The 56,657-nt window shown below is 64.2% G+C and carries 57 protein-coding genes (2 of these 57 running past the window's edge); 32 read left to right on the forward strand and 25 right to left on the reverse strand.

Annotated features, from left to right (window positions below):
- On the reverse strand, positions 1 to 188 hold the beginning of the coding sequence (locus IE053_RS06840; RefSeq protein WP_189573731.1) for a threonine ammonia-lyase. It extends 790 nt beyond the left edge of the window; only the first 188 of its 978 coding nucleotides appear in the window; the start codon lies at positions 186 to 188; the stop codon falls past the left edge of the window.
- Positions 189 to 214: 26 nt separating this feature from the next.
- Between IE053_RS06840 and zapE the strand changes: the two genes are divergently transcribed.
- Positions 215 to 1,360, forward strand: a complete 1,146-nt coding sequence (zapE, locus tag IE053_RS06845) for a cell division protein ZapE (RefSeq protein WP_189573734.1) — start codon at positions 215 to 217, stop codon at positions 1,358 to 1,360.
- 347 nt (positions 1,361 to 1,707) lie between these two features.
- Positions 1,708 to 3,204, forward strand: a complete 1,497-nt coding sequence (locus IE053_RS06850) for an alanine/glycine:cation symporter family protein (RefSeq protein ID WP_189573737.1) — start codon at positions 1,708 to 1,710, stop codon at positions 3,202 to 3,204.
- Between the two features lie 24 nt (positions 3,205 to 3,228).
- Here the strand turns inward: IE053_RS06850 and IE053_RS06855 are convergent, their stop codons facing one another.
- The 4 genes from IE053_RS06855 to IE053_RS06870 form a co-directional block, all read right to left on the reverse strand.
- Complete coding sequence (locus IE053_RS06855; protein ID WP_229786089.1) at positions 3,229 to 3,618, reverse strand: DUF4112 domain-containing protein; 390 nt, start codon at positions 3,616 to 3,618, stop codon at positions 3,229 to 3,231.
- A gap of 88 nt (positions 3,619 to 3,706) precedes the next feature.
- On the reverse strand, positions 3,707 to 3,874 hold the full coding sequence (locus tag IE053_RS06860; protein WP_189573740.1) for a YqaE/Pmp3 family membrane protein: 168 nt from the start codon (positions 3,872 to 3,874) through the stop codon (positions 3,707 to 3,709).
- A 116-nt stretch (positions 3,875 to 3,990) separates the two neighbouring features.
- The gene (locus tag IE053_RS06865; protein ID WP_189573743.1) at positions 3,991 to 5,055 is read right to left on the reverse strand and encodes a transporter family protein; all 1,065 of its coding nucleotides are present in this window, start codon (positions 5,053 to 5,055) and stop codon (positions 3,991 to 3,993) included.
- 38 nt (positions 5,056 to 5,093) lie between these two features.
- A complete protein-coding gene (locus IE053_RS06870; RefSeq protein WP_189573747.1) occupies positions 5,094 to 5,444 on the reverse strand; it encodes a DUF2946 family protein in 351 nt (116 codons plus the stop codon).
- 109 nt (positions 5,445 to 5,553) lie between these two features.
- Between IE053_RS06870 and mdh the strand changes: the two genes are divergently transcribed.
- Together mdh and IE053_RS06880 are read left to right on the forward strand one after the other, a co-directional pair.
- Positions 5,554 to 6,516, forward strand: coding sequence for a malate dehydrogenase (gene mdh / locus IE053_RS06875; protein ID WP_189573750.1), 963 nt, complete (start codon positions 5,554 to 5,556; stop codon positions 6,514 to 6,516).
- Positions 6,516 to 7,055, forward strand: a complete 540-nt coding sequence (locus tag IE053_RS06880) for a GNAT family N-acetyltransferase (RefSeq protein WP_189573753.1) — start codon at positions 6,516 to 6,518, stop codon at positions 7,053 to 7,055. Before mdh ends, IE053_RS06880 begins: the two co-directional genes overlap by 1 nt.
- On the opposite strand, the gene IE053_RS06885 is transcribed toward IE053_RS06880, so the two are convergent.
- Positions 7,052 to 7,849, reverse strand: a complete 798-nt coding sequence (locus IE053_RS06885; protein WP_229786090.1) for an alpha/beta fold hydrolase — start codon at positions 7,847 to 7,849, stop codon at positions 7,052 to 7,054. The genes IE053_RS06880 and IE053_RS06885 overlap by 4 nt on opposite strands.
- A 61-nt stretch (positions 7,850 to 7,910) precedes the next feature.
- On the opposite strand from IE053_RS06885, the gene IE053_RS06890 reads away from it, so the two are divergent.
- From IE053_RS06890 to IE053_RS06910, 5 genes are read left to right on the forward strand one after another with little or no spacing between them, the layout of a single operon-like run.
- Positions 7,911 to 8,186, forward strand: a complete 276-nt coding sequence (locus IE053_RS06890) for a hypothetical protein (RefSeq protein ID WP_189573756.1) — start codon at positions 7,911 to 7,913, stop codon at positions 8,184 to 8,186.
- Between the two features lie 8 nt (positions 8,187 to 8,194).
- Entirely contained in the window at positions 8,195 to 8,629 is a 435-nt protein-coding gene (locus tag IE053_RS06895; RefSeq protein ID WP_189573759.1) for a transporter, read from the forward strand.
- Positions 8,630 to 8,678: 49 nt separating this feature from the next.
- Positions 8,679 to 9,524 (forward strand): alpha/beta hydrolase, encoded by an 846-nt coding sequence (locus IE053_RS06900; protein ID WP_189573762.1) that lies wholly within the window; start codon positions 8,679 to 8,681, stop codon positions 9,522 to 9,524.
- 40 nt (positions 9,525 to 9,564) lie between these two features.
- Positions 9,565 to 10,968 (forward strand): M28 family peptidase, encoded by a 1,404-nt coding sequence (locus tag IE053_RS06905; RefSeq protein WP_189573765.1) that lies wholly within the window; start codon positions 9,565 to 9,567, stop codon positions 10,966 to 10,968.
- Positions 10,969 to 11,001: 33 nt separating this feature from the next.
- Positions 11,002 to 12,132 (forward strand): alkaline phosphatase D family protein, encoded by a 1,131-nt coding sequence (locus tag IE053_RS06910; protein ID WP_189573767.1) that lies wholly within the window; start codon positions 11,002 to 11,004, stop codon positions 12,130 to 12,132.
- A gap of 5 nt (positions 12,133 to 12,137) precedes the next feature.
- Here IE053_RS06910 and IE053_RS06915 read toward each other — a convergent pair whose 3' ends face one another.
- The 7 genes from IE053_RS06915 to IE053_RS06945 all read right to left on the reverse strand — a co-directional run bounded on the left by IE053_RS06915 (position 12,138) and on the right by IE053_RS06945 (position 18,593).
- On the reverse strand, positions 12,138 to 12,542 hold the full coding sequence (locus IE053_RS06915) for a VOC family protein (RefSeq protein WP_189573770.1): 405 nt from the start codon (positions 12,540 to 12,542) through the stop codon (positions 12,138 to 12,140).
- A gap of 90 nt (positions 12,543 to 12,632) precedes the next feature.
- Positions 12,633 to 13,046, reverse strand: coding sequence for a 50S ribosomal protein L19 (rplS, locus tag IE053_RS06920; RefSeq protein WP_189573773.1), 414 nt, complete (start codon positions 13,044 to 13,046; stop codon positions 12,633 to 12,635).
- Positions 13,043 to 13,771: a tRNA (guanosine(37)-N1)-methyltransferase TrmD gene (trmD, locus tag IE053_RS06925; RefSeq protein WP_189573776.1), complete on the reverse strand. Its 729-nt coding sequence runs from the start codon at positions 13,769 to 13,771 to the stop codon at positions 13,043 to 13,045. Before trmD ends, rplS begins: the two co-directional genes overlap by 4 nt.
- Positions 13,768 to 14,823, reverse strand: coding sequence for a DNA polymerase III subunit delta (gene holA, locus IE053_RS06930; RefSeq protein ID WP_189573779.1), 1,056 nt, complete (start codon positions 14,821 to 14,823; stop codon positions 13,768 to 13,770). The genes trmD and holA overlap by 4 nt, the downstream gene beginning before the upstream one ends.
- Entirely contained in the window at positions 14,820 to 15,416 is a 597-nt protein-coding gene (lptE, locus tag IE053_RS06935; protein WP_189573782.1) for an LPS assembly lipoprotein LptE, read from the reverse strand. The genes holA and lptE overlap by 4 nt, the downstream gene beginning before the upstream one ends.
- On the reverse strand, positions 15,416 to 18,031 hold the full coding sequence (leuS, locus tag IE053_RS06940; RefSeq protein WP_189573785.1) for a leucine--tRNA ligase: 2,616 nt from the start codon (positions 18,029 to 18,031) through the stop codon (positions 15,416 to 15,418). Before leuS ends, lptE begins: the two co-directional genes overlap by 1 nt.
- A gap of 106 nt (positions 18,032 to 18,137) precedes the next feature.
- Entirely contained in the window at positions 18,138 to 18,593 is a 456-nt protein-coding gene (locus IE053_RS06945; protein WP_189573788.1) for a DUF3576 domain-containing protein, read from the reverse strand.
- 195 nt (positions 18,594 to 18,788) lie between these two features.
- Between IE053_RS06945 and IE053_RS06950 the strand changes: the two genes are divergently transcribed.
- Complete coding sequence (locus tag IE053_RS06950; RefSeq protein ID WP_189573791.1) at positions 18,789 to 20,018, forward strand: porin; 1,230 nt, start codon at positions 18,789 to 18,791, stop codon at positions 20,016 to 20,018.
- On the opposite strand, the gene IE053_RS06955 is transcribed toward IE053_RS06950, so the two are convergent.
- Positions 20,015 to 20,620 (reverse strand): thiamine phosphate synthase, encoded by a 606-nt coding sequence (locus tag IE053_RS06955; RefSeq protein WP_189573793.1) that lies wholly within the window; start codon positions 20,618 to 20,620, stop codon positions 20,015 to 20,017. The genes IE053_RS06950 and IE053_RS06955 overlap by 4 nt on opposite strands.
- A gap of 10 nt (positions 20,621 to 20,630) precedes the next feature.
- Here IE053_RS06955 and IE053_RS06960 point away from each other — a divergent pair, with 10 nt between their 5' ends.
- Both IE053_RS06960 and IE053_RS06965 read left to right on the forward strand, forming a co-directional pair.
- The gene (locus tag IE053_RS06960; RefSeq protein ID WP_189573795.1) at positions 20,631 to 21,314 is read left to right on the forward strand and encodes a YggS family pyridoxal phosphate-dependent enzyme; all 684 of its coding nucleotides are present in this window, start codon (positions 20,631 to 20,633) and stop codon (positions 21,312 to 21,314) included.
- A gap of 231 nt (positions 21,315 to 21,545) precedes the next feature.
- Positions 21,546 to 22,262: a response regulator transcription factor gene (locus IE053_RS06965; protein WP_189573797.1), complete on the forward strand. Its 717-nt coding sequence runs from the start codon at positions 21,546 to 21,548 to the stop codon at positions 22,260 to 22,262.
- Here the strand turns inward: IE053_RS06965 and IE053_RS06970 are convergent.
- Together IE053_RS06970 and IE053_RS06975 are read right to left on the reverse strand one after the other, a co-directional pair.
- The gene (locus tag IE053_RS06970) at positions 22,259 to 23,380 is read right to left on the reverse strand and encodes a hypothetical protein (protein WP_189573799.1); all 1,122 of its coding nucleotides are present in this window, start codon (positions 23,378 to 23,380) and stop codon (positions 22,259 to 22,261) included. The two genes, IE053_RS06965 and IE053_RS06970, sit on opposite strands and share 4 nt — an antisense overlap.
- A 31-nt stretch (positions 23,381 to 23,411) precedes the next feature.
- Positions 23,412 to 24,980, reverse strand: coding sequence for a mechanosensitive ion channel family protein (locus IE053_RS06975; protein WP_229786091.1), 1,569 nt, complete (start codon positions 24,978 to 24,980; stop codon positions 23,412 to 23,414).
- 180 nt (positions 24,981 to 25,160) lie between these two features.
- On the opposite strand from IE053_RS06975, the gene IE053_RS06980 reads away from it, so the two are divergent.
- From IE053_RS06980 to trmB, 12 genes are all read left to right on the forward strand, one after another.
- Positions 25,161 to 25,892 (forward strand): TspO-related membrane protein, encoded by a 732-nt coding sequence (locus tag IE053_RS06980; RefSeq protein WP_189573801.1) that lies wholly within the window; start codon positions 25,161 to 25,163, stop codon positions 25,890 to 25,892.
- 53 nt (positions 25,893 to 25,945) lie between these two features.
- Positions 25,946 to 27,292 carry a tRNA (N6-isopentenyl adenosine(37)-C2)-methylthiotransferase MiaB gene (gene miaB / locus IE053_RS06985; RefSeq protein WP_189573803.1) on the forward strand — a complete coding sequence of 449 codons (1,347 nt, stop codon included), beginning with the start codon at positions 25,946 to 25,948 and terminating at the stop codon, positions 27,290 to 27,292.
- On the forward strand, positions 27,289 to 28,254 hold the full coding sequence (locus tag IE053_RS06990; protein WP_189573805.1) for a PhoH family protein: 966 nt from the start codon (positions 27,289 to 27,291) through the stop codon (positions 28,252 to 28,254). Before miaB ends, IE053_RS06990 begins: the two co-directional genes overlap by 4 nt.
- Positions 28,255 to 28,318: 64 nt before the next feature.
- Entirely contained in the window at positions 28,319 to 29,266 is a 948-nt protein-coding gene (locus IE053_RS06995) for an oxidoreductase (protein WP_189573807.1), read from the forward strand.
- A gap of 39 nt (positions 29,267 to 29,305) precedes the next feature.
- The gene (gene ybeY / locus IE053_RS07000) at positions 29,306 to 29,791 is read left to right on the forward strand and encodes an rRNA maturation RNase YbeY (RefSeq protein WP_229786092.1); all 486 of its coding nucleotides are present in this window, start codon (positions 29,306 to 29,308) and stop codon (positions 29,789 to 29,791) included.
- 2 nt (positions 29,792 to 29,793) lie between these two features.
- Positions 29,794 to 30,729, forward strand: coding sequence for a hemolysin family protein (locus IE053_RS07005; protein WP_189573810.1), 936 nt, complete (start codon positions 29,794 to 29,796; stop codon positions 30,727 to 30,729).
- Positions 30,726 to 32,405, forward strand: coding sequence for an apolipoprotein N-acyltransferase (lnt, locus tag IE053_RS07010; protein ID WP_189573813.1), 1,680 nt, complete (start codon positions 30,726 to 30,728; stop codon positions 32,403 to 32,405). Before IE053_RS07005 ends, lnt begins: the two co-directional genes overlap by 4 nt.
- Positions 32,353 to 32,814 (forward strand): helix-turn-helix domain-containing protein, encoded by a 462-nt coding sequence (locus tag IE053_RS07015; RefSeq protein ID WP_229786093.1) that lies wholly within the window; start codon positions 32,353 to 32,355, stop codon positions 32,812 to 32,814. Before lnt ends, IE053_RS07015 begins: the two co-directional genes overlap by 53 nt.
- Before the next feature lie 86 nt (positions 32,815 to 32,900).
- On the forward strand, positions 32,901 to 36,020 hold the full coding sequence (putA, locus tag IE053_RS07020; protein WP_189573815.1) for a bifunctional proline dehydrogenase/L-glutamate gamma-semialdehyde dehydrogenase PutA: 3,120 nt from the start codon (positions 32,901 to 32,903) through the stop codon (positions 36,018 to 36,020).
- Between the two features lie 78 nt (positions 36,021 to 36,098).
- Positions 36,099 to 36,464, forward strand: coding sequence for a DMT family protein (locus tag IE053_RS07025; protein WP_189573819.1), 366 nt, complete (start codon positions 36,099 to 36,101; stop codon positions 36,462 to 36,464).
- Positions 36,465 to 36,609: 145 nt separating this feature from the next.
- A complete protein-coding gene (gene metK / locus IE053_RS07030; protein ID WP_189573821.1) occupies positions 36,610 to 37,776 on the forward strand; it encodes a methionine adenosyltransferase in 1,167 nt (388 codons plus the stop codon).
- Between the two features lie 79 nt (positions 37,777 to 37,855).
- Complete coding sequence (gene trmB / locus IE053_RS07035) at positions 37,856 to 38,575, forward strand: tRNA (guanosine(46)-N7)-methyltransferase TrmB (protein ID WP_189573824.1); 720 nt, start codon at positions 37,856 to 37,858, stop codon at positions 38,573 to 38,575.
- Here the strand turns inward: trmB and IE053_RS07040 are convergent.
- The gene (locus tag IE053_RS07040) at positions 38,547 to 39,422 is read right to left on the reverse strand and encodes a sulfotransferase family protein (RefSeq protein WP_189573827.1); all 876 of its coding nucleotides are present in this window, start codon (positions 39,420 to 39,422) and stop codon (positions 38,547 to 38,549) included. The two genes, trmB and IE053_RS07040, sit on opposite strands and share 29 nt — an antisense overlap.
- The gene (locus IE053_RS07045; protein WP_189573829.1) at positions 39,419 to 40,378 is read right to left on the reverse strand and encodes a glycosyltransferase family 2 protein; all 960 of its coding nucleotides are present in this window, start codon (positions 40,376 to 40,378) and stop codon (positions 39,419 to 39,421) included. Before IE053_RS07045 ends, IE053_RS07040 begins: the two co-directional genes overlap by 4 nt.
- A gap of 141 nt (positions 40,379 to 40,519) precedes the next feature.
- Between IE053_RS07045 and rimP the strand changes: the two genes are divergently transcribed.
- From rimP to IE053_RS07075, 6 genes are all read left to right on the forward strand, one after another.
- A complete protein-coding gene (gene rimP / locus IE053_RS07050) occupies positions 40,520 to 41,080 on the forward strand; it encodes a ribosome maturation factor RimP (protein ID WP_189573831.1) in 561 nt (186 codons plus the stop codon).
- Positions 41,081 to 41,193: 113 nt separating this feature from the next.
- Positions 41,194 to 41,415, forward strand: coding sequence for a hypothetical protein (locus IE053_RS07055; protein WP_189574860.1), 222 nt, complete (start codon positions 41,194 to 41,196; stop codon positions 41,413 to 41,415).
- Between the two features lie 14 nt (positions 41,416 to 41,429).
- Complete coding sequence (nusA, locus tag IE053_RS07060; RefSeq protein WP_189573832.1) at positions 41,430 to 43,007, forward strand: transcription termination factor NusA; 1,578 nt, start codon at positions 41,430 to 41,432, stop codon at positions 43,005 to 43,007.
- Between the two features lie 119 nt (positions 43,008 to 43,126).
- Complete coding sequence (locus IE053_RS07065; RefSeq protein WP_189573834.1) at positions 43,127 to 45,691, forward strand: ATP-binding protein; 2,565 nt, start codon at positions 43,127 to 43,129, stop codon at positions 45,689 to 45,691.
- Positions 45,692 to 45,736: 45 nt separating this feature from the next.
- Positions 45,737 to 46,561 carry a glycosyltransferase family 2 protein gene (locus IE053_RS07070; protein ID WP_189573836.1) on the forward strand — a complete coding sequence of 275 codons (825 nt, stop codon included), beginning with the start codon at positions 45,737 to 45,739 and terminating at the stop codon, positions 46,559 to 46,561.
- A complete protein-coding gene (locus IE053_RS07075) occupies positions 46,554 to 47,195 on the forward strand; it encodes a 2OG-Fe(II) oxygenase (protein ID WP_229786095.1) in 642 nt (213 codons plus the stop codon). Before IE053_RS07070 ends, IE053_RS07075 begins: the two co-directional genes overlap by 8 nt.
- Positions 47,196 to 47,502: 307 nt before the next feature.
- On the opposite strand, the gene IE053_RS07080 is transcribed toward IE053_RS07075, so the two are convergent.
- Both IE053_RS07080 and IE053_RS07085 read right to left on the reverse strand, forming a co-directional pair.
- A complete protein-coding gene (locus IE053_RS07080) occupies positions 47,503 to 47,934 on the reverse strand; it encodes a DUF2780 domain-containing protein (protein ID WP_189573838.1) in 432 nt (143 codons plus the stop codon).
- A 74-nt stretch (positions 47,935 to 48,008) separates the two neighbouring features.
- Entirely contained in the window at positions 48,009 to 48,770 is a 762-nt protein-coding gene (locus IE053_RS07085) for a class II aldolase/adducin family protein (RefSeq protein ID WP_189573840.1), read from the reverse strand.
- A 178-nt stretch (positions 48,771 to 48,948) separates the two neighbouring features.
- Between IE053_RS07085 and ispH the strand changes: the two genes are divergently transcribed.
- Both ispH and hpnH read left to right on the forward strand, forming a co-directional pair.
- On the forward strand, positions 48,949 to 49,914 hold the full coding sequence (gene ispH / locus IE053_RS07090; RefSeq protein WP_189573842.1) for a 4-hydroxy-3-methylbut-2-enyl diphosphate reductase: 966 nt from the start codon (positions 48,949 to 48,951) through the stop codon (positions 49,912 to 49,914).
- A 29-nt stretch (positions 49,915 to 49,943) separates the two neighbouring features.
- The gene (gene hpnH, locus IE053_RS07095; RefSeq protein WP_189573844.1) at positions 49,944 to 51,113 is read left to right on the forward strand and encodes an adenosyl-hopene transferase HpnH; all 1,170 of its coding nucleotides are present in this window, start codon (positions 49,944 to 49,946) and stop codon (positions 51,111 to 51,113) included.
- 300 nt (positions 51,114 to 51,413) lie between these two features.
- Here the strand turns inward: hpnH and IE053_RS07100 are convergent, their stop codons facing one another.
- The 5 genes from IE053_RS07100 to IE053_RS07120 all read right to left on the reverse strand — a co-directional run.
- Positions 51,414 to 52,547 carry a zinc-binding dehydrogenase gene (locus tag IE053_RS07100; RefSeq protein ID WP_189573846.1) on the reverse strand — a complete coding sequence of 378 codons (1,134 nt, stop codon included), beginning with the start codon at positions 52,545 to 52,547 and terminating at the stop codon, positions 51,414 to 51,416.
- A gap of 63 nt (positions 52,548 to 52,610) precedes the next feature.
- Positions 52,611 to 53,261, reverse strand: a complete 651-nt coding sequence (locus IE053_RS07105) for a phosphorylase family protein (protein ID WP_189573848.1) — start codon at positions 53,259 to 53,261, stop codon at positions 52,611 to 52,613.
- Complete coding sequence (gene shc / locus IE053_RS07110; RefSeq protein WP_189573850.1) at positions 53,258 to 55,195, reverse strand: squalene--hopene cyclase; 1,938 nt, start codon at positions 55,193 to 55,195, stop codon at positions 53,258 to 53,260. The genes IE053_RS07105 and shc overlap by 4 nt, the downstream gene beginning before the upstream one ends.
- A gap of 13 nt (positions 55,196 to 55,208) precedes the next feature.
- Positions 55,209 to 56,468 carry a hydroxysqualene dehydroxylase HpnE gene (gene hpnE / locus IE053_RS07115; protein WP_189573863.1) on the reverse strand — a complete coding sequence of 420 codons (1,260 nt, stop codon included), beginning with the start codon at positions 56,466 to 56,468 and terminating at the stop codon, positions 55,209 to 55,211.
- Positions 56,465 to 56,657 carry the final stretch of a squalene/phytoene synthase family protein gene (locus IE053_RS07120; RefSeq protein WP_189573866.1) on the reverse strand. Its footprint extends 710 nt past the window's final position, so the window shows 193 of its 903 coding nt (coding positions 711-903); the start codon falls outside the window, past its right edge; its stop codon occupies positions 56,465 to 56,467. The genes hpnE and IE053_RS07120 overlap by 4 nt, the downstream gene beginning before the upstream one ends.

Genomic DNA, 56,657 nt, shown 5'->3' on the forward strand with positions numbered 1-56,657 from the left:
TGGTTGAGACCACCTCGCAGCTTGAAGCTTCCCGTGCCCTGCAGGCACTCGGCCTTGGCGAGGACCCTGCCCTTCGCGACCTCGTCGAGCGCATCGCAGCGAAGGAGCGGTGTCCTCAGGATGTAGGGCGCAATGCGCCGATGTGCAGCTTCGAGGTCAGCAAGGGTCACTGGAGCGTTGTCAGCCATGGTTTCGCCCCCTATCCGATGCCGCAATGGCGCGCACCCTTTCCCAATATGAAGAGCTGCTTTCCGAAGGCCTGCGACCCGACCCGGCCCAGCGTGCGGCAGCCGAAGCGCTCGACGCGCTCGAAACCCGCCTCCGGGACGGCAAGCGGCGCAGCCTGCCATGGCAGCCGCCACGCGAGGCGTCGGGTCTTTATCTCTATGGCGGCGTCGGCGCGGGCAAGACCCTGCTGATGGACCTCTTCGCGCGATCAGCGCCGGACCTGCCGACGCGCCGGGTCCACTATCACGTCTTCATGGAGGAGATGCACGGCTTCATCGCCAACTGGCGTGACATGGGGGAGGCGGAGCGGCGCAAGCACCCGAACCGAGGCCGCCGGGCAAGTCTCGATGATCCCATTCCCCACGCCGCCAAGGCAGCCTTTCAGGAGGCCGAGCTTCTCTGTCTCGACGAGATGCAGGTGACGGACATTGCCGATGCGATGCTGCTCGGGCGGCTCTTTGAAAACTATTTTGCCCGCGGCGGCACGCTGGTGGTGACGTCCAACCGTCACCCTACGGATCTTTACAAGGACGGCATCAACCGCGAGCTGTTCCTGCCGTTCATCGACCTCATCCAGGAAGTCATGACAGTGCACGAAGTGAAGGCCGCCGAGGATTACCGGCTGGCGGGCTTCCAGAAGCATGGCCTCTACTTCACCCCGCTCGACGAAGACGCCGATCGCGCGATGGATGCGGCTTTCGAGGCGCAGGCGATGGGCGAAGACGCCCATCCGGAAACGCTTTTCGTCTCGGGACGGAAGGTCGTCCTCTCTCAGGCTACCGGCGATGTCGCGAGGGCGAGCTTCGCCGATCTCTGCGAGAATCCCCTTGGCGCCAGCGACTACCTCGCCATCACCCGGCGTTTCGCAACCGTCTTTCTCGACCGCATCCCATTGCTGTCGCCGGAGAACGCTGACGCGGCCAGTCGCTTCCGCACACTGATCGACGCACTTTATGACCACCGGTGCAAGCTCGTCTGCTCTGCGGCGGCGGAGCCGGACAAGCTTTACACCTCAGGCAAGCTCGCCTTCGAGTTCGAGCGCACCGCCAGCCGCCTGTTCGAGATGCGCACGGAGGCTTACCTCCGGGAGGAACACCGCTGCGAAGAGCGTCAGAACGGAAAGGCCAGGTAGGACGGCAGGTCCTTCCTCTTGACGGTTGCCATCGCCAGCATCACTACGGACACGGAATAACCTGCCGCGATCAGGCGAGGGAGCCAACCGCTGGTGCCCACTTTCGCCACCCGCCAGCCGGACCAGTCTCCCCCCCTGGCGGGGTCCATCCTACTCGAGGCACAGGCAACGCGGGGGGCACGCTCCTTCTGCTTGCCGCAGCTTGGGCAGCGGGCGCTGCGCCGGGAAGTTTGCTGAACGGCGCCGATCGCCGCAGCGCGGCAAAGCTGCGTTCTTCTGGACAACCGGCGGGGTCCCCCTTAGCGTCCGGCGCTTTGAACAACAGGCTTTGAGGAGCGCCCCCGCTCATGGGATTTGAAGGACTAATCCAGGGACTGAACCAGATCGTCTGGGGCGTGCCGATGCTCGCTCTCCTTCTGGGAACCGGCCTTTACCTGACCATCGGCCTGCGCTTCATGTCGGTGCGCAAGATCCCTTTCGCCTTGAGCGAGTTGTTCCGGAAACGCTCGGGAAAGGGCGAAGGCGAGGTCTCGCCCTTCGGCGCCCTCATGACGGCCCTCTCCTCGACCATCGGCACCGGGAACATTGCGGGCGTTGCCGCGGCCATCGCCATTGGTGGGCCAGGCGCGGTGTTCTGGATGTGGATGACGGCGATCGTCGGCACGGCGACCAAGTATTCCGAGGGCGTCCTCGCCCTTCGCTTCCGTGAAACCGACGCCAACGGCAACCATGTCGGCGGCCCGATGTATTACATCAAGAACGGCATGGGTAAGAGCTGGCTCTGGCTCGCGGGGCTCTTCGCGACATTCGGCATGCTGGGCGCCTGGGGAACCGGCGCGCTGGTCCAGTCGAACTCCATCGCGGACGGCCTCCATTCCGCCTATGACATCAACCCGATCCTGACCGGTGCCATCGTCTCCCTCGGCGCAGCCGCGGTCATTCTTGGCGGGGTGAAGCGGATCGCTGGCGTTGCCTCCAAACTCGTTCCGTTCATGGCAGCCGCCTACCTTGTCGCGGGGCTCATCGTGATCGGAGCCAATATCGACGAAGTCCCGCGCGCCTTCGGCCGGATCTTTGCGGGTGCGTTCGGCCTCGACTCCGCAGGTGTCGGCATCTCGATCGGCCTTCTCATGCTGGCGATGCAGAAAGGTGTCGCGCGCGGCATCTTCTCCAACGAAGCAGGCCAGGGCTCCGCTCCCATCGCCCACGCGGCGGCCAAGAACCGGGACCCGGTGAACCAGGGCATCGTCGCCATGCTGGGCACCGTCATCGACACACTGATCGTCTGCACGATCACCGCCATTGTGATCCTCACTTCGGGCGTCATCGGCGACAACTGCATCCCGACCGCAGCCACGCTCGAGATCTTCCAGAACGGCCTGCAGCCCGAAGGCTGCGACACCGGCGTGCCGCTCACCGCTTCGGCGTTCGATGCCACGCTGACGGGCTTTGGCGAGCACCTCGTTTCGATCAGCCTCGTGGTCTTCGCCTTCACGACCATCCTCGGCTGGAGCTATTACGGCGAGCGCTGCTGCGCCTTCCTGTTCTCGGAAAAGGCCATCGTTCCGTTCCGGATTTCCTGGGTGGTCGTGGTCTTCCTCGGTTCTGCGCTCATCAGCTTCCAGGACAGGATCGCCGGAATCGTGAACCTCGTCTGGGTGTCGGCTGATACGCTGACCGGGCTGATGGCGGCGCCGAACCTCGTCGCCCTGATCTTCCTGAGCCCGATCGTGTTCAAGATGACGAAGGACTATTTCGAGGCGCGCAAGAACGGCTCCGTCGAAAACGCCATTGCCTCGGCGAAAGAGGCTTCCGAAGAAGCCTCTCTGCTGGGTCAGAAGTGATAGGAAGAAGCAATGGCGATCGGCTCAGCGCAGCTTGGCCGTCATCGGACTGCCTGCCGAACGTTCGGCATGACGCCGCATCATCTCCTTGCGGACGAGCGCCACATTGCGCTTGTTCGCCTTGAAGAAGACATCGAACAAATCGCCGATCACCGGGATCGAGCCGATGGTCGCGTCGATGCCTGAATTCAGCACCATCTTGAGAAGCGTGCCCCGGCTCGCACCGGCGCGCGCGGCTTCGGCGATCAGGTAACCCGAGATCCCGAGCGCCGCCGCATCACCGACCACAGGCACAAGCCCGAGCAGGGAATCGAGTCCGAAACGGATGCCGAGAAAGCTGAACTGGCTGTCCAGCAACTTGGCGATCCGGTCGAGACGGACGATCTCCGTCGGCAACGGTTTGTGCTCGGTCACGGGCTTCCTCTTCACTGGCAGGCGCAGCGGCATGTCGCCCGCCCGCGGTAACGCAAAGGCTCTGTCACGCCAGTGCATGGGCAGGACCTTAGCGGGTCAGGATGACGTAGAGGGCGTGGATGATCGCGACGGGATACCCGAAGACGGTGATCGCGAGGATCAGGTTGATCCAGAAATGCATCCCAAGACCCACCTGCAGGAACACGCCAAGCGGCGGCAGGATGATCGCTGCGATAACGCGAAGAATGTCGGCCATGATTTGCCTCCGTGAAAGCTTCACGCGAGAAACGGGCCCCGGCGCTGTGCCGTTCCGAAGGGAACTTCGCAATCGCGTGGGCACACCCGCCACAGGGGCGGGAGCGCCCACGCGATTTAGAAGGCGTATTGCCAGCCAATCGTGGCCGTCAGGTCAGTTTCGAGCTGTGGGCCGTTGAGGTCGCGATAGATAGGGAAGCCGACCTCAGCCGCGACCCGGTGCCCGCGCAGGGCTCCTTGCTGACCGGCAAGGTTGAGGCCGAGGAAAACCTCCACCGTCTCACCGCCGAAATTGGCTGGGTCCGCGGTCTGGACCGGCGCAACGATGAGCGGGTCCTGGCCGTCGATCCGGCCTTGGGTCACGCCCTTGAGGCGGATAAAGCCCGCCGCCGCGTGACTGTGCGCGTAGCCAAACCAAGCCGTCGCCTCGGCCCGGTCGCCAAGAGTGTAGCCCTCGCCATTGTCACCGCTGCGCACGACGCCCGAGACCTGTCCGCCCCAAGCCAGCTTCCCTTCCCGATCGCGGTAGGTGAAGCCCGGTTTGAAGTCATAGGTGCCGGAGCCGAGCTGCATCGGATAAGGCAGCCGCGGCTCAGGCCGCATGCCCATCGGGGTCAGGATCTGATCGGTTTCTTCGATGGAGCCGGTGGGCAGGCTGATGCCAAGGTTGAGGTTGAACTGCCGACCTTCCTTCTTCCCATCATCGAGGCCGATGATCGCTGCAACAGTCGTGTCACCAAAGCCAGCCGTCTCGGTTTCGAAATTGCCGAGCTCGGTGGTGCCCATGCCGCCCTGGAAGGTGACGTGGTCCATGGTGTTCGTTAGATAGCTGCCCATCGCCATCAGGGTCACCTTGTCCGTCACGCCCCACATCGCGCCGACCATGTGCATGTCCATGGTCATCTCAAGGGGCACGACGCGCAGGGTCGGCGGCTGCATCGGCCGGCCGAAGAAGCGGTTCGGGACGGTGGTCGCGATCTCTTCGGGGGAAAGCGTGTCAGTGCCGTCGCGGTTGCCCTCCATATCCATCCGCATGAAGCGGTAGGAGACCATGAACTCACCAGCTTTGTGACGGTGGTCGGCCATGACGCCGATCGGCGCGTGGTCCGCAGCGTGGGGGCCGTCATGCGCAAGCGCGGGCGAAGTGGCGAGCGCGAGCACTGCCAGGGAAATGCGTTTCATTTGGTAATTCCTTCGTTGACTGATCAAAATTGGGTGGATCAGGCGAAGGAAGGCGGTCCCCTCATGGGCGGTGCATGCCATGCCCAGCGGACGAAGCCTGCGCGATCTGCAGGCCGCTCGAACCGCTCGCGCACCATGCGGGGCGGGCTCGCCAAGGCCCCAGCGACCGAGACCAGAACAGCTTCGGCGACGGCGCAGTCGCCGCAGCAAAGCTCGACGGCACTGTCCTGAGGGTCACCGAGGTCGAGCGGCATCTCATAGGTGCCATGCTCGCTGCAGACGACAATGACCGGTCCGCTCGATCCATGTTCAAGATCCACCGTCCCGCCCGTGAGGGCGAGGATCAGCGCAGCAAAGAGCGCGAGGAAGCGTCCGGTCGATAGGCTCACGCGCGCTCTGCTAGCGGTTCCTCAACCCAACCGCCAGTCCACGTTGCGGTGCAGCGCCGCGGGGGTTAGAGCGCGGCCAACCTATTCTTTTCGTACCAAGGAGACAGACATGGCGCGCAACAAGATCGCCCTTATCGGTTCGGGCATGATCGGCGGCACCCTCGCTCACATCGCAGCTCAGAAAGAGCTTGGGGACGTCGTCCTCTTCGACATCGCCGAAGGCATCCCAGAGGGCAAAGCCCTCGACATCGCCCAATCGGCCCCCGTCGACGGCTATGACTGCCGCCTGAAGGGCACCCAGGACTACAAGGACATCGAAGGGGCCGACGTCTGCATCGTCACCGCAGGCGTGCCGCGCAAGCCCGGCATGAGCCGCGATGACCTCGTCGAGATCAATCTCAAGGTGATGAAATCGGTTGGCGAAGGCATCGCCAAATATGCGCCGAACGCCTTCGTCATCTGCATCACCAATCCGCTCGATGCGATGGTCTGGGCCCTGCAGAAATTCTCGGGCCTTCCGACCAACAAGGTCGTCGGCATGGCCGGCATCCTGGACAGCTCGCGCTTCCGCATGTTCCTTGCCGAGGAATTCAACGTCAGTGTCGAGAGCGTCACGGCTTTCGTCCTCGGCGGCCACGGCGATACCATGGTTCCGTCGCTGCGCTACTCGACCGTCGCGGGGGTCTCGCTGCCGGACATGGTCAAGCTCGGCTGGACCACGCAGGAAAAACTCGATGCCATCGTCGACCGCACCCGCAAGGGCGGCGGCGAGATCGTCAGCCTGCTGAAGACTGGCTCGGCCTACTACGCCCCGGCAGCTTCCGCGATCCAGATGGCGGAAAGCTACCTCAAGGACAAAAAGCTCGTCGTTCCCTGTGCGGCCTACCTCAATGGCGAGTTCGGCGTGAAGGACCGCTATGTCGGCGTGCCGATCGTCATCGGTGAGGAAGGTGCCGAGCGTATCCTCGAGATCGAGTTCACCGAGGAAGAAAAGCAGATGTTCGAGCACTCGGTCGCCGCGGTCGAAGACCTCGTCGAGGCCTGCAAGAAGATCGACCCGAGCCTCAGCTGATGGAACAGGTGGCGCCGGGAGCTGAAGTCCTCCGTACCGAAAGGCTCATCCTCCGGCGCTTCCGCTTGTCGGACACGCAAGCCTATTTCGAGATGATGAACCAGCCTGCGGTGGAGGCGACCCTGATTCCGGGGCCCGCCTCCCTCGCCCAGGCTGGCCGCGACATCGCCATGGTGGAAGGTCACTGGCCCCTCCGGGGCTTCAGCTTCATGGCGGTGGAAGAGAAGACGACCGGCCTCCTCGTGGGCCGTGTCGGCCCCTGGTATCCGGTGGGCTGGCCCGCGCTCGAGGTCGGCTGGACCATCCATCCCCGCCGCTGGCGACGGGGTTACGCCGCCGAAGCGGCCAGCGCCGCCTGCCGCTGGATCTTCGAGCAGAAGCCGGACCTCGACCGGGTGATCCACGTCATCGACCCGACGAACAAAGGCAGCCAGGCCGTTGCAGAGAAGATCGGCGGCACGAACACCGGCGAGCCCTTCGTCCATCCGGTCGCGGGCAAGCTCGACATCTGGGCGACGCCGCGCTCGGCGATCCTCTAAACGCCCCAGAACCGGGCCAGCCTCTCAGCCACGAAGTCCGGGTCTTGCGCGACGACCCAGTGCCCGGCCGCGGGAGCGACGTGGAAGGGCACGCTGCGTTCCTTCGCAAAGGCCTGGCCATAGACAGGCGGCACGTAAGGATCCTTCCCGCCCCAGATCACCATGCCCTTGGATGGCATACGGTGCACATCGGGCAACCAGTCGGGAAAACGCGCCAGTCCGCCTGCGGAGCGATAGAGCTTCAGGATCGCCGAGCGCATCGTGCGGTCGGCAGCCGCGCTCTCGATGGCCGCGAGATCGGGCGGCATCCCCTGCCGCATCAAGATCCGCTTCGCCACCGCTTTTGGCATCGCCATCATCAGCTCACCGATGACCGGCGTGTTCCAGAGACTGGCAAATGTATGTCCGGGATAGTCCTTCTGCACCACGGCACCGGAGAGGACCCAGCTCCTGAACAGCTTGGGCCGCAGGCTAACGGCCCGCGTCGTGAGCAGGGCGCCCCAGTCATGACCGACGATATCGACGGGCACGCCGTTGCAGGCAATGCGCTCGACCTGTGCCAGCAGCCAGTCGGCATAGGCGTCCTTGGTACACGAAAAACCCGCGGGAAGTGGCGAGCCAAATCCCGGCAGGGACAACGCCACCACAGGCCCCTCGCGCTTGGGCAAGCGATCCTTCAGTGGACGCCACAGCGCCGCGGTATCCGGCACGCCGTGAACCAGGATCAGGGCACTCGATCGCATCACGCTCTCCCGCCAGTGAGTCGGCACGGCGATCCTATGCGAAATCGTCATGGATGCGATGGGAACGAACGATGCTCAATGGCTTTGTTGCAGCATCATCCAGGAGGTGCCCATGAGAGCCCTGATCGCCATTCTCCTTGCCACGGCTCCTGCCCTCGGGGCGGCGCAGTCTCCGATCATCGCAGAACGCCCGGGCTTCAGCACCAGCCCGCAGGCGCTCGGCCGCGGCTTCGCCCAGCTCGAAACGGGCGTTGAGTGGAACCTCCTCGCCGACCGCGGCAACGCCCCGCAATTCCTCGCCCGCTACGGCTTGGGCGGGGACACCGAATTACAGTTTGGCTGGTCAGGTTTCACTTCGGCGAGGGCGAGACATCGGCCAGCGGGGTGACCCTTTCAGTGAAGCATGCCCTCACGCCCGGAGAGGGTGCGAAGCCTGCTTTCGGCATCATTGGCACGGCGGTCATTCCCTCCGGCGATGACGCAGGCTCGCAGATCGACGGATCGATCGGCGCCTTGTGGTCGAACAGCCTCGGCAAGGGTTTCGGCCTCTTTGGCACGGCCACGTTCGGCACGACATCTTTCGGTGAAGACCGCAGGAACCAGTTCTCCAACGCCGTGGGCCTCTCCTACAGCCCAGGCGGAGCCCACGGATTCTTCATCGAGCATTTTGTTCAGGCGACCGAGGGTATCGACGCCGACGTCGGGTATATCGATGGCGGATACACCTACCTGCTGCGCCAGAACGTGCAGCTTGACCTCAATGGCGGTATCAGCGTCGGTGATGCCGATGCAGGCTCCTTCATCGGCGGTGGCCTCGCGATCCGGTACTGAGGCAATCGAGGCCATGGACGGCGCGCCGCCCACGCGGCAGGGTCGCGAAATGCGTTTTCTTCTCAGCCTCAGTGCCGCCCTCGCCCTTTCCGCCTGCAGTGGCCCCGCCATCCTCAACGCCGTGGCTCCGAAGCTTTCCGGCCAATGGGAGCGGCAGACCGACATCGCCTATGGCGAGATCGAGCGCCAGAAGCTCGACGTCTACATGCCGACGAGCGAGGGTCCGCACCCGGTCCTCGTCTTCATCCACGGCGGCTCGTGGGAGAAGGGCAACAAGAACGATTACCCTTGGCTCGGTCGGCGCTTCGCGTCCGAGGGCTACGTCACGGCGGTCATCAATTACCGCCTATCGCCCGAATTCGACTATGACGACTTCATGGCCGATGTCGCGAAGGCCGTGGCCTATGTCCATGAAAACGCCAGCGAATGGGGCGGCGATCCTGATCGCCTGTTCCTCGCCGGTCACTCCGCAGGCGCCTACAACGCCGTGCAAGTCGCTGTGGCGCCGGAATTTCTCGAAGCCGAAGGCACTTCGCCCGACATCATTGATGGCGTGGCCGGCATTGCGGGACCATACAGCTTTCTGCCTCTCGACAGCCGCGTGACCAAGGCGGCCTTCGGCGGGGCGGACGACCTCAAAGCCACCCAGCCGGTCAACCGCCTGACCCCCGATGCGCCCCCCATGATCCTTCTCCACGGCAAGGATGACGACGTCGTCAGCCCGAAAAACTCCACCGAGCTCGCGCGCATGCTCGAAGGTCTCGGCGTCGAGGCGAGGAGCGTTCTTTATGACGACATCGACCATATCGAGATCATCGTCGCCGTGGCGCTCACGGACCGGGCGCCAGTCGTCGCGGACATGACAGGCTTCTTTGAAGGGCTCGACGCGCGCTGACACCTTGACCTTGCGCCGCGAGAGGCGAACTCTCCCGGCCATGAAGAGCATCATCCTCGCCGCAGCCGCCAGCCTCTCCGTCGCCTCTGCCCAGGGCATCCCTGACGAGGTGAAAGAAACCGCTGACTTCCTTCTGCGGCAGGGGCTGGAAGACCGAGTCGGCTATCAGACGACCGAGGACCTGACGACCGAAGTCGGCGCCCGCCTCGGCGGCTCCGAGGCCGAGGCACGCGCCCGCGACTGGGCGGTGGAGCATCTCGAAGAGCTCGGCTTCTCCAACGTCCGGATCGAAGAGTTCACCATGCCCTACTGGGCGCGCGATTATGAATATGCGGCCATTGCTGAGCCTTTCCCGCAGGAGCTTCACATCACGGCGCTCGGCAATTCCGTCGGCACGCCCGAGGGTGGCCTGACCGGCGAAATCGTCCGCTTCGAGACCCTCGACGACCTCATCGAGGCGCCGATGGATAACGCTCTGCGCGGCAAGATCGTTTTCGTCGACGAGGGCATGACCCGGACGCAGGACGGCTCGGGCTATGGCGTCGCGGTGCGCAAGCGCTCGGGCGCGGCCAATGAAGGGGCCAAGCGCGGCGCGATCGCGGCCCTCATCCGATCGGTGGGTACGGACGAACACCGTTTCCCGCACACAGGCGGCATGCGCTATGAAGACGGCGTCAGGAAGATCCCCACGGCAGCACTCAGCTTCCCTGACGCCGAGCAGCTCCAGCGCGCGCTGGAGCGCGGCCCCGTCTCGGTCACCCTCGACATGGCGGTGGAGACCAAGCAGGAAGTCACCTCGGGCAACGTCATCGCGGAGATTCCGGGGCAGACGGACGAGATCGTCGTGATCGGTGGCCACCTCGACAGCTGGGATCTCGGCACAGGCGCCGTGGATGACGGAGCAGGCATCGGCATCACGACGGGCGCCGCCAAGCTGATCCTCGATCACGTCAACGAGACGAACGAGAAACCCCTGCGCACCATCCGTCTCGTTTATTGGGGTGCCGAGGAAGTCGGCCTTCTCGGCGCCCGCGCCTATGCGGAACAGCACAGGGACGAGCTTTCCAAGCACGCCGTGGCCGCCGAAAGCGATTTCGGCGCCCGTGAGATCTGGAAAATGGACACGCGCTTCGGCGAGGACAAAATCGGGCTCGGTCGCGACATGATCCGTGTGCTGGCCCCCGCCGGTGTCGCCCTTGGCAACAACCAGGCAGGCGGCGGACCCGACGTTACGCCGCTCCGGGCGATGGGGGTGCCGGTCGTCACCCTCCGGCAGAATGGCTGGGACTATTTCGATCTTCACCACACCGCCGACGACACCTTCGACAAGATCGACCCTGACGAGCTTGCCCAGAATGTCGCCGTCTATGCCGCTTTTACGTGGATGGCCGCCAACACGCCGGGCGGGTTCCGCGCGGACGACGCTGCGACACCCTCGGAGTAGGAACTGTCACAATCGACCGCTAGGAGGCGCAGCATGAATTTCCTGCGCTTCACTTCTGCCGCCTTGGCCCTCGCCGCCTGTTCCACCGCGCCTGTCATCGAGGAAGCCGGCGTCCCGCCCCGGCCCTTGGAGCCGTGGTCGCAGGTCGAGCCGATGGCTTCCGCGCCCCTCGACAGGTCCGCACCGGTCACCCGTATCGCCTTCGGGAGCTGCATCAAGCAGAAGGACCCGCTCGACGTCCTCGACGTCATCGCCGCGCGCGATCCTGACCTCGCCGTGCTCTTGGGCGACAATGTCTATGGGGATGTCTGGGACCTCGCCGATGCCAACCTGACCGAGCTGGTCGTCGCCTACCAGGACCTTGCCGCACGCGAGGAGTTCACGCGTTTCCGCGAAGAGATCCCACTGCTCGTGACCTGGGACGACCATGACTACGGCCAGAACGATCAGGGCGGGAACTACCCCCGCAAGTTCGAGACCGAGAAGATCTTCGAGAACGCATGGGCGCTCCCTTCCGATGATGAACGCCGCGCCCGAGATGGGGTTTACACGTCGGAAGTCCTCGGCCCCGAGGGCCAGCGGCTTCAGATCATCCTGCTCGACACCCGCTTCTTCCGCTCGGACCTGACGAGGACCGACGAACGGAATGCTCCGGGTAAGGAGCGCTATGTGCCGAGCGCTGACCCCGAGCAGACGATGCTCGGGGCCGAACAGGAGCGATGGCTGGCCGAAGTCCTTGCCCAGCCCGCTGATCTCCGCATCCTCGTCAGTTCCATCCAGGTCATCGCCGAGGGCCATGGCTGGGAAGCATGGCGCACCCTGCCCCTTGCTCGTGAACGGCTTTATGACACGATCGATAAAAGCGGCGTGCGGAACATTGTGATGGTATCGGGCGACCGGCACCTTGGCGGCATCTATCTCGAGAAGGAAACGACAGGATTTCCGCTTTATGAGCTGACCGCTTCCTCGATCAATGCGCCGCAGAGCATCTGGCGCGAAAGGGACGGCAACACCTCGATCGAACCGGGGCCGAAACGGCTTGGCGATCCCGTCTACACGATCAATTACGGCGAAATCGAAATCGACTGGGAAGCCAGGACAGTGGACCTATCCGTGCGCAACGAGTGGGGCGCCGCCGTCCGGGAGGCAACGTTAGGCTTCTGAGCTGCTCAGTCTTCCGGCAAGTCCGGCATCGGGCCTGCCGGCTCCCACATTTCTATCTTCACCCCGTCGGGATCAGTGACCCAGGTGAACTTGCCATAGCCCTCGTCAACGATGTCCTCGACCTCAAGGCCTTCGCCGCGCAGCTTCTCGACCATGCCCTCGATATCCTCGACGACAAAGTTGAGCATGAAGGGCTGGCCGGCATCGCCGAGATACTTGGTATCCCGATCAAAGAACGAGACAAGCGACATTTCCTGGTGGTCAGGCTTGTCAGGTCTGCGCCAGCGCATCTCGACGCCGTTATAACCGTCTCCGGGGCGCAGCCCGAGATGCTTCTGATACCATTCGGTCCGGGCCTTGGGGTCAGAGGTCTTGTAGAAGACCCCGCCCAGCCCAACGATCCGCGCCATGGTCGCCTCCTCTTCTCGTGAAAGGCATCCCAAAGAAAAAGCCCGGTCGCATCAACGCCCGGGCTCATCCGAAAAGCAGTGCGGGAGGGCTTACTGGCCCTGCTCGGCCTTGCGCTTGGCCTTCTTGGCCTTGGCTTCGGCGAGACGCTTGGTGTCCACCTTTTCGGCGATACGGGCTGCCTTACCCTGACGACCGCGGAGGTAGTAGAGCTTGGCACGACGGACCTTGCCGCGACGGACGACTTCGATCGAATCGACGAGCGGCGAATAGATCGGGAAGACCCGCTCGACGCCTTCGCCGAAGCTGATCTTGCGAACCGTGAAGCTCTCATTGATGCCGCCGCCGGAGCGCGCGATGCAGACGCCTTCGAAGGCCTGCAGGCGCTCACGTTGGCCCTCGCGGACCTTCACCTGGACACGCACCGTGTCACCGGGCGCAAATGCGGGAACTTCGGGTTTCAGTTCTTGTGCCAGCTCGGCTTCGAGCTGCTGGATGATGTTCATCGTTCGTCCGTCTCTGTATCCGGCGGATTGGACCCCGCCCTCTTCCCATCACGGGTGAGCAAGTCGGGTCGTCGCGCGCGCGTCAGCTGGAGAGACTGCTCTCTCCGCCACTGGTCAATCTTCTTGTGGTCGCCTGAGAGGAGCACATCCGGAATGGACCGCCCTTCAAACTCCCGTGGCCTCGTGAACTGGGGGTATTCGAGCAGGCCCTGCTCAAAACTCTCGTCATCCCGCGAAGCGAGGGCGCCCAGTACACCGGGGACCAGCCGCACGCAAGCCTCGATCATCGCCATCGCGGCGACTTCTCCACCTGCCAGCACGAAGTCCCCGAGGGAGACCTCGATCAGCCCCCGCGCCTCAATCACCCGCTGGTCCACGCCCTCGAACCGGCCGCAGACGAAAAGTGCGCCGGGGCCCTTCGCCAGCTCATGGGCGAATGCTTGGTCGAAGCGCCTGCCGCGGGGGCTGAGGAGAAGTTTCGGACCCGGAACCGACGAAGCCTCATCGATCGTTCTGGCCAGCACGTCCGCTTTCATGACCATGCCGGGACCACCGCCTGCGGGGGTGTCGTCCACCGTCCGGTGCTTGTCCTCGGCATAGTCGCGCGGATTCCAGACCTGATAGGACCAGAGCCCGTCCTGCAGCCCGCGTCCCAGCACGCCCACCCCCAGGGGGCCCGGAAAGGCATCCGGGTAAAGCGAAACAAGACCGGCCTTCCACGTCATCGGCTGGCGCTCACCGCGAGGCGCATGAGGATGTTCTCCGCGATCGCCTGCGCAGGCGCCCCGGTCTTCTTGCACTGGGCCTCCGCCTCATAGATGGCCGCAGCGGCGCGTTCGAGCTTCCCGAGGGGCCATTTCCTGAGCTGTTCCTCGACGGCGGCCTGCTCCTTGAAGAAGACTGGCGGCTTGATCTTCTTGATTGCCGCGCCCGGCCCGTCGCCTGCCGCCAGCGCCTGTGCGGCAGGCATCAGCCGCAGGATGCGGTTCTGGGTGAGACGGAGCAGGGCAATCACGTTCGTCCCGGCCGCCTCAGCCTCCGCCAGCGCAAGGGACAGCCCCTTCGGTCGGCCCGACAGCGCGAGAGAGGCCACCGCGAAGCTGTCATCCTGCGGCGCATCGGCAAGACAGGCCTGAACGTCCTCGGCAGTGACCTTTACCTGTGCGCCGCCCCGGACCGAGGCCGGCCCCATGAAAAGGATCAGCTTCTCCACCTCCTGCCGCAGGATCCCGCGGTCTTCACCCAGCGCCATGGTGAGGAGATCGGCGGCCTCCTCCGTCAGTGTCAGACCTTCTTCGGCGCATTGATGGCGGATGGCCGCTTTCGTGTCGCGCACGCCTTCCGGGTAGCATGGGATGGCGACCGCCTGCCGGCTACCCTCGCAGGCTTTCCGGAGGGCAGCGGATTTCTTGAGGTCGCCCGCCTCGACAATGACAAGCCCCGCGCCGTTGAGCGAGCCCGCCTCGGCCGTCTTGAGGAGCGCGCTCACCGCTGACGCGACGCCAGCCGAGCTCGACCGCACGCGGATCACCCGCCTGCCACCGAGAAAGCTCTGCGCCGCAGCCTCATCGGTGAGCTTTGCAGCATCAGCCGCATCCTGGTCGGAGAGGTTCGCGACCCGCCACGGATCATCGAGATCCTCCGCCACCGTCTTGGCCAGTTCCGTCGCGCGCTCATGCACCAGGCCCTGCTCTGGACCATAGATTAGTGCACAGACGATGCCTGCGTCCGGTGCCGAGAGAAACGCGGCGATGTCGCGTCCCTTGAGCGCGGTCACGGCGCCTCCGCCCCTTCGCGCTCGGATTCGATCCGCGCTTCGTTCTCAAGCTGCCGGACAGCATCGAGGGTGTTCGACTCAGGGAAAAGCGTTTCGTTGCTCGTCGTCGGTGCAACGTCCTGCGCATAGAAGGCGGCATCAAGCTCGATCTTGCGGGCAAGGTCGAGAACCGCACGGCGGACAGCATCCTCGCGCGCCACGAGGGAGGCATACTGGCTCGGCGTCACGGCGAAGGAAGCGACGCTCTGGAGGTTCTGGACCCGGCGCTCGCCGGTTTCCTTGTCCGTATACGTCACCTTGCCAGTGAGGGTGTAGTTGAACCGGCGGGCGTTCGAGTCGATGTTGACAGAGACTGCACGGCGCTGCTCGCGCAGGTCGATCGCCATCTGGTAGCGCTCATCGCCATCCTGGGGCGGCAGGCGCTTGCTCAGGGTGGAACGCATCAGGTCGCGAGCATCCTGCGGCCCGCGGACATCGCCGATGGAGACATCACCCAGCGGCCCGCCCAGCTCTCCATCGAGACCGGACGCATAGAGCGGACGGAAGCCGCAGCCCGAAAGCGCCAGGGCAGCGAGGAGAGCCAGCCAGCGCATCAGCCGGCCACTACGTTGACGATACGGCCAGGAACGACGATCACCTTGCGGACGGTCTTGCCCTCGAGGAAACGTGCGACATCGTCCTGCGCAAGAGCAATCTTCTGGACCTCGTCCTGGGGCGCATCGGGCGCGACCTTGATCTCGCCCCGGCGCTTGCCATTGACCTGCACCGGCAGGGTGATGACATCGTCGGCGAGCAGGCTCTCGTCAGCCTTAGGCCAGGGGGCATCGGCACACAATCCTTCACCGCCCAAGAGCTCCCAGCACTCCTCGGCCAAGTGCGGCATGAACGGTGCGGTCAGCTGCGTCAGGGCACGGAGCGCCTCGACCATGACCGGAGCGGCCTCGCCTTCGGGACTGATGCCTTTCAGTGCACCGAGGAACTCATAGAGCCGCGCAATCGCCTTGTTGAAACGGAAATGTTCGATATCGCCTGTGACGCCGTCGATGGTCTTATGCGTCCTGCGGCGGATTTCCATCAGGTCGTCAGGCAGATCCGTGCCCGGCGCACCCGCACGCTTCAGCACGCCCTCGCCCCGCTCGACCGTTTCGTAGACCCTGTTGGCGAAGCGCCAAGCACCTTCGGCGCCCGCCTCGGTCCACTCGACATCGCGCTCGGGCGGGCTGTCCGACAGCATGAAGAACCGCACGGCATCCGCACCATAAGCATCGGCCATGGCCATCGGATTGACGACGTTCTTCTTGGACTTCGACATCTTCTCGATCGGGCCGATGGTGACCGGAGCGCCGCTGTCGCGGGCAAAGGCCTCACCGCCCCTGATTTCGACCTCTTCAGGGAAGAGCCAGTTGCCTGCTTCGTCCCTATACGTTGCATGGGTCACCATGCCCTGCGTGAAAAGGTTGGTGAACGGCTCGTCTACATCCGTGTACCCGCATTCCTTCATCATGCGGGTGAAATAGCGCGCATAGAGAAGGTGGAGGATCGCATGCTCTATGCCACCGATGTACTGCTGCACGGGCAGCCATCTGTCCGCCTCTTCCTTGTCGACCGGCTTGTCGTCAGGTTGCGACGCGAAGCGTGCGAAATACCACGAGCTGTCGACGAATGTGTCCATCGTGTCGGTATCGCGCCGGGCGTCCTTGCCGCATTTCGGGCAGGAGACTTCCCGCCACGCCTTGGCGCAGTCGCGGTCGAGCGGATTGCCAGGGGCCTTGAACTCCTCGGGGTCGATCTCCGGCAGGCTGACCGGCAACTGGTCGTCAGGAACCGGAACGGTGCCGCAGTCATCGCAGAGGATGATCGGCATGGGACAACCCCAGTAGCGCTGGCGGCTGAGCCCCCAGTCGCGAAGGCGATAGTTAGTCGTCCCTTCGCCCCACCCCATCTCTTCGATTTTGGCGATCGCGGCAGCAAGGGCTTCCTCTGTCGTCATCCCGTCGAGAAAGCCCGAATGGATCATCGTGCCGGGCCCTGTATAAGCCTCGGTCCGGCCATCATCGGTCGGGCAACTCGGGTCCGCGGTGGCCTTGAGGTCATTTTCATGGCCGGGCGTCGGCGCGATCACCGGCTTCACCGGCAGCCCGTATTTCCGTGCGAAATCGAGGTCGCGCTGGTCATGGGCGGGACAGGCGAAAATGGCGCCCGTGCCATACTGCATCAGGATGAAGTTGCAGGCATAGACCGGCAGCTCCTCACCCGTGAACGGATGGCGGCCCGTCACCGGGAGGGGAACGCCTTTTTTCTCGGCCTTCTCGATCTCGGCTTCGGAAGTTCCCTGCGCCGCGCACTCGGAGATGAAGGCGGCGACCGCAGGATCGCTTTCAGCATAATGCTTCGCCAACGGATGGTCCGGCGCGACACCGAGGAACGATGCGCCGTAAAGCGTGTCGGGGCGCGTCGTGTAGATCTCGAGCTTGTCCGTAGGCAAATCATTGCCTGAGAGCGGGAAAGCCATCTTCAGGCCCTCGGACTTCCCGATCCAGTTCCGCTGCATTTCCTTGACATGAGCAGGCCAGCCCTCAAGCCGGCCATCGTCGAGAGCGGCGAGGAGGTCATCCGCACGCTCCGTGATCTTGAAGAACCAGGTCGACATCGACTTCTTCTCGATCGGTGCGCCGGAGCGCCAGCCCTTGCCGTCAACCACCTGCTCATTCGCAAGGACCGTCATCTCGACCGGGTCCCAGTTCACGAGACTCTCGCGCCGCTCGACAAAGCCCTTCTTCAGGAACTCGAGGAACAGCTTTTGTTGGTGCACGTAGTATTCGGGATCGCAGGTGGCGAACTCGCGGCTCCAGTCGATGGCGAGGCCCATGCGTTTGAGCTGGCCGCGCATGACGTCGATATTGCCGTAGGTCCACTCTCGCGGGTGGCCGCCATTGTCCCGCGCCGCGTTCTCAGCCGGCAGGCCGAAGGCGTCCCAGCCCATCGGATGAAGGACGTCGAAGCCCTGGGCCCGCTTGAAACGTGCAATGACATCGCCCATCGCATAATTGCGGACATGGCCGATATGGATCTTCCCCGAAGGATAGGGGAACATCTCGAGGACATAGTATTTCGGGCGGTCGCCATCGCTTCTCGCTTCGAAGCACTTCTCTTCGTCCCAGCGCTGTTGCCATTTGGGTTCCGCGGAGGCGGGGTTGTACCGTGCCATATCGGTTGACGACCTTCACAAGAGACAAGGGCCGAGGCGTGGCCCCGGCCGGTTCAGCATAAGGTAAACGGAGGCGAAGGAAAGCGCGGGACTCCCGCGCGTCCCACTAGCTGACGGCGTTGAGACGGAGCTCGCGCGCCCGCGTCAGGATCGCGTTCTCGAACTCGCGCGCCGTGTTCGGATTGATGGCCGCATCGAGCCACTGCCCGGTCTGCGCGTCGCGGATCTGGCGGAAAACGCGGACCTTCAGGGCATCGGCGCGCAAGGCGGAATCGAGGATCAGGACGTTGGCCCGGAAACGCTCGTTCGGCGCCTGCTGGCTGGCGAACCAGTCCGTGATGATGACGCCGGCCACCGGGTCGGCGGACTGCAGCGGCATGAAGTCGATCGTCTCCAGCGAAGCGGTCCACAGGTAGCGGTTCACCGTCGTCGCCATCGGCGCGTTGGCAGAGGCGCCGACATTGAGCCGCTGGGTGTTGCCTGAATCCGCGCAGGCGGCGAGCACCGCCGCGAATGCTGCCGTGCCAAAAATCTTGATCAGACGTCCCGTCTCAGTGCCCACACTCGATACCTTTGCGTTTTGAGGCCGGATAGCACCCCGCCGCGGCCTTTCAAACCCCTGAGAACCCCTATGGTTGCAGGGAAGACGCACCCGGCCTGAAAAATCGGACAAGACCGTGAGGACGCGGGCAAATTCGCTTCCCCTCGCCTATTTGATGGGCCAAGGTCGGGAACGACCAAGGAGGAAAGTCCCATCGTGCGTGCGCTTCTTGCCACTGCGGCTTTGCTGGCTGCACCCACTGCTTGGGCGCAGGACGAGGCTGTCGTGGTTGAAGGCGACGCGGTTCTGACCGCCGGCGCGACCGACGACAACGTCGAAGCCGATCTCGACGCGCGCCTCACGGTGACCGGCACCACCACGCTTTCCGGTTTCGAGCTCGGCGCTTCCGCTGGCATTCGCCTCGACGGCGACCAGCCCGACAGGCGGGCCGCCGGTGGCCGTTACACCTCACTCACTTCAGGCGGATTGCGCGGTTTCGGTCCCGAAACCAACAGCGACATCTTTCTCGACAGGGCCTATCTCTTCGCCCGCGGCGGCTTTGGCAGCGTTCATGTCGGCGCCCATGAGGGGGCAGCCGCCCGCCTCGCCGTCACCTCGCCGAACATCTTCCGTGCGCTGGGCGTCAATGACTGGCGGGCCGACCCGACCGGGATGAACGACGTCAACACGGTCAACGACTTCTCCGGCAACGCGCCGAAGATCACTTATATGCCGCCTCCGGGTTTTCTCGGCGGGCTGATCGGCAACCTGCAGCTCGGCGTGTCCTACGCGCCGTCCTTCGATACCTGTGGCGACAACCGCTGCGCACCCCTTGACGGCTTCACCCTCGACCCGAGCGGGAACGTCGTCCTGCAGGACCAGCGCTGGCGCGATGTTTCCGAAGCGGCCCTTTACTACCAGAACGGCTTTTCGATGGGCGGCGACCGTCTCGTCCTGGGCCTCGGTGCAAGCTTCGTCCGGGCCGAGGAAGAGCAGTCGACCTTCGCGACGGTCCAGAACGACTTCCTCGACGATTACGAAGCCCTCGCCCTCGGGCTCAACCTTGCCTATGGCGACCTGACCATCGGCGGTTCCGTGAAGTCGACCAACACCGGCCTCGATTCCGGCACTGTCGGGCCGAGCGACTATCTCGCCTTCGACGCTGGCCTCACCTACACGGCCGGCGACTGGAAGATGATGCTTGGCTACGGCAAGGCCGACGCCGAGCGAGATGCCAGCCTGCTGATCGGCCCGACCAACAGCGTCAACGTCCCCTTCGCCCTCGACCGGCGGACCCAGACCGCCCAGGCCGGTGTGGCCTATGTCCTGGGCCGCGGCGTCACCCTGGGCGCGGCCGCGCAATATGTGGACAGCGACAAGCCCGACATGCTCGGCGGCGATGAGGACACGGCCGCGGTCATGATCGAAAGCTCGATCCGCTTCTAGATATCCGTTCCGGCAGCGAAAGCGTCGATGGCTCCGAAGCCCTGAAACGGCGTGCCTTCCAGCTCCGCCGCCCGTACCTCATTCATTCCGCCGAGCGCGAAAAGCGGCAGCGGCGAAGCCTGTGCCAGCGCCACGGCGCGCTCCCGGCCAAGGGGCTCCCGGCCCGGATGGCTTCGCGTGCCATGGATCGGAGACAGGAACCCGGCATCGGCGCCCGCCATGATCGCCGCGACGATCTCGTCCTCGTCATGGGTCGGCATGGTGACGATCCCCTCGCCCTCCGGGTAGGCGTGGCAGCCATCGGCCCCCGCCAGAACGCCCCGCGCCATCAGGAACAGGTGCCCACGGCCCTGGACCGTCTTGCGCACGCGCTCCGCGAGCGCGATCCGTTCCTCCGCCTCGAGATGGTCATGCCGGAAGATGACCGCGATGGGGGGAATGCCTTCGGGCAGGGCTGAAGCGAGCTCTTCCAGCGGGGGCAGCCGGTCGGCATCGGAGAACAGCGCCAGCGCGAAGGGCAGGCCGCAAGGCTTGGCGCTCGCCTGCCTCATCCGCCATGCTGCGTCGCTCAGGGCGATGACACGTTCGGAAAAGTCTGCCACGGGCTCTCGCATGGACACTGAGACCCTGATCCGCAACCGAAACGATGTCCTTGAAGCCATCGCCAAGGCCGCAGAGGAAGCGGGCCGGAAGGCGAGTGACGTTACGCTGACGGCCGTTTCCAAAACCTTCCCTGCAGAAACCATCCTGCCGCTCCTCGAAGCGGGGCATCGCGTCTTCGGCGAGAACCGGGTGCAAGAAGCGCAGGCCAAATGGCCCAAGCTGCGCGAGCGCTTCCCCGATCTCGAACTGCGCCTCATCGGTCCGCTCCAGTCGAACAAGGCGAAGGACGCCGTCGCGCTCTTCGACGTGATCGAGACCGTTGATCGTCCGAAGATCGTTCGTGTCCTGGCCGAGGAGATGGAGCGCCAGGGCCGCAAGCTGCCTGTCTTCGTGCAGGTGAACACCGGTGAAGAACCCCAGAAAGCGGGCGTCGTGCCTGCCGAAGCCCAAGCCTTCGTCACGGCCTGCCGCGAGGAACATGGCCTCGATGTTGTCGGCCTGATGGCCATTCCTCCTGTGGGAGACGTTCCGGCACCGCATTTCGCCCTTCTGAAACGGCTCGCCGACCGTCTCGGGCTGCCGCGGCTCAGCATGGGCATGTCGTCAGACTATCTCGACGCAGTCAGCCTCGGCGCGACAGAGGTCCGCGTCGGCTCGGGCATCTTCGGCGCACGGGAACAGCGAGACGGCTGAGCTCACGCATCGGCGAGCCTTGTCGCTGGCCAAGCGGCTCCAACTGCCGTGAGTTCTGGCAGGAAGGCTGAAATTCCATCACAACGGTTTGGAACTCTTGAGAAAGATTGAGCGTTTGCAGGATCAACAATTGGTGATCCGTCCAGGAAAGCCGCGGCGCTCGCGACGATCGCAAACGCGCCACCGCATGGGTTCAGGGAAAGTCCCCTTGAGGGGTAGCGAGGAAGAGAAATGGCGAGAGCTGCCAAGGTGTTGCTGGTCGAGGACGACGAACTGCTCGTCGGGGCGCTGACCGAACAGTTCAGCCGACATAGCGAGTTCCAGCTCAGCACGGCTGGGACGGGCGAAGAGGCGATCAACAGGCTGAGCGAGGAACAGCACATTGACCTCGTGCTCCTCGACATCGGACTTCCCGACATGGACGGTCGCGATGCCTGCAAGAAGCTCCGGGACAATGGCTTCAAGTCGCCGATCATCATGCTGACCGGCAATGACGGTGATGACGATGTCATCACCGGCCTTGATGCTGGCGCCAATGACTATGTCACCAAGCCGTTCAAGTTCGCCGTCCTCTTGGCCCGGCTGCGAGCCCATCTGCGCAGCCATGAACAGTCCGAGGACGCCGTCTTCAAGATCGGCCCTTACGAGTTCAAGCCTGCGGTCAAGATGCTGGTCGATGGCGAAGGCCGGAAGATCAAGCTGACCGAGAAGGAAAGTTCAATCCTCAAATATCTCTACCGCGCCGGTGGCCAGCCGGTCAGCCGTGACGTCCTCCTCAACGAGGTGTGGGGTTACAATTCAGGCGTCACGACCCACACGCTGGAAACCCATGTCTACCGGCTGCGCCAGAAGATCGAGCCGAAGCCGGGCGAGAACACGCTGCTGCTTACCGAGAGCGGCGGCTACCGCCTTGCCCTCGAGGACAACGCCCTGAGCACGGCAGGCTAGACAACGAACCAGCCCATGAGCGCGAGCACCAATAGCGCCAGGCATGAGACCGCGAGGATCCGTGCCTGACGACGCAAAGCCGCATGGCGTTCGCGCAGTCTTTCATTCTGGCGCTTCAGCCTTCGAAGGGCCTGTGCATCCAGCTGGCCCTGGACCAGCTGCGAAGCAATCGACGCCAGCGCCCGGCGGTCTTCAATGACCCGTCGACGTTCCCCCACGGTCTGCCGGGCCACGGGCTTGACGGTGATTCCGAAATGCTCCTCGAGGAACTTCCTGTCCGTATGCCACGTTTTGAGGACACGATCCTGCTCGTCGGTCGTCAGCATGAACGGTGATCCGTCAACGGACAGGAAGGCCTTGAAATCGCCGTGGAAGCGAGGCCCTTCCTCGCCAATATTCTCGCGATACGGAACGGCCTCGTTGAGGGTTGCGAGAAGCAGCGCGCCCTCTTCGGTCAGGGTCTCGTTACGGCGCCCATCGCCTAGCCGCCGGGCCGTGTCGGCCGGCACGCCTAGCTCTCGAGCGAGTGCCTTCACCAAGCCATCCTCGCTCGCGACGAGGTCTTCGAATCGAAGGACCGAGACTGCGTCCCTGCCGGCGACCTCGAGCAGCGGCTCGAGACGTCGTCTCACGCCTTGCTGCAGCCCCGCAATCCCTGGATCGGAGAACGCGCGACCGCCCTTGAGCGTCTGCTGCACGCTGCTCGTCGCCCAGGAGACAGGCTCGCGCACAACCGCCACAAATTCCATGGCGCTGGCATTCGGCCCGAAGAACTCGGTGAACCGGCGCCATTCCTCCGCGCCGAAGCGTGAAAGGTCCTCGCCTGAAACCACGATATGCGCGTCTTCCGGGGCCGTCTCGAGGATGTTACCCCATGCTGCGAAACACTCCGCGCGGTAGGCTTCCAACGCACCGCCACTCCGGCCACGGACGACATTCGGCAGATATGTATCAGGCTGCTCTCCGAACATGGTGTAGAGGTCTTCGGAGTGATTGGCCCTCCGGTCCGGGTAGATGATTCCCGCCTCGGCAAGCATCCCACGGGCCTGCCACAGGGCATATTGCAGCGCCGTGGTCCCGGTCTTGTGAATGCCGATATGAACGGAAATTGTCGGCATACAGCCTTAACCCCACATGGGATGACGCGCGCTACACGCCAGTGTCCTGCCCGGCGTCCGGAAACAGCGGCACGTCTGAAGAGCGAATGTGAAGATCGCGTTGCGGGAACGGGATCTCGATATTCTCCGCAGCAAGCCCTTCCCAGATCTTGAAGTAGATTTCCGAACGGACATTCGCGATGCCATTGGGCGGATCGACGATCCAGAACCTCAGGTCGAAGTTCACGGAGTTATCGCCGAACTCCATGAGGTTGCAAACGGGCTTCGGGGTCTCCTGGACCCGCGGCTGGCTGAGCGCGGCTTCGATCGCGATCTTTTGGACCAGGCGCAGGTCCTTCGTGCCATAGGCGACCCCGAAGGGCGCGTGGCACCGGACATTCCTGTCATTATGGGACCAGTTGATGACCCCGCCCTCGATAAACTGGGAATTCGGGATCAGGTGCTCGGTACCGTCGCGTGTACGGATCGACACGTAGCGCGACTTCATCTCGGTGATCCAGCCGAAGGTGTCGCCGATCTCGATCGTGTCCCCCGGCTTGATCGATTTGTCCGCAAGCAGGGTGAACCCGGCCAGGAAATTCCCGATGATCTTCTGGAGGCCAAGACCGATGCCGAGGCCAACGGCGCCCGAGAAGATCGCAAGGCTCGCGAGATTGAAGCCGATGATCTGCAGCGCAAGGATCAGCGCGATGACCGGCGTGATGAAATTGATGACCTTGGCGATCAGCGCCTTGAGCGACGGGTTGATCTCGTCGGTCTGTTGCACCTGGTTGACAATGACCGAAGAGAACAGCCGCGCGAGCTGGAAGAACACGGCGAAGATGATCGCGGCCCGCAAAACGTCATAGAGCGTCAGCTCGACAGCGCCCCGGTCCTCCGTGGCCGGTGAGATGACGAGGCTGACCGCTCGCATCCAGTCGAAGACGTCGCCCAGCACGCCAAACGCGTCGAGCGCCGCGATCGGCCAGGCGACATAGAATGCGACTTTCGACCAGAAGGGCGAGCGGATCGCGAGGGTCACCAGCCGGACGACGATCCACGCGGCGAGGAGGGACTGGGCCGCGTCCACGAACTGGTCCGGCATGTCCAGTCCGTCGCTAAGGATCGCCGCGAACAGGGTGAGCGCGAGAAATGCCGCGATCGGCGTGGCCAGCGTCGCCACGGCGTCCGCGACGCGTTGGGGGAGACCGGCAGGCAGTCGTTTCTGCAGGTGACGCTTGATGAAATCCTTGAGCCGTGGCCCGAACATCACCGCCGGGATCAGCGCCCCGAAGACGAGCGCGAGCTGGACCGCCGAATGGACCGTCAGCAGTTCCGTGCGCGACCACAGGACGAAGTCCCCGATCCAGCGTTGGACCATCCCGACATCGACGAGCTCGGCAAGCGCCGAGCCATCCTCGGTCGCCTCCTGTGCCCGCTGGACGGCACGGTCAGCGGCGTCATTGGCGGCATCGACCACACTTATGCTGTCTTGGTCTGCCCCGGCCGAGGTTTCCTGCATGGCCTCCGCAGTGTCTTCAGGCTTCTGCTCGGGAACCGGAGGCAGGCTTTCGCCCTCCGGGCCCTGGTTTTCGTTGTCGCTGGGCTGCTGGTCCTGCACGGGGCCACCTCAATCACATCAGAACTCCGGCACGTAGAGGTTTCTCACGCTTAGGCCAAACAGTCGGCTGCTCGACGTCGTCGGGCTGCAAGAAGAATCCCATGACGGACGCTGCACCGGCTGCCGGAAGCCGCACCGGCAACGGTGGCGGCCTGATCCGAAAGGGCTATATCGCCGGCCATGCACTGGATACGTTCCGCTCTTTTGATGATCGCCGCCTTCGCCCAGGTGGCTGCCGGTATTGCGCCACAACTCTTCGGCGTCGAGGGCTCGGTCGCCGAAGCGGTCGAGCCTTGGTTGACGCCCCTTGTCCCGGCTGGATGGGCGTTTTCGATCTGGGGGCTTCTCTATCTTGGCTGCTTCGGCGTCGCGATCTGGCATGCCTTCCGGATCGCAGACCCGGTCGCGTCCCGCGTTGGCTGGTTCGCCATCTTAGCCTTTTCGGGGAACACGGCGTTCGCTCTTTACCAGCCGAGCGCCGGGCCAGACCTCGTCAGCTTCGTGATCCTCGAGATCGTGCTGGTGTCCAGCTTCCTCGCCGCGATGACCAACAGGGCCGATCCAGCACCGCAGGCTTCGGACCGCTTCGTCACCGGGGCGCTCCTCGCGCTTGCAGGCTGGGTGACCGTCGCGACCCCGGCCGGGCTGTCGACCGCCCTTAACTACGCAGGCGTTTCCAGTCTCACCGAACCCGGTAGCCTTCCCCTTCTTCTCATTCTCTTCGGATGGGCGCCTGTTGCCCTCGCGCTGGCATGGGTGGCGCGAGCATGGATCTACATCCTTCCCATCCTCTGGGGCATCGTCGGCGTCGCTATGCGCAGCATCGACGCCACCCAGTTCGCGATCGGCTCCCTCGCCCTCGGCACGGCCTTCATCGGTGTCACCGCCATGGCCAAGGCGCGCGCGACATAACCGTCACCTGAGGGGGCCATGACAGCCCCAGCCTCATCGGCTATGGCCCGCCAGTGAGCACGACTGAGAAAACCCCGGAAAAGAAGCGCGTCCATGTGAAGACATGGGGCTGTCAGATGAACGTCTATGACAGCGAGCGCATGACAGGCCTCCTGAAGCCCCTTGGTTACGAAACCACGGAGACGCCGGAGGAGGCCGACCTCGTCATCCTCAACACCTGCCACATCCGCGAGAAGGCGGCGGAGAAGGTCTATTCCGAGCTTGGCCGCCTGAAGGACGTCAAGGCCCGCGGCGGCACCATCGCGGTCGCCGGCTGCGTGGCGCAGGCCGAAGGCGCCGAGATTCAGGCCCGCGCGCCGCAGGTCGATTTCGTCATCGGCCCCCAGAGCTACCACAAGCTGCCTGAAATCATCGCGAAGACAGCGCGGGGCACTGGAGAAAATCTTTATACGGAATTCGACGTCGATGAGAAATTCGACGCGCTCGAAGAGGGTCGTCAGGCGGAAGGCTACTCCGCCTTCGTCACGGTGCAGGAAGGCTGCGACAAGTTCTGCACCTTTTGCGTCGTCCCCTACACCCGCGGCGCCGAAGTCAGCCGCAACGCCGATGCCGTTACGCTGGAGGTCCGCCAGCTCGCCCAGCAGGGCGTGCGCGAGATCACCCTCCTCGGCCAGAACGTCAACGCCTGGCACGGTGCTCCGCCAGTCGGTGCGAGCGGCGAGGCATGGGGTCTCGGCGAGCTTGTCCGGCACCTGGCCAGGATCGACGGCATCGACCGTATCCGCTTCACGACCTCGCATCCGAAGGACATGGACGACGGCCTCATCGCCGCTTTCGGCGAAGAGCCGAAATTGATGCCCTATCTCCACCTGCCTGTGCAGGCCGGGAACGACCGTGTGCTGAAGGCCATGAACCGCGCGCACACGGCCGAGAGCTACCTTCGCCAGATTGAAGCCGTGCGCGCCGTCCGTCCTGACATCGCGATCTCGGGCGACATGATCGTCGGCTTTCCCGGCGAGGATGACGCCGCGTTCGAGGATACGATGGCCCTCGTCCGTGAGGTGGGTTACGCCAGCTGCTTCAGCTTCAAATATTCCCGCCGCCCCGGCACGCCCGGCGCAGCCATGCCGAAACAGGTGCCCGAGGACGTCAAATCCGAGCGTCTCCAACGCCTGCAAGCCCTCCTCAACGAGCAGCGCCACGCCTTCGACCGGGCGCAGGTCGGCAGGACCCTCGACATCCTGTTCGAGAAACCGGGCCGCCTCGACGGCCAGCTCCTCGGCAAGTCGCCCTACCTTCAGTCCGTGCACGTCATCGCGCCGGAGAGCCTGCTCGGCCAGATCGTACCGATACGGATCGAAGAGGCTGGCCCCAACAGCCTCCGCGGGGTGCTGGTTTGAACGAAGAAACCCTCGTCTTTGACGACGCCACCCTCGTCCGCGATCTCTGCGGCCCGACCGATGCCCACCTTGTTCTTATCGAGAATGCCCTCGGTGTGCGGATCGACGCCAAGTCGAATGAAGTCACCATCCGCGGCAGCGACCATGCCCGCGCGCAGGCCCGGACCGTGGTCGAGCAGCTGGCCTCCCGACTCGAGAGCAACCTGCCCCTGACCGCTGCAGACGTCGAAGGCCTCCTGCGGATCGAGCGCGCGCCGATTCCAAAGAAGACCAAGCAGGATACGGGCAACCGCTCGCTGGTCCTCCCCCGGCGGACCATCGCCCCGCGGTCGGCCACCCAGGGCCAGTTCATGAGCCAGCTCGCCAGCGACGAGCTCGTCTTCGGCGTCGGGCCTGCGGGTACGGGCAAGACCTATCTCGCCGTTGCCAACGCAGCATCCATGCTGGTCTCGGGCCAGGTCGAGCGGGTCATCCTCTCACGCCCCGCCGTCGAAGCGGGCGAGCGCATCGGCTTCCTGCCCGGCGACATGAAGGAGAAGGTCGATCCCTATCTCCGCCCGCTTTACGACGCCCTCTACGATGTGCTGCACACGGACTTTGTCGACCGCAAGCTCGCGGCGGGCGAAATCGAGATTGCGCCCCTTGCCTTCATGCGCGGCCGCACGCTGTCCCGTGCCGCGATCATCCTTGACGAGGCCCAGAATGCCTCGATCCAGCAGATGAAGATGTTCCTCACCCGCCTCGGCGAGAATTCACGCATGGCGATCACGGGCGATCCGACCCAGACGGACCTTCCCGATCCGCGCCAGTCGGGCCTTGCCGATGCCCTCAGTCTGCTGACCAAGATCGAAGGGGTCTCCGTTACCCGCTTCACCGGAGAGGACGTGGTCCGCCACCGGCTCGTGGGCGAGATCGTTCGCGCCTATGACGCCCGTGACACGATGAAGGTCCCCGGCGCCTGACTGCGTGCCGGGGTTGCGGCCCACAGCACAAAGGCGGAGCCTCCGCGAAAACGGAGAATCCCCCATGGCTGACCAGCAACCCCTCGCCGTTCCCTGGGACCGCAAGCCCGAACCCGACGAGGTGATGGGCTCCGCCGACTTGGGTGGCAAGCGCGCCATCGTGACCGGCGGCTATTCCGGCATCGGGTTCGAAACCGTCAAGGCCCTCGCCGCGCGCGGGATGCACATCATTGTCCCTGCAAGAAGCCGTCAGAAGGCGGAGGATGCCCTGAGGGCCTTCGATAACGTGACGGTGGCGGACATGGACCTTGCCGACCTTGCCTCCGTCCGGAAGTTTGCACGCGATTTCGGGGACCGGCCTCTCGATCTCCTCATCAACAATGCGGGGATCATGGTGCCGCCGCTCGAGCGTGTCGGGCCGGGATGGGAAAGCCAGTTCGGCATCAACCACATGGGCCATTTCCTCCTGACGAAGGAACTCCTGCCTTCGCTGCGCAAGGCGGACAGTCCCCGCGTCGTCGCGCTTTCCTCGCTCGCCCACCGCATCTCGCCCATCCGCTGGGATGACCCGCAGTTCGAAAATACCACCTATGAGAAATGGGTGGCCTACGGACAGTCCAAGACCGCCAACGCGCTCTTCGCCAGCGCCCTCGATTCCCGCGAAGACGGCATCCTCGCCTTCTCGGTGCATCCCGGCGGCATCATGACCGATCTCCAGCGCCACATGACGAAAGAGGAGCAGGTTGCCCGTGGCTGGCTCAACGAGGACGGCTCCATGCCCGAAGCCGTGAAGGCCTTCTTCAAGACCCCGGCCCAGGGGGCCTCGACGACCCTCTGGTGCGCCACCTCCGAAATGCTCGAAGGCCATGGCGGGGTTTACTGCGAGGACTGCAACATCGCAGCGCTCGTTCCCGATGACGACGAGGGTTTCTTCGGTGTCAGGAGCTGGGCCTGCTCTGACGAGGAAGCGGCAAGGCTCTGGGACTTTTCCGAGGGGCTTCTCGCAAGCTGACCCTATCCTCGCGTGCCTGGCCGTGGCATAGGCGCGCGCGTGAGTATCGACATCATCATCGCCGACAAAGCATGGGAGAACCTTGGGCCGGAGGCCCTTGCGGAACGCTGCCTCGAGGCGGTCAGGCTGGAGACTGCCGACCCCGCCCTCGCGAGGTCTGTCTCCGCCCTCTTCACCTCCGACGAGGAGGTCCAGGCCCTCAACGCCGAATGGCGCGGCAAGGACAAGGCCACCAACGTTCTCTCGTTCCCAGCCGAGGAGATTCCCGGATTACCGGACGAAGCCCAGCCTCTGGGCGATCTTGCGCTGGCCTCTGGTGTATGTGCCCGCGAAGCGACGGAAAAAGGCATCGCCCTTGGCGATCATGCAGCGCACCTGATCGTTCATGGTCTTTTGCATCTCCTCGGCTATGATCATATCGGCGAGGACGAGGCCGAGGTCATGGAGGACCTCGAACGGCGCGTGCTCGCGCGACTGGGTATCGGCGATCCCTATGCCGAGACGCCCGGCCATCGATGGAGTTGACCATGCCCGACGGCTCTGAGCCGTCTCAGTTCGCCGCTCCTGCGGCGCTGCCCGACGACGCCCCCAAGGGGCAGACCGAAGAACCCCGATCTTCTGACACCGATCAGCGCGGCTTCCGCCTGAGCGGCCTGTTCCGCCGCCGGAACGGCAATGGGAACGGCAGCACGATCGACCCGACCAACGGGCGCGAGCGCGACCTGTCGGCTTCGGAGAAAGCGATGATCGAGCGGGTCGTTGCCCTCGAAAGCATCCGTGTCGGCGATGTCGCCATCCCCCGTGCCGACATCATTGCCATCGAGGTGGAGAGTTCGATCAGTGAAGCCCTGATCACCTTCGCCGAGGCCGGGCACTCACGCCTGCCGGTCTACCGCGGCGATCTCGATGATCCCGTCGGCTTCATCCACATCAAGGACATCGTCGCCGTCGTGGCCAAGGACCTGCCCGCCGAAGAGCAGCCGCCCCTCGACGCCCTGATCCGCAAGCTTCTCTATGCGCCGCCATCCATGCCGGTAGCGGACCTCCTCCTGCGCATGCAGGCCCAACGGATCCACATGGCGCTCGTGATCGACGAGTTCGGCGGCACTGATGGCCTCGTCACCATCGAGGACCTGATCGAAGAGATCGTCGGTGACATTCGCGACGAGCATGACGACGCTGAAGAAATGCTCCTGCAGCAAACCCCGGGCGGGCGTTGGGACTGCGATGCCCGCGTCGAACTCGCAGACCTCGCGGAGCGCCTGGGCGTCGACCTGAGGCTCGATGACGAGGACGCTGACACCCTTGGCGGTCTCGTTTTCAGTCTCGCGGGCCGCGTTCCGCTGCGCGGCGAGGTGATCCCCCACCCTGCAGGCCATGAGTTCGAGCTCGCGGAGGCGGATCCTCGCCGCGTGCATCGGGTCCTCATCCGTCTCGCTCCCGGAACCCATTCCGAGGCGTGAAGGGGATCAGACAAGCGTTGGCGGGGCTGTCCGAGATTTCCGCCCTCACAGGCTGGCGCCGTTTCGCCGTGGCCGCAGGGTTCGGCGGGCTCAGCGCCCTCGCCTTCGCGCCTTTGCGGTTCTGGCCGCTCCTCGCCATCGGCCTCTCCGGGCTGGCGCTCCTGCTTGAAGGCTCCCTGTCCCAGGCAAAGCCGAAATGGAGCGCGTTCGTCACCGGGCTCGCCTTCGGCACTCTCTATTTCGCACTCAGCATGTTCTGGCTGGCCAACGCCTTTCTCGTGCAGGCGGATGCCTTTGGCTGGATGATTCCGATCGTCCTGCCGCTGTTCTTCGCTTTCCTCGGCCTGTTCTTCGCGGGGGCGAGCGTTGTTCACGTCTGGATCAGGCAGCGGGTGCCCCTCGACGGACCGGCAGCATTGCTGCCGCTGGTGATCGGGCTTGCCGGCTTCGAATGGCTCCGCGGCCATATTCTCACCGGGCTGCCGTGGAACCTGTTTGCGCAGTCCGTGGCTGGGAGCACCCTGCTTCTCCAGCCCTTGGCCGCGATCGGACCCTATGGCTACGGGCTTGTCCTTCTGATCCTCTACCTCTCCCCTGCAGCGGCGATGCTGCACCCCGCCCAGGCCAGGCGGGTCGGGCTCGGTGCCGGAGCCCTCGCTTCGGTCATCGTCGGTTTCGGGGCTATCCGCCTCGCGCTCCTCCCGCCGACGCTCCGTGATGACGTGCGCACGGTCATCGTGCAGCCGAATGTGGCCCAGCGCGACAAGCTCGATGCCCAGAAGCGGGTCCAGGCCCTGCGCCGGTCCCTCGAAATGACCGTGCGGGCCGCCTCGGAGGCCCCGTCCGGCGTCACGCAATACGCCGTCTGGCCGGAAAACGCCTATCCCCTGCTCAGCCGCATCCCCGACTTCAGCCCGATCCTGAGCGAGCAGATGCCGCCGGAAAGCTATCTCGTTTCGGGAACGATCCGTTCGGTCGAGGAAGGCTACACCAACGGACTCGAAGTCTACGGCCCCGCAGGGGCAGGCGCGCCAATGGTCGCGACCTATGACAAGCACCATCTCGTCCCCTTCGGTGAGACCCTTCCCTTCTACGGCGCCCTCAAGGCCCTCGGCCTTGCGACCCTCAGCCCGGTTGGCGATGGCGGCTTCATTCCCGGCCAGGGTCCCACACGTCTCGAGCTAGGCCCCGCGCCCTTCGCGCCGCTGATCTGCTACGAGGATATCTTCCCCGGAGAGCTCTATCCCCGCGGGGAGAGACCCGAATGGCTGACGGTCGTCACCAATGACGCCTGGTTCGGCGATAATGCAGGGCCGATGCAGCACCTCGACATTGCCCGTATGCGCGCGGTGGAGACGGGACTGCCCGTGGCCCGCTCGGCCAATACAGGCATTTCGGCGCTGATTGATGCTGAAGGGCGCATCCTGCACAGCCTGCCGCTTTACGAACCCGGTGTTATCACGGCCAAACTGCCGGTCGCCCGTCCCCCAACCCTTTATTCACGTAGCGGAGACTTGATCTTTTTCGCGACGTTAAGCTTTATCACGTTGATGGTTGTCCGAGGGACGCTGCAAGGCAGGATTGCAAAGGGCAACCTAGGCGAGCCGCAGGGAAGCAAAACACGTGGAAAAGAAATCCGCAGCGCCGGAGAACAAGCGCGCACCACACCCGATTGACGTCCATGTCGGGAGCCGGGTCCGCCTGCGCCGCATGATGCAGGGCATCAGTCAGGACAAGCTGGGCGAAGAACTCGGCCTGACCTTCCAGCAGATCCAGAAATACGAAAAGGGCGTCAACCGGATCGGCGCGAGCCGCCTTTACAAAATCGCCCGCATTCTCGATGTCCCCGTCCAGTTCTTCTACGACGATTATGGAGATGGCCCCGAAACGCTGATCGGCTTTGCCGAGACCCAGCGTAACCTTGGTGGCCCGGAGAAGGACGATCGCGCCGATTTCCTCGCGACGCTTTCGACCCCGGAAGGGATGCAGCTCTGCCGCGCCTTCGCCAAGATCAAGGACTATCAGGTCCGGCGCCGGGTCCTCGACCTCGTGAAAACACTGGGCGAGGAAGCCGAGAACGCCTGACCCGCAAGTTCACGACGACTTCGGAAGACAAAAGCTTCGAGACCTCCTAGGGCTGGCCCAACGCCGTCATCCCCCAGGAGGTCAGCATGCTCGATTTTCGACCCCATAACCTAGGATTTTCGGAACCTTATGCCGAGGCCGACGAGACCGTCGTCCCGCGCCTCATGCTGGCTGCCGCCAGCGCCGACAGGGTTCACGGCAAGGCTGCCAGGACTGCTGGCCAGCTGATCGAGGGCATTCGCAAGCGGACCCGCGGCGGCGCCAATCTCGATGCCTTCCTCCGCGAATACGGGCTTTCGACCAAGGAGGGCCTCGCCCTCATGGTCATGGCCGAAGCGCTCCTGCGCGTCCCGGACGCCGCGACTCAGGACCGGCTGATCGAGGACAAGATCGCCGCCGGCGACTGGGTCCAGAACGACAAGAAATCCGACTCGATGTTCGTGGCCGCGGCGGCCTGGGGCCTCGGCCTGACCAACCGGGTCATCCGGCCGGGGGAGACGCCGCAGAACACGCTCCAGAACCTCGTCAAACGCCTCGGCATGCCGACGGTGCGCATGGGCGTGCGTCAGGCGATGGGTTATCTCGGGCACCAGTTCGTCCTTGGCCAGACGATCGAGGAAGCCCTCAAGCGCGCCAAGAAGGAAGAGCGCGACGGCTATCGCTTCTCCTATGACATGCTGGGCGAGGGTGCGCGGACGGTTGCCGACGCCGACCGCTATTTCAAAGCCTATCACGACGCCATCGAAGCGATCGGCAAGGCCGATACAAAGAACAGCGGCCCGAAGAGCCGCGGCATCTCGGTGAAGCTCTCGGCTCTCAATCCGAACTACCATCCCCGCCATTGGGACGAGGCGGTCGCAGACCTGGCGCCGAAGCTTTTCGAACTTGCCCGCGCCGCCAGGGCCCATGACCTCAACATGACCGTCGATGCCGAAGAGGCCGAACGCCTCGAAATGTCCCTCGACATCATCCGGCGGGTGTATACGGATGACAGCCTGCGCGGCTGGGGCGGGTTCGGCCTCGCCGTGCAGGCCTACCAGAAACGCGCCATGGCGGTCTGCAACTGGGCCGCCGACCTCGCAGAAGAGATGAACGGCCATATGATGGTCCGCCTCGTCAAGGGCGCTTACTGGGATACGGAGATCAAGGTCGCACAGACCCAGGGCATCCAGGACTTTCCCGTCTTTACACGGAAGGCTGCGACCGATCTTTCCTATATCGCGTGCGCATCCAGGCTCCTCGACGTCGCGCCGCGCGTCTACCCGCAGTTTGCGACCCACAACGCCCTTACTTGCGCGACCATCATCGAAATGGCCCACGCCAAGAACTCGCCCAAGGACTTTGAATTCCAGCGCCTCCACGGCATGGGCGAAAGCCTCTACGAGCAGATTTCCGAGCAGGGCCTGATGACCGATCGCGGCGCGGAGAAATATCCGTGCAGGATCTATGCGCCGGTCGGCGGGCACCGCGACCTTCTCGCCTATCTCGTCCGTAGGCTGCTGGAGAACGGCGCCAATAGCTCCTTCGTGGCGCAGGTCCATGACGACACGGTTTCGGACGACCGGCTGCTCGAGCAGCCCAAGGCCCGCCTCGAGCGCCTTGGCGGGTTCCGCCACGCGTCGATCCTGCGCCCGCCGCAGATTTTCGGGGACCGGCTGAACTCCTCGGGCATCGCCTTTGGCGACAGCATGGCGCTGGCCGAACTCTTGGAGGGCATGAAGCAGGCAGACCTTGGCAAGCCGGAGCTCGCCTCGGTCATCGGTGGCCGGGCGGTCGCAGGCCCGCAGCGCCGCGACCTGACCAGCCCCGTCAACCGCGGAGCGATCGCCACCGTCGCGGAAGGCGACGAAGCCATCGCCGCGCAGGCTGTCGATGCGGCGGCGGAAGGCTTCGAAGAGTGGAATGACACCCCGGTCGAAGCCCGCGCCCTCGCCCTCGAACGGGCCGCCGACCTGATCGAGGTGAACCGCAACCGCCTGATGGCGATCCTCGCCAAGGAAGCGGGCAAGAACCTCGAGGACGGCATTGCCGAAATCCGCGAGGCGGTCGATTTCTGCCGCTACTACGCCAAGGAAGCCCGCCGCCATTTCGTCCCCCAGCCCCTGCCTGGCCCTGTGGGCGAAGAGAACCAACTCCGGCTCGAAGGCCGCGGTGTCTTTGCCGCCATCGCCCCGTGGAACTTCCCCCTCGCAATCTTCATGGGTCAGGTCACGGCGGCCCTCGCTGCGGGCAATTCCGTAGTAGCGAAGCCAGCGGAGCAAACACCGTGGATCGCGGCGGAAGCGGTCAGCATCCTGCACGAAGCAGGCGTTCCGGCCTCGGCCTGCCAACTGCTTCTCGGTGACGGCGCGGTCGGCAAGGCCATGCTGGACCATGACAGGATTGCCGGCGTCGTCTTCACTGGCTCGACCCAGACCGCAAAGCTGATCCAGCGTCAGCTCGCGGACAAACCGGGGCCGATCCTTCCCCTGATCGCCGAGACCGGCGGCGTCAACGCCATGGTTGTCGATGCGACAGCCCTGCCCGAGCAGGTCACTGACGACGTCGTTGCCTCGGCCTTCCAGTCAGCCGGCCAGCGCTGTTCCGCCCTCCGGGTGCTGTATATCCAGGAAGACGTGGCGGACGGCATCATCGAAATGATCAAAGGCCGTGCACAGACGATGACGATGGGCGACCCCGCCCTGCCGACCACCGACATTGGCCCGATCATCGACGAAGAGGCCCGCGCGAAACTAGAGGACTATGCGAAAAGCCGCAAAGGCCTCGTCTGGAAGGGGGACCCGCCTGAGGGCGGCACGTTCTTCGCGCCGCACATCTTCGAACTCGCTCCTGATGAAATCCTGATGGAGGAGCATTTCGGCCCCGTCCTCCACATCAAGCGCTTCAAGGCGGGTGCCCTCGACAAGGTCCTGGAGGAGGTCAGGTCCACCGGATACGGACTGACCTTCGGCATCCACACGCGGATCACCGATGTCGCCCAGCGACTGGCGGAGGCCGCGCCCGCCGGCAATGTCTACGTCAACCGCAACCAGATCGGCGCCGTTGTCGGCTCGCAGCCTTTCGGCGGGATGGGCCTCTCGGGCACCGGACCAAAGGCAGGAGGGCCGCACTACCTCCTCCGCTTCGCCGAGGAGCGCGTGATCTCCACCAACACGGCGGCTGCGGGCGGCAACGCCTCGCTCATCGCCATGACGGACGCGGAGTAGTCGAGCCTCGCATAGTCCCTCCGGGGGAACCGATGCCGCGCAGCCCTGTTGGGCGTCGCGCCCCGTCTTCTCCTCGGAATGTCCTCGATACCCGACCTCCAAACTCTCGTTCGCTTTCTGGCGCCGCCAGTCATGCTGCTGTTCTCCAACATCTTCATGACGGCGGCGTGGTACGGACATCTGCGCTTCAAACATGTGCCGCTGATTCTGGTGATCCTCATCAGCTGGTCGATTGCCCTCATCGAATATTCGATCGCCGTCCCGGCCAACAGGATCGGTAGCGAGGTCTACCAACCCGCACAGCTCAAGACGATCCAGGAGGTCGTCACCCTCGCGGTGTTCGTGGTCTTCGCGCATTACTGGCTCGGCGCACCGATCACATGGCAGCACCTGGTCGGCTTCGCCTTCATCGCGATTGGCGCCGCCTTTGTCTTCAGCGGCTGATCGCCGCCGGGCCGACGGAGGCCTGCACGCAAGGCGCGATCGCTGAATCCGGCCGGGCTCCTCCCAGCGCAGAAGAGAACCCTTGCCCTCACCCCCGGGGAAGGACATAAGGCTTTCTTTATATCGTGATCGAGAGAGCCTGCCCGTGACCCGTCAGAACTACCTCTTCACCTCGGAATCCGTGTCAGAAGGCCACCCGGACAAGGTTTCCGACCGCATCTCCGACGCCATTGTCGACCTTCACCTGTCGAAGCAGGCCGAGGCGCGCGTCGCGGTCGAGACCCTGACGACCACCAACCGCGTCGTCCTGGCAGGCGAGACCCGCTGCGAGCCGAAGGTCGAGGCCGAGGAAATGATCGAGACGGCCCGTCGCTGCATCAGGGAGATCGGCTACGAGCAGGACGGCTTCCACTGGCGGGACACGACGATCGAATGCCACGTCCACGGACAGTCGGCAGAGATCGCCCAGGGCGTGGATGCCGGCGAGGACAAGGATGAAGGCGCTGGCGACCAAGGCATCATGTTCGGCTTCGCCACCGACGAAACCGAAAACCTGATGCCGGCACCGATCGCCTTCAGCCACGCCATCGTCAGCGCGCTGGCCGCTGCCCGCCACGCGGGCGAGCGCAAGGAATTCCTGCCTGACGCGAAGAGCCAGGTGACCGTGAAATACGAGGGTGGCCGCCCCGTCGGCACCACGTCGGTCGTCGTCTCGACCCAGCACATTGACGGCCTCAGCCAGTCCGACGTCAGGGAACTCGTCCGTCCTTACGTCGAGAAGGCCCTTCCCGAAGGCTGGATGCCGCCGGAGGAAGAGTTCTACGTGAACCCCACCGGCAAGTTCGTGATCGGGGGACCGGATGGCGACGCAGGGCTTACTGGCCGCAAGATCATCGTCGACACCTATGGCGGTGCGGCTCCGCATGGCGGCGGCGCGTTCTCGGGCAAGGACCCGACAAAGGTGGACCGCTCGGCCGCCTATGCCAGCCGCTACCTCGCCAAGAACGTCGTGGCCGCGGGCCTTGCCAAGCGATGCCTGATCCAAGTCAGCTACGCCATCGGCATCGCCAAGCCGCTGTCCCTCTATGTCGACTTCCAGGGCACGGGCGAGGTCGACGAGAAACAGCTCGAGAACAAGCTCCTCGACATCATGGACCTGACCCCGCGCGGCATCCGCACCCATCTGGGCCTCAACAGGCCGATCTATGAGCGCACCGCTGCCTACGGACATTTCGGCCGCACGCCCGACGCCGATGGCGGCTTCTCATGGGAGAAGACCGACCTTGTGGACGAACTCAAACGCGCCTTCTGATTTCGGCGTCATCCCCCAGGCAAAGCCCGCCGTCCGGCGGGCTTTTCTTTTGCGCGCCCTTTGGCGTAGACGCCCGTCGATGCCCGACAACACCAACCGCCCGAAGTCTGACCTCCACGGCCGCGCCGATGGCCGCCTGTTCGGTCGCCGCCAGGACAAGGCCCTCAAGCCCCGTCAGGCGCGGCTGGTCGAGAGCCTGCTGCCCAAGGTGTCCTTCGACGCATCCGACATCGCCGCTCGCATCAAGGTCCATGACGGCCCGGTCTTCTTCGAGATCGGCTTCGGTGGCGGAGAACACCTTGCCTGGCAGGCCGAGGCCCATCCGGAAGCTCTCTGCTTCGGCGCGGAGCCATTCATCAACGGCGTCGCCAAGCTCCTTGTGCTGATCGAGGAAAAACTGCTCGAGAACGTCAAGGTACTGGAAGGTGACGCCCGGCCCGCCCTCGAAGCGGTGCCCGACGGTTCTCTCGACAAGCTCTTCCTACTCCAGCCCGACCCCTGGCCGAAAAAACGCCACCACAAGCGCCGCATGGTCAGCCAGCATTTCTTCGGAGAGGCCGCCCGCGCACTTCGTCCGGGTGGGGAGCTTCGTATCAGCTCGGACATCGCGGATTACATCCGCTGGACCCTGATGCACTGGCAAGTATTCGAACGGGACGGCAAAGGCGGCTTCGACTGGATGGCCGAAGGCCATACCGACTGGAAAACGTCACCCGACGACCTGCCCAAGACCCGCTACATGGCCAAGGGTGAAGCCGCGGGCCGGCCGGTTACCTATCTGCGGTTCCGCCGCCGCTGAGCTGCCGCGAGAGCATCCGCTCGCGGAAGTTCTCCGGGCTGAGGTCCGTCATGCCGAAACGTGCGCCGAAGGCGGCGATGTCTTCACGCACCTGATCGGCAAGGAAGGCCTTGGCATCATCCGAGAGCTCGAGCCGGGGCATCTGGCGACGCTCGCGCACCCATGTCCGAAGCCGCTTGGGGACGAGGGCCCGCCTCAGGAAAGTTGCCACCGGGCTTTCGACGAGGAGGCCGTGCAGCGGCAGCCTGCGTGACCTGTCCGCCCCGACATTCTGGTCGCCCGTGTGCTCCGCCCACTCGCCCGAGGCACCAAGGAAGCTCAGCACACGGCGAAATTCCCCATAGGGATCGGCTTCCAGCCGTTCGAGCGACACGACCAGGACCTGGTCTCCGGGGTAATGCTCGAGCCATTTCTGCAGCTGGGTCTCGTAGCGGCTGTAATGCCAGAGCGGCGCATGACTCCGCGCGATGGCCTCGAGGTCATGTCCCTCGACCTCGCGCATGGTCCAGTGGTGGCGGAGCTGCGACAGCGCTCTCTTCACCGGGTCCCGCACCATGTAGATGAGTTTCGCCTCGGGGGCATAGGCGCGCAGGCGTTCCGCGGCCTTCGGATGCACGGGCCACTTGGCGTAATGCGTGCTGGCCTCGCCAAGAAGGTCGCCATCCTTCGCGGACTCGAAAAGATCAGAGTACCACTCAAGCCCTTTTGCGAACGTCTCCTCGTCCGAGAAGAAATTCGGCTCCTTCGGCTCGGTCATGAAGATGCCGTCCTGCGCGCCAAGCTGCGCGGCAAGCGTCGAGGTTCCGCACTTCATGCCGCCAATGATGACGTAGTCAGGCCGTTTCACAACGGTTCCCCCTTCAGCGTCGGGACCATGCAACGCTTCCAAAACGTCCCCTCACGGACAGTCCCGGGCGGCGGAGCCTTGCCGACAAGCCGCCTGAGCGCGATGCCCAGCATCTTCGCCCCGCCAGCAAGAAGCGCATAGCCGCGCCCGTGATGTCGGACGAAATAGCGCCGCCAGCTGTCATACCAATAAGGCGGCAGGTCGCCCTGCCGCGCGGCGCCGCCGATCAGGCCCGTCGACTGGCCGCCGATATGGACATAGCGCGCCGTTGGCACATGCAAGACGTCCCAGCCCAGCGCCTTCAACTGTTGGCAGTAGTCGGTCTCCTCGAAATAAAGGAAATAGCCCTCATCGAAGAGCGGCACCTCGTCCAGCGCCTCCCGGCGGATCAGGAAGCACGACCCCGAAACCCAGTCGCACTTTACCGGATCGGTACCCTCCGCATGCACTTCGTTCTGGACCCAGTCGTCCGGCAGCACTTTCGACATCAGGGGCAGCAGCGCGATCTCACGCTTGAGAGTGGGAAAACGGTAGGCGCAAGGAGCGAGGCTGCCGTCCTCGCGCAGCGCCCTGCCGCCAAATCCTCCAGCATCCGGATGGGTGTCGGCAGCTTTCACGAGCTCGGCGATACCGCCCTCCGGCATCCGCGTATCAGGGTTCAGGAGGAGAACGAAGTCAGGCATCTCCTCACGCGCATAGATCGCGCGGAAGCCGACATTGTTTCCCGCCGCGAAACCCCCATTCACGTCCGAGACGATCAGTTCCGTCCGCTCCCCCGCCCCTTGCGCCTCAATGCCCTGCGCCAGCACCGTCGCGCTGTCATCGCCCGAGCCGTTCTCCACCACGATGATGTCGAGCCGGCCCACACCCTGCTTCTCCGCCGTCAGCCCCGGCAGGTTTTCCAGGACAAGGCCCGCCGACCGGTAATTCACGATCAGGACGGTGATATGGTGCATTCGGGGCTCGCCTTCGGGACTTACAGAACTTAATCAACACAAGCGGGGTGACAGAAGACGCTGGGCGTCCTACATCGCCTTTACAGTTTTCGATACGCTTCGGAAGCGGCCCCGCGGGGCCGCTTTTTTGTTGACCAGACCATGACGCCTTACGAAACCCAGTTGAAGGAACTCCTCACCCCGGTCATCGAGACCGCGGGGTTCGAACTCGTGCGCCTGCGCATGACGGGCTCGAAGCAGAAGACCTTGCAGATCATGGCAGAGCGGCCGGACGGCACCATGTCCGCCGAGGACTGCGCCGAGCTTTCCCGCGCCATGTCGCAGGTCCTCGAAGAGAGCGATCCGATCGAGGACGCCTACACGCTGGAGGTTTCCTCCCCCGGCATTGACCGCCCCCTGACCCGTCTCAAGGATTTCGAGCGCTGGGAAGGCTTCGCCGCCAAGATCGAGCTGACCCAGGCGGTCGAGAACCAGAAGCGCTTCCGCGGCCACCTCGCCGGCATCGAGGATGACAATGTCTGCTTCGACATCGAGGGCGAGGACGACACCGCGCTGATCCCCTTCTCCCTCATCGCCAGCGCCAAGCTGCTGATGACCGACGAGCTGATCGCCGAAAGCCTCCGCCGCTCGAAGACGGCGCTGAAGGAAGGCGACGCCGAGTGGGAGCCCAACCGCGACGGGCCGAGGACGAACAAGATCTGATGATGCGTGTCACCCGATCCTTTCACTGTCATTCCGGGGACGGCAAAGCCGGAGCCCGGAATCCAAACGGAGCACTGTGTGGGTCCCGGACAAGCGCTTTCGCGCTTTCCGGGATGACAGCGCTTCTGGTGGGATGCGGCGAAACAGACACATGCCTCGACGATGGCGGAGTCTGGGATGCCGAGACCGAGCAGTGCTTCTGCTCCTACACGCAACGCGGCACCTACGACGACGAGCCGTCCACTGAAAAAATCGAATGGCGCGACTGGTGCGCCGACAAATCCAATCTCGAAAGCATTCGGACGAGCGCAACCCCGCCTCCGAGCACGGACTGAAGGAGAGATCATCCATGGCCGTTACAGCCAACAAACTCGAACTGATGCAGATCGCCCGCGCTGTGGCGCAGGAGAAGTCCATCGACATGGACATCGTCATCGAGGCGATGGAGGACGCGCTCTCCCGCGCCGCCAAGTCGCGCTATGGCCAAGAGACGAACATCCGGGTCGAGATCGATCCGAAGACCGGTGAACAACGCCTGTGGCGCCTGATGGAAGTTGTCGAGGAGGTCGAGAACGACTCCACCGAGATCGACCTCAAGGCCGCCCAGCGCTCGAACCCCGAGGCCGAGATCGGCGACTTCATCTCCGATCCACTGCCCCCGGTGGACTTTGGCCGTGTCGCTGCCCTCGCGGCCAAACAGACCATCACCCAGCGCATGCGCGATGCCGAGCGCGATAATCAGTACGAGGAATACAAGGACCGCGTCGGAGAGATCATTTCGGGCGTCATCAAGCGCCTCGAATACGGCCACGTCATCGTCGATCTCGGCAAGGGCGAAGCCGTCATTCGTCGCGACCAGCAAATCCCGCGGGAGCCGCTGCGCCAGGGCGACCGGGTCCGCGCCTATATCGCGGATGTCCGTCGCGAGCCTCGTGGCCCCCAGATTTTTCTCTCGCGCACCCATCCGCAATTCATGGCCAAGCTGTTCGAACAGGAAGTGCCGGAGGTTTATGACGGCGTGATCGAGATCAAGGCCGTCGCCCGTGATCCGGGCAGCCGCGCCAAGATCGGCGTTTATTCCAACGACAGCTCGATCGATCCGGTCGGCGCCTGCGTGGGTATGCGCGGCAGCCGCGTCCAGGCCGTCGTGGGCGAGCTTGCCGGTGAGAAGATCGATATCGTTCCGTGGTCGGAAGACGTCGCGACCTTCGTGGTCAACGCCCTCGCCCCGGCAGAGGTTGCCAAGGTCGTTCTCGACGAGGAACTCGAGCGCATCGAAGTCGTCGTCCCTGACGAGCAGCTTTCCCTCGCCATTGGCCGCCGCGGCCAGAACGTCCGCCTCGCAAGCCAGCTCACCGGCTTCGAGATCGATATCATGACCGAGGAAGAAGAGAGCGAGAAACGCCAGAAGGAATATGCCGAGCGCTCGAAGCTCTTCATGGAAGTCCTCGACGTCGATGACATGATCGCCAACCTTCTCGTGGCAGAAGGCTTCGCGCGCATCGAAGAAGTCGCCTATGTCGACATCAACGAGATCGCGATGATCGAGGGCTTTGACGACGAAACCGCTGAAGAGCTCCAGACCCGCGCCCAGGAATGGCTCGAGAAGGAGCGCCAGGAACTTGACGCCAAGCGCCGCGAGATGGGTGTCGAAGACGCCATGCTCGAATTCGAGGCCCTCGACCTCAAGATGCTGATCGCCCTCGCCGAGGAAGGCGTGAAGACCGTCGAAGACCTCGCTGGCTGCGTCGCCGACGACCTCACCGGCTGGACGGAGCGCGTCGATGGCGAGAAGAAGCACTATGAGGGGATCCTCGAGAAGTTCCGCATGAAGCAGGAAACGGCCGAGGAACTCATTGCCGCGGCCCGTGCACGCATGGGCTGGGACGAGGAACAGGAAGACGAGGCGGAAGTCCAAACCGCCTGATTTCCCTTCCAGATTGGTGATGGAAAAAATTCCATCACCTAAAATTTGAATGGACTTGGAAGAAGTCCGACAAGTGCTGATGCGTAGTGTGCAGGCGGGGTCACCAAGGCGTCGCCAGCGTGCACTTGCAGAACTCACTGATCGGCCGCGTGGTCGCGGTGGCGGCTCTCGCCTCCGTCGCGATCATTCTCGCGGTATCGGCTGTGGTCTATGTGACGACCTATGACGAGGTGCGAGAGTACCGGGTCGAGCGCCTGCAGGAGAAGACAATCTCCCGCGCCCAGACCCAGATGGCCGTCTTCAACCAGATCGAGATGGCCTTCGAAGAGAGCCGCCGGACCTTCTACCGCATCCTCGACCAGCTCGACCCCGAAGAGAGCCGCGCGCGCCTCGAGAAATACTTCCCGCCTTTCGGCGACGGCACCAGGCGATCGGCGGACGATCTTTACGAGGGCACCCGCGACCCTTATGGCCGGATCATCTATGGCACCGGAGGTTTCATTCCGCGTGCTGATGAAATGACGCCGGAACGCAGCCTGCACGTCATGGCGGCGTTCGAGACGGTCATCAGCACGGGTCCCGGCCTCAAAGGGCTGATGCCGAACTTCTGGTTCTTTACCACCGAAGGCGACATCCTCGTCTTCGCTCCTGACCGCCCGGACGCGCTGATGCCCTATCGGCGTGAACTGCCGGCGGATTTCGACTTCCAGGATCAGGAAGTCGCGAAACTGGGCACGGTTGCCGAGGACCCCGATCGGGTCATGCGCTGCGGCAAGCTCAACCCGATGATCTACGAGACCGATGGCGCGAGAACCGAACTGACCTCCAGCTGCCAGATCCCGGTCGACAACGCCGATGGCGAGCACATCGGCTCCTTCGGCGTGACCCTCCCGCTCACGGGCTGGATGAACGAAACGGTCAAGACCGAGGCCGAGGACCAGATCCGCTACATGCTGGTCAGCCGGAAATACGGCCTCCTCGCGCACACCGATCTCGATTTCATGGGCAATGCGGAGCATGTCGCTGCGATCGCAGAGGACGAGGGCCTGCAGCAGATCCTCCCGCTACTGACCGACACGACAGGCGTCGTCTCACCGGAAGGCCTCGATGCCTTCGTGACCTACACCACGATCGCAGGTCCCGAGTGGCTGCTGGTCGCCGTCCAGCCGAAAAGCGTTGTCGCGGCTTCGGCGCGCGATGCCGCGGTCAAGGCGTGTCTCGCCATGGCACTGACGGCATTCTTCCTCCTGCTGATCGTTGTCGTCCTCTTCCTGCGCAAGATCGCCCAGCCCATGGGCAAGCTGGCCAACGCATCGGAGAAGGCATCGAGCCGGCTGACCGAACTTCGTCGCTTTGCCAAGCGCGATGATGAGATCGGCCGCCTCGCCTCGGCCCTCGTGGAGCGGGACGAGCGGGTCCAGGGCCTTGTCGAGACATTGGAACAGCGCGTCGCCGAGCGCACCGCAGAACTCGAGCAGGCACGGCTGGAAGCGGAAACCGCGAACCAGGCCAAGACGGCCTTCCTCGCGACGATGAGTCATGAGATCCGCACACCAATGAATGGCGTGATCGGCATGGCAGAGGCCCTCACCCGTACCGAGCTCGACGACGAGCAGCGGGAATACCTCTCCGTGATGAGCCGCTCCGGCGAGGCGCTGCTCGCTCTCATCGACGACATTCTCGACATCTCCAAGATCGAAGCCGGCAAGCTGAAACTCGAGCCCCTGCCCGTCGATCCAACCGAGGTCATCGACGAGGTCTGCGGTCTCTACCGTGAAACCGCCGAGCGCAAGGGCATCGAGCTGATCCGCGACCTGAGCGGCATCGATAAGAAGTTGATCCATACCGATCCGCTGCGACTGCGGCAGATCCTGTCGAACCTCGTCTCCAACGCCCTGAAGTTCACCGAGCAGGGTTTCGTCCGCGTCTCCGCCCGTGCCGGAACGACGGGCAAGCTCGTCATCGAGGTGAAGGACACAGGTCCCGGCGTTCCCAAGGATCTCCAGAAGACGATCTTCAACAAGTTCGAGCAGGCCGAGAACTCGACCACGCGCCGTTTCGGCGGCACCGGCCTTGGTCTCGCCATCAGCCGCGAGCTGGCCCAGCTCCTCGGCGGCGACCTGTCCATCGAGAGCGAGCCAGGCGAAGGCGCAACCTTCACCCTGACGATCGAAGCGCACCAGGTCGAGCAGCCCGATCGCCCGGCAAAGGAGCGACCGGCCCAGCGACCGGGCGATAGCGAGGCGGATGTCTCGGGCCTCAGGATCCTCGTTGCCGAAGACCTCGCCGTGAATCGCCAGGTTCTTGCCGCAATCTGCAAGCCGCTGGGGCTCAACCTCGTGATGGCTGAGAATGGCCGCGAGGCGATCGACATGCTGGCCGAGACCAGTTTCGACGCGGTCCTGATGGACCTGCGGATGCCTGTCATGGACGGCCTCGAAGCCATGCGCCGCATCCGGGCCGGGGAAGCGGGGGCCGACGCGGCCTCGGTGCCCATCATCGCCCTGACGGCGAACGCGATGCGCGAACATGTCGAGGAGAGCCTCGCCGCAGGTGCCGACGCCCATGTGGCCAAGCCAGTGAGTCGGCGCGCCCTGATCGAGGCCCTTCGCAAGCTCTGCGGAACCGGGTTGTCCGATCACCACGGCAGCACGGCGTCCGAGGGCGGCTCCATCCCCTACTAGCTCCGAACTTGCACCGCCCGCGCCCTTGCGCGAGAGAGCGGGGCGATGAGTGAACTGCCTCCTGTCTCAGCCTATATCCGGACCAAGAACGAGGCCCGGCGCATCGGCGATGTCGTCCGCGCGGCAAGGAAAGCTGCGCGGGAAGTCATCGTCGTCGATTCAGGCTCCACCGATGGGACCCAGGACATCGCCCGTGAGGCGGGGGCCATCGTTCACGGTGTTCCGTGGCGGGGAAACGGGGGACAGAAGCGCGCCGCCGAAGACCTTTGCACCTATGACTGGCTCCTCGACCTCGACGCTGACGAGGTGATCGACGACGAGATGGCAGCAGGCATCCGTGCGCTCTTCGAGGACGGTGGCGAGCCGCCGCATCCGGTCTATGGCCTGCGCCAGGTCCATGCCGTCCCCTTCGGTGAGCCTTGGTGGGGCACCGATATCATCGTCAAGAACAAGTTCTACGACCGGCGCCGGATAAGGATCCCGGATCACCCGGCCTGGGACCAGCTCGAATACTCCAAGAAGACGAGCCCGCGCCTGCCCGGCTACATGCTGCACTACATGTTCTCCGACATCGGCGACCTCGCCAAGAAGCAGGAGCGGAACATGACCCGGCGGGCAGCCAATGTGCCGCTGAAGCCGAAGCGCCAGCTCGCCCTCCGGATCGTCTTCGGCATGCCGGTCTATTTCCTGAAGCGTTATCTGGGCAAAGGGCTTTTCCGTAGGGGAATCTACGGGTTCGCCTTCTCGATGACGATCGCCTATGGGCGGTGGCTGAAGGATGTGAAACTCTATGAGCGGCACCTCGCCGCCGAACAGAAGGAGCGGGAGGCGAAGGCTTCCCGAGGCCACCAGGAGGCCCACCATGCTTGACTTCGACGCCCTCAGGAATGCCCGTACACGGACGGAGCCTTTCACCTATATCGTCGCAGAAGGCGCACTGACGAGGGACCAGGCTGCGGAGGTGCGCCGGGACTATCCGGCCATTGACAAGACAGGCTACCTGCCGCTGAGCCAGCTCGATTCGAAAGGCAAGTTCCAGGAGCTGATCGAGGATCTCCAATCCGAAGAACTGGCCGAAGTCCTGTCGGAGAAGCTGGGCCTCGATCTCGTCGGCAAGCCACGCATGATCACCGTACGGAAGCTTTCCAAATTGGGTGACGGCCGCATCCACAATGACAGCGTCTCCAAGATCTGCACCATGCTGGTCTACCTCAACGATGGCTGGGACAAGTCCGAGGGCGGAGCGATCCGTGCACTCAACGGCGAAGACGACATGGACGACTATGCCGAAGAGGTCGAGCCGCTGGCCGGCAACGTGTTCGCCTTCGCCCGGTCGGAGACCAGCTGGCACGGCCATCCTCCCTTCGCTGGTGAGCGCTACGTGATCCAGACGACCTTCCTGACGAGCCAGAAGGAGCTCGACCGCAAGGAGAATCGGGGCGGCATCCAGATGAAGCTCAAGAAGATCTTCGAGCGCTTCCAGACAGGCAGGAAATCCACCTGATACGGACCGCTATTTGGACTGAAGGACCGCCCTGCGGCGCGCCGCAGGGCGTCTTCGTCTCTCACACATGACGAACGGCCGTTCGTCGGTGTATCGCTTTCAGCGATCCCCGGCCCTCCTCACTCAGCTCACATCCGTCGCGGACCGTCAGCGCAAGGAGGCAGCACCCCTCCGCCCACGGAGATCTGAAGATTATTAACCCCTCAAGCCGACGGTATCGGCAGGCCCTTCATGGGTGCTGCGCGGGGGCAGGATAGCTCGTGAGGAGGGGACGGCGGATGGCTTCGCGATCCGTCCTACGGAACGCTTATTCGAGGAAGCCTTTCAGAGCCGGCACCGATCCGATCAGCTCACGGACAGTACTCTCGCCGAGGTTCTCGGCCATGAAGTCCTTGACCACCGGCATCATCTCCTGGGCCTGGCCCATGGAGAGGCCGGTTTTCTGGAAGGCTGACATGGCTGAGAGGGCTTCTCCTGCCTTGCCGCCGAGGGCGCCGGCTGCTGCGCCCATCAGGCCACCCATCAGCCCACCGCCTTTCGGCGTCGGGTTTTCGCCCGCGGCCGGGAATTGATCTGCGAGAGCTTCGGCACCCGGAACCTTGGCGAAGAGCTCGTTCAGCGCGGGCTGGCCCGCAGCCTGGTCCTTGAGGAGGCCGAGAAGGACGCCGACCCCCTGCTCAGCCGTGGCTTCCGCAATGCCGAGCCTCTGCGCCACGAGCTTCACCAGTTGATCGATCATCGTCCTGTCCTCAAAAAAAGAGGCCTGCGTCTGCAGGAATACTGGCCTCGCGCAAGTTTCAAACGCAGTGACCTTTAGTCCCGGAAATCCGGCTGCTCCCGATCGAGCTTGCGCATCAGCGCCGGCCAGATAAGCCCGTCGGCGGTCATCATCAGGCCACCTTTGCCGATCATCTCGTTTTTCTGGATGACGGGATCGGCGGTCGGATAGAGCTCGCGGCCTCCGGTCATCGTCGCGATCTGCATCGCGCAGGCGCGCTCAAGGAAATACATCCGCGTGAAAGCTTGGGCGACCGTCGAGCCAACGGTGAGCGTGCCGTGGTTCCTCAGCAGCATCGAGCCCTTGTCTCCGAGGTCAGCCTGGAGGCGGGGGCGCTCGTCATGGTCGAACGCAACGCCTTCATAGTCGTGATAGGCGAGATCGCCGATGATGAGCTGCGCGGTCTGGTTGAGCGGCAACAGGCCCTCTTTCTGCGTCGCCACCGCGGTGCCGTGGACGGTATGCAGGTGCATGACGCAGTTCGCGTCCTCGCGGGCCATGTGCACGGCCGAATGGATGGTGAACCCGGCCGGGTTCACGTTGTACGCGCTCTCCTCGACCTTGTTCCCGTCCATATCGATCTTGACGAGGGAGCTGGCCGTGATTTCCTCGAACAGCATGCCGTAGGGATTGATCAGGAAATGGTGCTCGGGCCCCGGCAGGCGGGCCGAGAGATGGGTGAAGACGAGGTCGTCCCAGCCGAACATCGCCACCAGGCGGTAGGCGGCGGCAAGGTCGTTTCGGATCTGGCGTTCTTCTGGGGTCATCGAGGACGGATGCGTCTCGGTGGTGCTCATCGGGGTTCCTCCGGCGATCTTTGTGTCGTTTCGGCGGAGCCTAGCAGCCAATTCGCGCAACCGCAGCCTTCGAGGTGCGATGCAGTGATCGCTGAAACTTTCGTTGCGAACCTGCGAACCATTCCCCACGATCCACCTATATGTCGCAGCGGGGCGGGATCACCTGAAGGGGAGAGCCATGAGCCGCAGACCCATTGAGCTTTTGCTGGCCCAGCCGCGCGGCTTCTGCGCGGGTGTGGAGAGGGCCATCGACATCGTCGAGCTGGCGCTCGAGAAGTATGGCGCTCCGGTCTATGTGCGCCACGAGATCGTTCACAACAAACGAGTCGTCGATACCCTGAGGGCGAAGGGCGCGCAGTTCGTGACGGAGGTGGACGAGATTCCCCTCGGCGCAGTGGCGATCTACTCGGCCCACGGCGTCGCCAGGAAAGTCGAGGCGGCGGCGTCCGCCCGCAAACTCGACGTCATCGACGCCACCTGCCCCCTCGTCACCAAGGTCCACAAGGAAGGCCGCCGCTACGCGGCGCGGGGCTATGACGTCATCCTGATCGGCCATGTCGGCCACCCCGAGGTGACAGGCACGCTCGGCCAGATCGAGGGCACCGTGCACGTGGTCAGCGACGAGAACGACGTCGCGGCGCTCGAGGTCCGGGACCCTGAAAAGGTCGCTTTTGTCACCCAAACCACCCTCAGCCTCAATGACACAAGGGGCGTCATTGCGGCGCTGAAGGCGCGTTTCCCATCGATCATCGGACCCGACACGCGTGACATCTGCTATGCGACCCAGAACCGCCAGAACGCCGTTCTCGACCTTGTCGGCAAGGCGGAAGTGATCCTGGTGGTCGGGGCGCAGAACAGCTCGAACTCGAACCGCCTGCGTGAGATCGGTGAGCAGAAGGGCCTGCCCTCCTACCTCATCGCCGATGCCGAGGCCCTCGATCCCGCCTGGTTCGAGGGGGTCACGAGAGTCGGCATCACCGCCGGGGCGTCCGCTCCCGAGATCCTGATCCGTGAGGTCATCGGCCGCCTTGGCGAATGGTTCGATGTGACCGAAACGCCCCTCGACGGCACCGAGGAGAACATCCACTTCAAATTGCCGCCCGCCCTTGCGCCGCGCCGCAAGGACGCCCATCCCGCGACCTGACACGACGCGCCTTCGACGAGGAAGACAGCATGTCCGTACCCGTTCGCCAGCAAGCTGCCGTTGCGGCCTATATCGCCAAGCAGAAGCTGCTCGGCCGCAAGCGCTATCCGCTGGTCCTGATGCTGGAACCGCTTTTCCGCTGCAACCTTGCCTGCGCGGGCTGCGGGAAGATCGACTATCCCGCGCCGATCCTTAACCAGCGGCTGACACCGCAGCAGTGCTTCGACGCAGTCGACGAATGCGGCGCCCCGATGGTGGCGATTCCGGGCGGCGAACCCCTGATCCACAAGGAAATCGGCGAGATCGTCGCCGGGCTGGTCGAGCGTAAGAAATACGTCTCTCTCTGCACCAATGCCCTGCTTCTCGAGAAGAAGCTGGACCTCTTCGAACCGAGCCCCTACCTCTTTTTCTCCGTGCACCTCGATGGCCTCGAGGAAAAGCATGACGAAGCCGTCTGCCAAGAGGGCGTCTTCAAGAAGGCCGTTGCAGCCATCAAGAAGGCCCAGGAAGCAGGCTTCCAGGTCAACACCAATGCCACGATCTTCGACGGCTATCCGGTCGAGGAGCTGGCCGACTATCTCGACGAATGCGCCCGGATGGGCGTCAATGTCTCGATGTCACCGGGCTTTGCCTACGAACGTGCTCCGGACCAGGAGCATTTCCTGAACCGGAAGAAAACCAAGGCATACTTCCGTGAGCTGTTCAGGATCCGCGACGAGCGCGGCTCGAAATGGACGCTCAGCCACTCGGACATCTATCTCGACTTCCTTGCCGGGAATCAGGAGCTGAAATGCACGCCCTGGGGCATGCCGACCTACAACGTCTTCGGCTGGCAGAAGCCCTGCTACCTCCTTGGCGAGGGGCATGTCGCAACCTTCCGTGAGCTGATGGAAGAAACCGACTGGGACAGCTACGGAACCGGCGCTTATGAGAAATGCAACGACTGCATGGCCCATTGCGGCTACGAGCCGACGGCGGCGGACGTCGCCTTCTCCAAGCCCTGGAAAATGCTCCCGATTCTGATGAATGGCATCAGGACAGAAGGTCCTATGGCCCCGGAGATCGAGCTTCGCGCTGCACGACCCGCCATTGACGTGCACGAAGAAATCGTGGCGGCAAAGATGGCGGAGCTTGAAGCGGGCAACAAACGCAAGACCACCCCATCAGGAAAAGTCCGCACGCTGATCGACAACGTCTGAAGCCCGGCCCCAAGCACCGCAACTGGCGCCCTCACTCTTCACCTCGGCATCCGGGAATTTGCGTGGCAAATATCCGGGACCAGTGCCCTGCTGACGCGAGCCTGCGAAAGGCCCTCCGCCCCAGCGCGCTTTCCACGTCCCGGCCGTGGGACACATCTCGGAAAAGCGACGACCCTGTCGCCCTCGACGAGCCCTGTCGTTCCGGGGCAGGCAACGCCTGAGCCCCGAACCCGCGCAGTGCTCCACAGGGGCTCCGGGGCGCAAGCACCGCCCGCCCCCCGGATCATTGTCCTGCTGCGGCTATTTATGCGGCCGGATCAGGAACTTCGTGCCCGTCGCCTTGGCGTTGTACTTGGCCATGATCTCGGGATCGAGGACATCCCGGAGCGAGATTTCGTCCGTGTAGTGGCTGGCAAATGTCGTCTTGATCTCCGAGACGACACGATAGGCCATCCGCATACGGTCCTCGGGACTGATCGAGGAGAGGAAGTGGGTCAGGAGGAACCCTCCGACACCCCAGCACATGCCCACCGAAGGCGGCACGCGGACTTCGCCAAGATCGAGGCGCCCGTAGATATAGACGTGCTTGTAGGTATCCGAGCCATAGCGGCTGTACTCGGTCAGCTTCCTCTGCTGCGCCATTTCCATCGCCGTGAGAATCTTGCCCGCCAGGTCGCCGCCACCGACAGCGTCAAAGCCGACCGTCGCGTCGGTCTCGGCGCAGGCCTCGATCAGCTGGGGCAGGAAATCGTCGTCGTTCAGGTTGAGGGCGTAGTCCGCACCGAGGTCTCTCAGGATCTTCTGTTGCTCGGGTTTCCTGACGATGTTGATGAGCGGGATACCGTCGGCCTTGCAAATCCGTTGCAGCATCTGGCCGAGGTTGGAGGCCGCGGCCGTGTGGACCAGGGCCTTGGAGCCGTCGCGTTTCATCACTTCCGTCATCGCGAGCGATGTCATGGGGTTGACGAAACTCGACGCTCCTTCTCGGGCCGTGACGCCTTCGCCCAGGGGCATGGCAAGCGCTTGCGGAACAAGGCAGTATTCAGCGAACATCTCGCCGCCGGCGCCGGCAACCAGCTTCCCGATCAACCCCTCACCCTCGGGCGAGCCTGCCGCGACGACGGTGCCCGCGCCTTCATTACCGCAGGGCATCGGCTTGCCGAGACGTCCTGCCATCATGCGGACCGCCATTTCGGGCAGCGGTATGGTGACAACAGGCTCTTCATCCGTACCCGATACTTTCGCCTGGGCCGGGTCAGCAACGCCAAGCAGCAGGGCAAGATCAGAAGGGTTGATCGGTGCAGCCTCGACACGGACGAGCAATTGGCCGGGGCCGGGCTTGGGGGTCGGGACGGTTTCGAGCTTCAGCTCGATAGTGCCGTCCTTCTTCGCTTCCGTGGTGATACGGCGCATCTGCGCAGGAACATCAGCCATGGTTTCCTCCTTTTCGTTGCGGCTAGGGCTACGCGCCGGAAGAGGGCTTGGCCAGCCTGCGCGTCAGGCGGCGGCGAGGGCCGCGATGAGGCCACGGCCCTTGGTGCGCAGGGTCTCGAGCCCCTTCGACGCCTGCGTGCCGAGGGCGATGAGGTCCGGCAGGTCGCCAGGACGGGCGAGGAGCCCGGCGATGGTCTTGAGCGAATTGACGCTGCCATCCTCCTGCACCGCCCCTTCGGTTGAGGGGGGCAGGGCCTGTGCCGCCGTGTCCGCCACGGCGCGGATGACGTAGAGGGGCAGGTGATGCTCGAACGCAGCGCGGGCCACCGCATGGCTTTCCATGTCGACGGCGCTCGCCCCGAAGGTACGGGCAAGCTCGGCCTTCTCTTCCGGTGTGCGGATGATGTCGTCAGCGCCTAGGACCGGCGCTCCGTGAGCAGAGCGCGGCAGCTCGCCGCTCAAGGGATGACATCGGAAGCGGCGGCCGTCGCGATCGACGACCGCCTCGGGAAGAAGCAGGTCGCCGGGCTTGAGGTGAGCCATCAGCGCTCCAGCGAGACCGATCGACACGAGGCACTCGGCGCCCTCCCCGGCGAGACGCTTCGCACCTTCATAGGCGCGCGCCGCGTTGGCGCCGGAAATGGCGCAGGCATGATCCAATCGTCCGAGAGCGGCCTTTTCGGACTGCAGCCCGCAGACGATCCCGAGCTTCACATGCCCCAGCCCTGGCGCGGGTCGTTGGCCCGCACCATGCGTTCGTAGCGCGCCGTCGCCCAAAGCGGGAAGAAGGCGGCATATCCGTGGTATTTGAGATAGAAAACCTTGGGGAAACCGGTCCCTGTGTAGAGGTCCTCTTCCCAACGAGGGCTATCCTCCTCGCGCGGAGCTTCCCGGAGCCATCGCGCAGCGCGCTCGGCCTCCTTCGAGCGGACTTCGCCCGCGGCCATGAGCCCCATCAGCGCCCATGCAGTCTGGGAGGCGGTGGAGGGAACCTCGTCGCCGCGGCCGGGATCAGCATAACTCTCCAGCCCCTCGCCCCAACCACCGTCAGGGTTCTGACGGCTCTTGAGGAATGCAGCTGCGCGGGCGACCCACGGTTCTCGCATGTCAACGCCCGCCTGCTCCAGGCAGACGAGGACCGACCATGTGCCGTAGATATAGTTGGCGCCCCAGCGGCCGAACCAGGATCCGTCCGGAAGCTGCTCTTTCTTGAGATATGTCAGCCCACGCTCGATATTCTCCGCATACTTCACGGGATCGACCTGGCTTAGGCAGCCGATGCAGCGGGCGGTGACGTCAACCGTCGGCGGGTCGAGGAGAGCGCCATGATCCGCGAAGGGAATAGCGTTGAGGTAAAAGTGCTCGTTCTCGGGTTCGAAAGCGCCCCAACCGCCCGAAGCGGACTGCATTCCCGCGATCCATTCACAGGCACGCTCGACATTCTCAGCATATTTCTCCGAGCCCTGACGGTGCATTGCCATGGCAACAACGGCCGTGTCGTCAACGTCAGGATAATCGGGATTCTCGTACTGGAACGCCCAGCCGCCAGGCCGGACATGGGGCCTGCGGATCGTCCAGTCGCCGTGATGGTCGAGGATCTGGCGCTTCTTCAGCCAGTCGAGCATCTGTTCGAGGCGAGGATCGTCCTTGGCGCCGGACTCAAGGAGGGCGTGGGCGGAGAGGCCGGTGTCCCAGACCGGCGACAGGCAAGGCTGGAGATAGAGCTGGTCGCCGCGCCAGACCTTGAGGCGGTCGATGGACTTCCGGGCAACCCGCATACGCGGGTCATCGTCTGGATAGCCCAACGCCCGCATCATCATCACGGCATTGGCCATGGCGGGATAAATGGCGCCGAGGCCGTCCTCGCCGTTCAGGCGCTTGACGACGAATTCTTCCGCCTGCCGAATGGCGGGTTCACGGAGCTTCTGCGGGACTGCCGGTTCGACAGCATGAAGGACCTTGTCGATGGCGAGGAAGACATTGCCGACAGCGGTCTTGTTCGGATTGGTCTGCCAGACTTTTTCCTCGTGAGGCGGCGTGATGAAGAGCTCGTCAAGCCTGGTGGAACAGTCCGCTGCCCGCGCTTTCTTCGCCGCGAGAACAAGGAGCGGGATCATCACCGTCCGCGACCAATAGGCGATCTTCGTCGTGTGGAAGGGGAACCAGCGCGGAAGGTGCATCACCTCCACCGGCATGGCCGGACAGCCGCGCCACGGGATGTGGCCGAACAGCGCGAGAGCGTAGCGGGTGAAAACATTGGCCTTCGACGCCCCGCCCTTGGACAGGATCCACGTCCGGGCACGGATCATCGGCTCGCTGTCTGGGTCTTCGCCGCATATCTTGAGCGCCCAATAGGCCTTCACGGTGGCGGAGAGATCACCAGCACCGCCGGTGAAGAGCGGCCAGGAGCCGTTATTTTTCTGCCCTGCGAGGAGGTAGCGGCGAATGCCCTCTTCTTCCTCCGGCTCTTCCTCGCCGAGAAACCGGAGGAGGAGGACATATTCCGAGGGGATCGTGGCGTCGGCTTCAAGCTCGAAGACGATATGGCCATCGTCCTTGCGCATGGCGAAGAGCTTCTCGACCTGCTCGTCGATCAGTTGCCGGTGGCTGTCTGCAGCCCGTGCTGCGCCCTCTGTCAATGAAACCATCTCCAGCCCTCCCTCAACATACGAGCCGCGCGGCGCGTTCGCCCGACCGCACGGCACCTTCGATCGTAGCCGGGAGTCCTGTGTCCACGAAATCGCCCGCGAGAGCGAGATTGCGGAGCGAGGTCTCCTGCCTGGGCCGCCGTGCCACGTTTTGCGGCGTCTGGCGGAAGGTGGCCCGTTTCTCCCTGACGAGCCGGGCAGAGAGATAGGTCGCAGCCTCCGGCAGGGCCAATGCGCGCCTTGTCTCATCCCAGAGACGCCGAAGGAGCGCCTCCTCCTCGGCATCGGAACCGTCAACGTGGTCCGCGGCGCTGATCGTCAGGCTGACGATGTCGCCCTTGATGAAGATCCACTGAGTGACCGCGCGGGTCACGCCGAGGATCGGCGGAGCGCCTTCGAGAAGCGCAGGGTCGTCGATCAGGAAATGGGCGTTGAGAATAGGCGAGGTCTCGGTGGGTGCACCACTCTCGGGCATGATCGCGGCGAGGCGGTGGGCGGGCAAGGCGAGAACCACGGCGTCCTCCTGCGCGATCTGAACAGGCTCCCCGCGGGCGAAAACGAGGCGGGTCGCGCGCCCGGCCTCCTTCTCCACCCTGCGGAGGAGGCGGCCATACTCAACCGGGCAGCCTGCTTCCTCGAGCGCTTTGAGCGCCGGGTCGATGAGAGCAGGGCCCAGACCGCGTGGCGCGAACATCGGGCGGGCAAGGCGGCCATCGCGCCAGGCCTCAAGGGCGGTGGCGCGCATCAGCCGGGCCGAGGCTTCCTCCGGGGGCAGATTGATGACGGCCATGGCCATTGGCTCCCAGAAGCGCTCGCGCATGACCGGGTTCCTGGTGCAGTAGCTGGCTATCGTGTCGTGAGGCCCGGCGAGAAGGATACCGCCCGCACGGAGCATGTCCGTGAGCCTGACGCCCTTGGGCCGCCTGGCGTGGTCCAGCGCCCACCACGGTATGGGGCCATCATTGATCCGCACACGCCAGCGCTCGCCGCTTTCGATGTCGACGAAAGGAAAGTCGGCTGCCGCGGCGGCGACGAGGGCCCCGGGCGCGCCTGCCAGTTCGAGATACTCCGCCACAGAACGATTTCCTGTGAGGACGAGGTGGTTGCCATTGTCGATATTGCGGCCGAGACGGCTATCGAAATAGGTGCGGCAGCGCCCCCCGGCCTGTGGCGCGCCCTCGTAAACGCGGACCCCGTGTCCAAGCTTTAGCGCGTGGAGCGCGGTCGAGAGGCCGGCGAGGCCTGCCCCGACGATATGCACCGTGCCTGTCATGCCGCCACCGGCTGTCCTGGCCCGAACAAGGCGTAGCGCAGGCCCCGGAAAAGCTTCTGCCGGGAAGAAAGGAGCGGCCGCGAAGGATCGAGGCGGAAGCTGCGCCGCTCCATTGCGAGGAGGTAGCCTTCATAGGCGCCCATCATCATCAGCGCTGGACGCAAGGCCCTGCGTTCGTGGCAGCGCGCG

Source organism: Parvularcula lutaonensis (assembly GCF_014651915.1).
GTDB classification, from domain to species: Bacteria; Pseudomonadota; Alphaproteobacteria; order Caulobacterales; family Parvularculaceae; genus Parvularcula; species Parvularcula lutaonensis.

Coding starts and splice junctions, on each gene's coding strand:
- zapE (WP_189573734.1), top strand. CDS start 215: ATGGCGCGCACCCTTTCCCAATATGAAGAGCTGCTTTCCGAAGGCCTG.
- IE053_RS06850 (WP_189573737.1), top strand. CDS start 1,708: ATGGGATTTGAAGGACTAATCCAGGGACTGAACCAGATCGTCTGGGGC.
- IE053_RS06860 (WP_189573740.1), bottom strand. CDS start 3,874: ATGGCCGACATTCTTCGCGTTATCGCAGCGATCATCCTGCCGCCGCTT.
- IE053_RS06865 (WP_189573743.1), bottom strand. CDS start 5,055: ATGAAACGCATTTCCCTGGCAGTGCTCGCGCTCGCCACTTCGCCCGCG.
- mdh (WP_189573750.1), top strand. CDS start 5,554: ATGGCGCGCAACAAGATCGCCCTTATCGGTTCGGGCATGATCGGCGGC.
- IE053_RS06880 (WP_189573753.1), top strand. CDS start 6,516: ATGGAACAGGTGGCGCCGGGAGCTGAAGTCCTCCGTACCGAAAGGCTC.
- IE053_RS06885 (WP_229786090.1), bottom strand. CDS start 7,849: ATGACGATTTCGCATAGGATCGCCGTGCCGACTCACTGGCGGGAGAGC.
- IE053_RS06890 (WP_189573756.1), top strand. CDS start 7,911: ATGAGAGCCCTGATCGCCATTCTCCTTGCCACGGCTCCTGCCCTCGGG.
- IE053_RS06900 (WP_189573762.1), top strand. CDS start 8,679: ATGCGTTTTCTTCTCAGCCTCAGTGCCGCCCTCGCCCTTTCCGCCTGC.
- IE053_RS06905 (WP_189573765.1), top strand. CDS start 9,565: ATGAAGAGCATCATCCTCGCCGCAGCCGCCAGCCTCTCCGTCGCCTCT.
- IE053_RS06910 (WP_189573767.1), top strand. CDS start 11,002: ATGAATTTCCTGCGCTTCACTTCTGCCGCCTTGGCCCTCGCCGCCTGT.
- IE053_RS06915 (WP_189573770.1), bottom strand. CDS start 12,542: ATGGCGCGGATCGTTGGGCTGGGCGGGGTCTTCTACAAGACCTCTGAC.
- rplS (WP_189573773.1), bottom strand. CDS start 13,046: ATGAACATCATCCAGCAGCTCGAAGCCGAGCTGGCACAAGAACTGAAA.
- trmD (WP_189573776.1), bottom strand. CDS start 13,771: ATGACGTGGAAGGCCGGTCTTGTTTCGCTTTACCCGGATGCCTTTCCG.
- lptE (WP_189573782.1), bottom strand. CDS start 15,416: ATGCGCTGGCTGGCTCTCCTCGCTGCCCTGGCGCTTTCGGGCTGCGGC.
- leuS (WP_189573785.1), bottom strand. CDS start 18,031: ATGGCACGGTACAACCCCGCCTCCGCGGAACCCAAATGGCAACAGCGC.
- IE053_RS06960 (WP_189573795.1), top strand. CDS start 20,631: ATGGACACTGAGACCCTGATCCGCAACCGAAACGATGTCCTTGAAGCC.
- IE053_RS06965 (WP_189573797.1), top strand. CDS start 21,546: ATGGCGAGAGCTGCCAAGGTGTTGCTGGTCGAGGACGACGAACTGCTC.
- IE053_RS06970 (WP_189573799.1), bottom strand. CDS start 23,380: ATGCCGACAATTTCCGTTCATATCGGCATTCACAAGACCGGGACCACG.
- IE053_RS06980 (WP_189573801.1), top strand. CDS start 25,161: ATGCACTGGATACGTTCCGCTCTTTTGATGATCGCCGCCTTCGCCCAG.
- IE053_RS06995 (WP_189573807.1), top strand. CDS start 28,319: ATGGCTGACCAGCAACCCCTCGCCGTTCCCTGGGACCGCAAGCCCGAA.
- IE053_RS07005 (WP_189573810.1), top strand. CDS start 29,794: ATGCCCGACGGCTCTGAGCCGTCTCAGTTCGCCGCTCCTGCGGCGCTG.
- putA (WP_189573815.1), top strand. CDS start 32,901: ATGCTCGATTTTCGACCCCATAACCTAGGATTTTCGGAACCTTATGCC.
- IE053_RS07025 (WP_189573819.1), top strand. CDS start 36,099: ATGTCCTCGATACCCGACCTCCAAACTCTCGTTCGCTTTCTGGCGCCG.
- trmB (WP_189573824.1), top strand. CDS start 37,856: ATGCCCGACAACACCAACCGCCCGAAGTCTGACCTCCACGGCCGCGCC.
- IE053_RS07045 (WP_189573829.1), bottom strand. CDS start 40,378: ATGCACCATATCACCGTCCTGATCGTGAATTACCGGTCGGCGGGCCTT.
- rimP (WP_189573831.1), top strand. CDS start 40,520: ATGACGCCTTACGAAACCCAGTTGAAGGAACTCCTCACCCCGGTCATC.
- IE053_RS07055 (WP_189574860.1), top strand. CDS start 41,194: ATGACAGCGCTTCTGGTGGGATGCGGCGAAACAGACACATGCCTCGAC.
- nusA (WP_189573832.1), top strand. CDS start 41,430: ATGGCCGTTACAGCCAACAAACTCGAACTGATGCAGATCGCCCGCGCT.
- IE053_RS07070 (WP_189573836.1), top strand. CDS start 45,737: ATGAGTGAACTGCCTCCTGTCTCAGCCTATATCCGGACCAAGAACGAG.
- IE053_RS07075 (WP_229786095.1), top strand. CDS start 46,554: ATGCTTGACTTCGACGCCCTCAGGAATGCCCGTACACGGACGGAGCCT.
- IE053_RS07080 (WP_189573838.1), bottom strand. CDS start 47,934: ATGATCGATCAACTGGTGAAGCTCGTGGCGCAGAGGCTCGGCATTGCG.
- IE053_RS07085 (WP_189573840.1), bottom strand. CDS start 48,770: ATGAGCACCACCGAGACGCATCCGTCCTCGATGACCCCAGAAGAACGC.
- ispH (WP_189573842.1), top strand. CDS start 48,949: ATGAGCCGCAGACCCATTGAGCTTTTGCTGGCCCAGCCGCGCGGCTTC.
- hpnH (WP_189573844.1), top strand. CDS start 49,944: ATGTCCGTACCCGTTCGCCAGCAAGCTGCCGTTGCGGCCTATATCGCC.
- IE053_RS07100 (WP_189573846.1), bottom strand. CDS start 52,547: ATGGCTGATGTTCCTGCGCAGATGCGCCGTATCACCACGGAAGCGAAG.
- shc (WP_189573850.1), bottom strand. CDS start 55,195: ATGGTTTCATTGACAGAGGGCGCAGCACGGGCTGCAGACAGCCACCGG.
- hpnE (WP_189573863.1), bottom strand. CDS start 56,468: ATGACAGGCACGGTGCATATCGTCGGGGCAGGCCTCGCCGGCCTCTCG.